The organism is Mycobacterium celatum, from assembly GCF_002101595.1.
GTDB lineage: Bacteria > Actinomycetota > Actinomycetes > Mycobacteriales > Mycobacteriaceae > Mycobacterium > Mycobacterium celatum.
In genome coordinates, this window is the sequence record NZ_LQOM01000048.1 from 55,911 (window position 1) to 111,269 (window position 55,359).

Genomic DNA, 55,359 nt, shown 5'->3' on the forward strand with positions numbered 1-55,359 from the left:
TACTCGGCCGCGGCAAGACCGGCAGCGGAAAAACCCTGGCATTTTCGATTCCACTGGTGACCCGGCTTGCGGACGGCAAGCGACGCCCGTCGCGCCCGTCAGGTCTGGTGCTCGCGCCGACGCGCGAACTGGCCACCCAGATCTGCGAGGCACTCGAACCGCTGGCTGGGCCCTACGGGCTGAAAGTCACCACGATCTTCGGTGGCGTTTCGCAAACCCGCCAGGAGGCCGCGCTCAGGGGCGGCGTGGACATCGTGGTGGCGTGCCCCGGCCGGCTCGAAGACCTGATGAAACAGCGCCTGATCAGCCTCGACGGCGTCGAGATCAGCGTGCTCGACGAGGCCGACCACATGGCCGACCTCGGCTTTCTGCCCGGCGTCACCCGCATCCTGGCGTCGACGCCGGCCGGCGGTCAGCGGCTGCTGTTCTCCGCGACCCTCGACAACGGCGTGGACAAGCTGGTCAAGCGTTTCCTGCGCAACCCCGTATCGCGCTCCGTCGATGAGGTCAGCGCGCCGCCGGCGGCGATGACCCACCACGTGTTCCACGTCGCCGGAGTCGAGGCCAAAAAGGAACTCGTGCATCGGCTGGCGTCCGGCGCCGGGCGGCGCATTCTTTTCATGCGGACCAAGCACCAGGCTCGCAAGCTCGCGAGGCAGCTCACCGCATCCGGCGTGCCGGCAGTCGACCTGCACGGCAACCTGTCTCAGCCCGCGCGTGAGCGTAACCTCGCGGCGTTCACCGCGGGCCAGACCCGCGTACTGGTAGCCACCGACATCGCCGCGCGTGGCGTACACGTCGACGACGTCGAGCTGGTGGTGCACGTGGATCCCCCCGCGGAGCACAAGGCATACCTGCACCGGTCCGGTCGCACGGCGCGGGCTGGCAGCGCCGGTGACGTGGTCACCGTGGTGCTGCCCGAGCAGCGCAGGGAGACCCAGCTGCTGTTACGCAAAGCCGGGATTGCCGTCACGCCGCAACAGGTCGTGGCCGACTCCGCGGCGGTGCACGCACTCACCGGCGAGGTTGCGCCGTTTCGGCAGCCCGCGGCCAAGGCCACCCAGCCGGCACGAGGTGCGCGACAACGGCGACGCGGCGGCGCCGGAGAACATAGTCATCCTCACAAGCACAGCCGGGCCGAGGCGAGCGCCACCCAGGGTCGGCGGCGGGCTCGTCGTCCCCAGCAGGGTACCCGGGTGACTCACTCGACATCGTAGACGTCTTCGGCAGGTGTTTCCATGACCCGTTGCGCCAGAACGGTTTTGAGAGCATCGAGTCGGCGTTCTTGCTCTGGTGTGCGGTCCTGCGTTCGGGCCAGGTCGATGAATTCCTCGGTGACGAACCCGTCGCGCAGAATCAGTGTCACCGAATTGCCGCCGATGCTCACCTCGAAGACAAAGTCTTCGAGCAACCGGCCACGGTCGGCTTGGACCAGACTGCGGTCCACGCTGTAGCGGCCATCCGCCACGGCACGCGTCACGGCCTCAAAACCGTCCCGGGCGCCCGGCCCGCGGAACGCGGTTCGCACGGCCACCGAACGCCGCTGTGGTGGTGCGTCCGGCGACAGCACTGCGAACGCCCGCTGCATGACCTTGAAGGCGTGCGCCACACCGGCCGGCGAGTACGGCCCGGCGTAGCGCAGCATGTCGGCGAACGAGAACTGCAGCGTCTGTCCGCGTTCTCGCACCTGGATGGTCTCGACCATGCGCAATTCCTGATTCAGCAACGAAGACGCACGAAGTAGTCGATCACTCTAGACGCGCTCCCCGGGCAAGGCTTTGCTGAAGACATGTCGACTGCGGTCACAGTGCCTCCGGCCGGACTGGCCCGAGCGATCGAGCGAATTCGCCACCACACCTGTCGACTCCACCAGCGGTTGGCGCCCGCGCCCGCCGTGATGATGGAGATGATGCATGCCGCCTGGATGTCGCAGGCGATCGCGGTAGCCGCCGAGCTCGGCGTCGCCGATGCCCTTGCCGAAGGACCGCTGCGGATTTACGAGTTGGCAGACCGGGTCGGCGCGGACCCGGACGCGCTGCGCCGGTTACTGCGGGCGTTGATCAGCCGCGGGGTATTCCGTCGGCGTCGCGACGGCCGCTACGAGCTGAATCCGCCTGCGGACACGCTGCGGCGGGATGCTTCGGTATCGATGGCCGGCGCGGCGCGGTTCTTCGGGTCGCGGCAACATCGCGAGCACTGGAGTCTCGGAGCTGGCGATGGCTCCGATCGTCGCGAGCTACGACTTCAGCGCCTATCCCACGATCGTCGACGTCGGCGGCGGGCACGGCCGGCTGTTGGCCGCCATTCTGGCGGCGACGCCGAACATCCGCGGTGTGTTGTACGACCTGCCGCACGTCGTCGCCGCAGCCCCGACGCCGCTACGGGAGCACGGCGTGTCGGACCGGGTGTGCATTGTCGAGGGCTCGTTCTTCGACAATGTGCCCGAAAGAGGGGACGCCTACATCCTCAAGAACGTCATCCACGACTGGCCCGACGAGAAGGCCGCACAGATCCTGCGCAACGTGCGCACATTAGCTCGAGCCGGCGCGACGGTGTTGCTGGTCGAGTTGGTGATCCCGGAGCACAATCGCGAATTCCTCGGCAAATGGGTGGACTTGGAGATGCTGTTGTGTTCGGCGGCCCGCGAGCGCACCGCGGCCGAGTACCGCGACCCGCTCGAGCGGGCCGGATTCCGGATGACGCGGGTGGTGCCGACCGCCTCGCCGGCCAGCATCGTGGAGGCGACGGCGGTTTAGGCGCTACCGGCGGTCCAACCAACCGCCCGGTTGGTATATGTTGGGCGGAAGAGTCCCCATTCGCCGGAGGTGATCCATGGGTAGCGCCATCAAATATGAGCGCACGCTGTTCGAGCCCGAGCATGAACTGTTCCGCGAGGCCTACCGCGCCTTCCTGGACCGCCACGTCGCGCCGTACCACGACGAGTGGGAGAAGGCCAAGATCGTCGATCGCGGGGTGTGGCTGGAGGCCGGCAAGCAGGGCTTTCTGGGCATGGCGGTGCCCGAAGAATACGGCGGCGGGGGCAACGCAGACTTCCGCTACAACACGATCGTCACCGAGGAGACCACCAAGGGCCGCTACAGCGGCATCGGCTTCGGCTTGCACAACGACGTCGTGGCCCCGTACCTGCTGCGGTTGTGCACCGAGGAGCAGAAGCAGCGCTGGCTGCCCAAGTTCTGCACCGGGGAACTGATCACCGCGATCGCGATGACCGAGCCGGGCACCGGCAGTGACCTGCAGGGCATCAAGACCCGCGCGGTCAAGCAGGGCGACCACTACGTGCTCAACGGGTCCAAGACGTTCATCACCAACGGCATCAACTCCGACCTGGTGATCGTGGTGGCCCAGACCGACCCCGACAAAGGCGCGCAAGGCTTTTCGCTGCTGGTCGTCGAACGCGGCATGGAGGGATTCGAGCGCGGCCGGCACCTGGACAAGATCGGTTTGGACGCCCAGGACACCGCAGAGTTGTCGTTCACCGACGTCAAGGTCCCCGCGGAAAACCTGCTCGGGCAGGAGGGCATGGGCTTCATCTACCTCATGCAGAACCTGCCGCAGGAGCGCATCTCGATCGCGATCATGGCGGCCACCGCGATGGAGACCGTGCTCGAGCAGACGGTGCAATACACCAAGGAGCGCAAGGCGTTTGGCCGGCCGATCGGCAGTTTCCAGAACAGCCGGTTCCTGCTGGCCGAGTTGGCCACCGAGGCCACCGTGGTGCGGATGATGGTCGACGAGTTCATCCGGCTGCACCTGGAGGAGAAGCTGACCGCCGAGCAGGCCGCGATGGCCAAGTGGTACTCCACCGAAAAACAGGTGCACCTGATCGATCGCTGCCTGCAATTGCACGGCGGCTACGGCTACATGCGCGAATACCCAATCGCCCGAGCCTATCTCGACGCGCGGGTGCAGACGATCTACGGCGGCACCACCGAGATCATGAAAGAGATCATCGGCCGCGGCCTCGGCGTATAGCACCATCGCGGCGACCCGCCGCGCGCGGCCTCGCCGTCTAGCTCTAGCTCCCGTTGTACCCGTCGTGCGCCCGGTGGGCCCGCTCGAGCAGATCCATCAGCTCGTCGGACTCTCTGATCCGCGCACGGTATTCCATTGGCAGCGCCCGGATTTGACCCTCTTCCCGCAGTAGCCGGGCGAAGATCTTCTCCCGCTCGACGGGGTCCACCTCGTAGTGGCGGTCCAGGTACTCCGTCGCATGCCGGCGGGCGTTGGCGACGGCGTTCTGCACCCGTCCACGCTCGGAGAGCAGCGACGCCGCCGTCGTGACGACCAGAACGACGACGATCACCGTCAGCGAGACGGTGGTGCTCACCTTGCCGACGGGAACCGGCTTGCCGCCGTTGATGAACGGCACGTTGTTCTCGTGCAGTGCCTGCAGCATTAGCTTGACGCCGATGAAGCCGAGAATGCCCGCTAACCCATAGGACAGGTAGATCAACCGGTCCAGCAGACCGTCGATCAGAAAGTACAACTGCCGAAGACCCAAGAGCGAGAACGCCGTAGCGCTGAAGATCAGGTAGACGTTCTGGGTCAGGCCGAACAACGCGGGTATCGAGTCGAACGCGAACAGCAGGTCGCTGCCGCCGACGGCGATCATCACCATCAGCATCGGCGTCATCACCCGTTTGCCGTTCTCGTCAATGAACAACCGGTCGCCGTCGTAGCGATCGGAGGTGCGCAGGAATCGCTTGGCAATACGGATGACAGCAAGGTTTGCGGTGCGGCCCTCCGATGCCGTCGGCCTGACCAGGTTGCCCGCGGTGACCAGCAGGACAACCCCGAAAAGGTAGAACGCCCAACCGAACAGGGTGATGAATGCGGCGCCCAGAAAAATGAATGCGGTGCGCGCCACCGTCGCCGCCACGATGCCGAACAACAGCACTTTCTGCTGGGCGACCCGCGGCACCGCGAAACTGCCGATGATCACCAGAAAGACGAACAGGTTGTCGACGGAAAGGGCTTCGTTACTCAAGTAACACGCGAAATATTCCACGCCCATCGTGGTGTCACCGAAGATCATCACGGCGACGCCGAATAGTATTGCGATTCCCAGATAGGACGCCGACCAGACGGCGGCTTCGGGCAGCGTCGGCGCGTGCGATTTGCGCACGTGGAAGAAATAGTCGAACAACGTCAGGGCGACGAGCACGACGATGGTCAGGGTCCAGACCAATGGGGAAACACCCATGTCCGATGCGTTTCCTCCCGTGGCGTTCCGCGCTGAGCCCCTTCCCGGCACGGTAACGCACCCCTGCTGCACGCGCAGCGCACTCATCCCGCGATACCAACGCAGTCGGGCATCATTTCGACATCGCCTGGATATCTGTTTCCGTAATGTCTGCGATATGACTTCGCGATTCGCATTGCGCTGGCGCAAAGTAGTACAGCCCGGCGACGACGCGGGCTTTGGAGGTGCGGTGAGACGGCAGCAACGACGATTCGGCACGGCGGTGCGGCGCGCGGCGCTCGGTGTGGTGGCCGTGGCGGCGGGCCTGGCCATGGTGCAGGCCCTGGTGCTGCCCACCGCAGCGGCGTCCCCGGAAAGCGACGCCGACGACGCGATCACCGCGGCGTGGGAGGCCGCCGGCGGCGAGAACTCGGATCTCGGCGCTAAGCAGGGCGACGTCTACGCCGTCGGCGCCGGGTTCGCCCAGGATTTCGACCACGGCAAGATCTTTTTCACGCCCCAGACCGGTGCGCGGTCGATGTACGGCGCAGTGCTGGACAAATACGAGTCATTGGGCGGACCCGCGGGCAGCGACCTCGGCTTCCCGACCATCGACGAGGTACCGGGCCTGGCCGGACCAGACAGCAGGGTCAGCACGTTCTCGGCCAGCGACAAGCCGGTGATCTTCTGGACGCCCGAGCACGGCGCCTTTGTCGTACGCGGCGCGATCAACGCGGCCTGGGACAAACTGGGCAGCTCCGGTGGCGTGCTCGGCGTGCCGGTCGGCGACGAAACCTACAACGGCGAGGTCGCCACGCAGCCGTTCAGCGGCGGCCAGGTCTCCTGGAACCGGCTGATCAAGACGTTCACCACGACCCCGCCGGAGTTGGCGCAGCAGCTGGCGGACCTGCAGGTTCCGATCGATCCGACCGCCGCCATCAACATGGCCTGGCGCGCGGCCGGCGGGGCGTCCGGTCCGCTGGGCGCCAAACAGGGCGGGCAGTACCCGATCGGCGACGACGGGCTGGCCCAGAACTTCGCCGGCGGCAAGGTCTTTTTCAGCCCGGCCACCGGCGCCAATGCCGTCGAGAGCGACATCCTGGCCAAATACGAGTCGCTGGGCGGGCCGGCCGGCAGCGATTTGGGTTTCCCCACCGCCAACGAGGCCGACGGCGGCATCAAACCGGCCAGCCGAGTCTGCACCTTTTCGGCCACCGACAAGCCGGTGATCTTCTGGACCCCCGACCACGGCGCGTTCGTGGTACGCGGGGCAATGAAGGCGGCGTGGGACAAACTCGGCGGCGCCACCGGCAAGCTGGGCGCCCCGGTGGGCGATCAGACGGTGGACCGCGACGTGGTCAGCCAGAAGTTCACCGGCGGCAAGATCGCCTGGGACCGCGCGAAGAACACCTTCAGCACCGAGCCGGCCAACCTGGCGTCGTCACTGTCCGGCCTGCAGATCCCCGGACAGAACGCGCCGGCCGCTCCCGCACGGCCAGCCGGCACAGGCGCCGGGCATGCATGGCACTGGTGGTGGCTGTTGAGCATCATCCCGATGCTGCTGCTGATCGGGCTGGTCGCGCTGGCTCCGCGGGCATGGCGGCGGCGCCGCAAAGCCGCCGCCCCGCGCGTCGCGGCTTTCGAACCCGAACCCGAAACGGAGGCCGGCTATGACACCGCTCCGGAGCCGGATCGGCGCTGGGCGTCCGGCGCCGAGGGTGAGCCCGCAACGTCACCGTTCGCCCGCGCCTATCCGCAACCCGCGGAGCCCTCGCCGATGGCCGAGCCCAGCCGCCCGGACGGCGGCTGGATCCCTCGATCCGGCACGGATCCGGACGAAGGCTTGTTGACGGGCGAAACGCGCAGCGCCGCAGTGTCTTCCGAAGTCGGACAGGACGTGGAAGGGGAAGAAGAAGACCCCGACGCCGTGGACACCGCGCCCACGCGGATTCCCACCGAGAGTGAGCTCCGCTCCGGGCGCCACGCGGCCGCCGACGCGGACACCGAGGAGCCCGGCGAGCCTGCCAACCCGGCGATCCACCTGCCGCTGGACGACCCGGACGAGGCGCCGGAGGGTTACCCGGTCAAGGGCAATGCCAGCTTCGGCCTGTACTACACACCCGACAGTGCGCTCTACGACGATGCATTCGCCGAAATCTGGTTCGCCAGTGAGGAAATCGCGCAGGTCAACGGCTTCACCCGGGCCGAGTAGCCGGATCAGATCTTGCGGATGACGGTGACGACCTTGCCGAGCACGGCGGCGTCGTTTCCGGGGATGGGATCGAACGCCGGGTTGTGCGGCATCAGCCAGACCTGGCCGCCGGTGCGTTTGAACGTCTTGACGGTGGCCTCGCCGTCGATCATCGCCGCGACGATGTCGCCGTTGTCGGCGACGTTCTGCTGACGTACGACCACCCAGTCGCCGTCGCAGATCGCGGCGTCGACCATCGAGTCGCCGACCACCCGCAGCAGAAACAGCGCGCCCTCACCGACCAGCTCGCGCGGCAGCGGAAAGACGTCCTCGACGGCCTCCTCGGCGAGGATCGGACCGCCGGCCGCGATGCGCCCCAGCACAGGCACAAAGGTGGGCTCCGGCAAGGCATCCGAGCCTGACACGTCGGTGACCACGGCGGGCCCGGCCGCTTCGTCGGCGCCGCGGACGTCGACCGCGCGCGGCCGGTTCGGGTCCCGCCGCAGATAGCCTTTGCGCTCCAGGGTGCGCAGCTGGTGCGCCACCGAGGACGTCGACGTCAGGCCCACCGCATCCCCGATCTCTCGGATGCTCGGCGGGTAGCCGCGGCTGGTGACCGACGCGCGGATGACATCCAGGATGGTGCGCTGCCGCTCGGTCAGCCCGGAATCCGTGGACCGCTCTCGACGACTGGTACCCGGGTTATCGCTGCGCTCGCTCATAGGAACGAATGTAGACCCAATCGCACCGAAGCTCAAACATGTGTTCGAGGCGTGTCGGCCGTGCGCCGGCGGCTTGTCGGTGTGTCGGGTTAGCGTCCGAATCGGATTGCAACGATTCGATCACACGTTCGTAATTCGAACGGACTATCGATTATGGTTCGAACAGGCGATCGATTCGGCGTCGACGGAAGGGGCACAGATGACAGTCATCGAGACGATCCGGCCGGACCTGCCGCGCCGGGCCCGCCCGGTCCGGGTGGGCCCGGCAGGCAGGCGTGACCTGCGGCCACATGGTCCGCGGCCGACGGCGCCGGCGGTCGCGCCGCCGCGCTACCGGGGCACCGGGGTGTTGCTGTCGAGCGCGCCGCACCGGCCGCGCCCGATCACGCCGGCGACAACGGTGGCGCTGGCCCTGCTCGCCGCGGTCATCACGGTGTGGCTGGGGCTCATCGCCCACCTCGGCGCGGCGGTGCAGAGTGACGCCGCGGGCCAGGTGCCCGACCGGCTTGCCGTGGTGCGCGTCGAGCCGGGGGAGACGCTGTCGCATCTGGCCGCCCGGGTGGCGCCGGACGCGCCGGCCGGTCAAGTCGCCGAGCGCATCCGCCAGCTCAACGGCCTCGGCACCGCGACGCTGGCCGCGGGGCAGACGCTGATCGCGCCGGTCGGCTGACGGCTTTGCCGTGTACTGCCAACCGCGGCAGCCGATCCCGGTGACGCTGGGCCTACCGGGTCGCGCGCGGGTACGCTCGGGATGTTCTGAGGTACCCGGCTATCAGCGCGGCGAAGGAGCGGCCATGCACTGTCCGTTCTGTCGTCACCCCGATTCCAGGGTGGTCGACTCCCGGGAAACCGACGAAGGCCAGGCCATCCGGCGCCGCAGGTCATGCCCCGAGTGCGGCCGACGGTTCACCACGGTCGAAACCGCGGTGCTGGCGGTGGTCAAGCGCAGCGGGGTCACCGAGCCGTTCAGCCGGGAGAAGGTGATCAGCGGCGTGCGCCGGGCGTGTCAGGGCCGCCAGGTCGACGACGACGCACTGAACCTGCTGGCCCAGCAGGTCGAAGACACCGTACGTGCCAAGGGGTCGCCGGAGGTGCCCAGCCACGAGGTGGGCCTGGCGATCCTGGGGCCGCTGCGCGAACTCGACGAGGTGGCATACCTGCGGTTCGCCTCGGTGTACCGGTCCTTTTCCTCCGCAGACGATTTCGAGCGCGAGATCGAGGCGCTGCGCGCGCACCGCAAGGTCTCAACTCCCGGCTAGGCTTCCTGCATGCCGCCCGAGTTGCATCCCGACCTGGAAGAGCTTGCGCCGCTGCTGGGCACCTGGACGGGCCGCGGGTCGGGGATATACCCGACCATCGAGCCGTTCGAGTATCTCGAGGAAGTCGTGTTCGGCCATGTCGGCAAGCCGTTTCTGGCGTACGGGCAAAAGACCAAGTCGGCCAGCGACGGCAAGCCGTTGCACGCCGAGACCGGATATCTACGGGTGCCGCAGCCCGGTCAACTCGAGTTGGTTCTGGCCCACCCCAGCGGGATCACCGAAATCGAAGTCGGCACCTACACGAGGAGCGGCGACGTCATCGAGATGGCGTTGACCGCGTCGACCATCGGCCTGACACCGACCGCCAAAGAGGTCAGCGCCCTGGGGCGCCGCTTCCGCATCGACGGCGACGAGCTGTCCTATTCGGTGCAGATGGGCGCAGTCGGCCAGCCGCTGCAGGACCACCTCAGCGCGGTGCTGCACCGCAGCGGCTAGACGAAGTGCGTCACGCCGTCGTCGACCACCCGGCCGGCAACGCGGACCCACCCCTCGGGATTCCAGGTCGTCTCGATCACCGACCCCTTGCCCTGGACGATCGTCAAGTCGCGGCTGAGGTAATCGGTGATGCGCACCGCCGCCGACCCGGTGGCTTCGTCCTCGGGGACGCCCAGGCCGGGCGCGAACATCCGGGCACGCAGCGATCCGGCCGCCTGGTCTGTCCAGGTCCACAGGTAGTGCTGGATGTCGTCGGGGAAGTCGGCGGGGTCGGCCGCGGCTAGTTCGTCGAGCGATTCGAGATCGTGGATCGCCAGTTCGGGCGCCCACTCCGAGCGGGCGTTGATGGCGGTGACATCGTCGTCGTAGCTGACCTGCACGATGCCGGCCGGCAGTTGCAGGGTGCGGATCGGTGTGCCCCGCTGGCGCAGCCACCACGCCAGCCCCACCGCCGGGTGCCCGGCGAACGCAAGCTCGGTCATCGGCGTGTAGATCCGGGCATGCGCCGTGGTCGAGCCCGGCGCCGGCAGATCGACGAATATCGTTTCGCTGTAGCCCAATTGGCGTGACAGCCGCTGTCGATCACGGACATCCACGGTGCTGGCATCGATGACACCGAGCGGATTTCCGAAGTTGCCGGCCGAGTCGGTGAAAACACGCAACACCGTCACGTCGATGCTCATGGAGTGACTGTACGACGGTGCGACATTCAGGTGGCGCTGCGTTCGTCGGAACCCATGGCGTTCAACACCGCAACCCGGGTGTCGCGCGGACCGGACACCGTCCGCGCGCCACCGCCGTTGCGAAGCAATTCCCGCATCGCCGCGTGGTCGGATTCGGCGGGCTCGGTGGTATCGATGAATTGCTCGACGACTTCGATGAAGCGGTCGGGGTTGTCGTGGAACGGGAAATGCCCGGAGCGCTCGAAGATCTCCAGCCGTGAATTGGGCATTGCGGCGTGCGCCATATAGGCGTGGCTGACCGGTACCACAACATCTTCGGTGCCCCAAATGATCTGCACCGGAATGGATTCCATCAAATAACATCGGTCCAGCACGGTGACCATTTGACCGCGCCAGTCCACCACCGCTCGCAGGGTTCGGGTGAACGCCGAGGAGGCCATCGGCTCGGGCAGGTCGGCCAGCACCCGCAGCACGTCCGGCAGGTCGCGTCCCAGCGCGGTCGAGCCCAACACCAGGCCCGCCGCGCGACCCGCGATCTGCACGGCCGGGAGCACCAACGGCAGGCGCAGCAGCGCCAGCGCTTCGCCGCCCAGCGGCAGCGAGGCCAGTCGCAGCACCAGGTTCACGTCCCCGGTGATGCCGCCGGCCCCGACCAGAACCAGCCGTTCGACCAAATGCGGGAATTGGTACGCGAATTGCATCGCCACCCCGCCGCCGAGCGAATGGCCGACCACGGTGACCCGCTCGATGTCGAGCACGGACAGCAAATCGCGCATCCCGTTGGCGTAGGCGGCGACCGAGTAGTCGGCGCGCGGCTTGTCCGACTGCCCGTGGCCCAGCAGGTCGACGGCGATCACGGTGAACCGCTGCGCCAGCCTGGCGTGCACGGCTTCCCAGGTGGTGGAGTTGTCGCCGATCCCGTGGATCAGCAGAATGACCGGCCCGGAACCGGCGATCCGGTAGGCCCGCCGGTACCCGTGGATGGTGCGGAACTGCAGTGACGGCGTCACCTCACGCACCGGCCGGAGTCTGGTCATGTCGCCAACTTCGTCGTCGGGCCCGTCAGGGCGGACCCGTCAGGCCGGATCGTCGTCGTCGAACTTTTTCTCCGCCTGCTGGGCCAAAAATCGCTCGAACTCGGCACCGAGTTCGTCGCCGCTGGGCAGATCCTCGTCGCGCGTCAGCAGCGACCTGTTCTCCTGAGCGGCGACAAACGCATCGTACTGGCGCTCCAGCGCCGCCACCACCTGGGCCACCTCGGGACTGGCCTCGACCTGCTCGTCGATCTTGGCCCGGATATCGGCGGCCGCTTCTTTGAGTGCCTGCAACGGCAGCTGCAGCGATCCGGTCTTGGCGACCTGCTCCAGCAGCGCCTGCGCGGCGGCCGGATAGTCGGTCTGGGCCAGGTAGTGGGGGACGTGCACGGTGAACCCGACCACCTCGTGGCCGTGCTGGGCCATCCGGTACTCGAGCAGATTCGACGCGCTGCCGGGCACCTGGACCTCGGCGATCCACGGGGTGAAGTCGGCGATCAGCTCGCGGTTGTTGGAGTGCGCCGTCATGGTCACCGGCCGGGTGTGGGGGACCGCCATCGGGATGGTGCCCAGCCCGATGGTCTGCCGGACCCCGAGACGTTCGGCCAGCAGCCGCACCGCGCTGATGAACCGCTCCCACTTCAGGTCCGGCTCCATGCCGGCGAGCAGCAGAAACGGCGTGCCGACGCTGTCGTGCAGGGCGTACAAGCTCAGCTCGGGGTCGTCGTAGTTGGTGAAGTGGTCGGTTTTGAACGTCATCAGCGGCCGGCGCGAGCGGTAGTCCAGCAGCTCGTCGATGGCGAACGACGCCACCAGCTCGGTCTTCAGCGCTTCCTTGAGGTGGGTGGCGGCCAGCCGAATCGCGTGACCTGCGTCGGAGAAGCCCTCCAGGGCGTGTACCAGTACCGGTCCGCGGCCATCCGACGACGACAACTGCGGCGCCGGGAACTCGAGCTCGTACATTCCGTTCTGTTCGGGCTGGTAGTGCTGTCCCTGGTCCGGGGGCTGGTGGTGGCCCATCGATTGCCTCCTCGTCGCGGCGCGGCGTATCGCGCCACCCTCACATAGTCTCTCTCAGATCGGCGGGCAGCACCCGCCTGTACGTCCAAACGCGATGCTGTCAGGCCGCATTCCGCATGATCGGGCATGATCGGCAGCGATGCGCGAAGTGGTGGCGGGCCTGTCGGTCCTGGCCGTGGTGCTGGCGGCGTGCGGGCAGCGGGCGGCGTCCGCACCGATCACCGCCACCTCCGAGCAAGCCGTCGCGCACGGCATTGCTGCAGGCCCGGTCCCGCCCGACCCGCGGGTGGGGGCGATCTTTCTCGGCGGCGGCGACTTGCACGCTTGCACCGGCTCGGTGCTGCATTCGGCCGGAGGCGACCTGGTGTTGACGGCGGCGCATTGCCTGGCGGCCGGGCTGCCGACCGCCTTCGTTCCCGGTTTCTCCGGATCCGCCGCGGCTGCCCAGGCCTGGACGGTCGACACCGTGTACCTCGATCCGCGCTGGTTGGCGGCTCAGGATCCGCGCGCCGACTATGCGATCGCGCGGGTCAGCCGCGCCGACGGCGCCGCGATCGAGGCGCGGGCCGGCTCAGGGCTGTCGCTGGGCAGCGCCCCCGGGCCGGGCACCCGGGTCAGCGTCGTCGGCTATCCGGTCGGTGTCGGCGGCACGCCGATCGGCTGCCAGGCCAGCACCGAGACCACCCGCGGGGGGTATCCCACGCTGCCGTGCGCGGGGCTGGTCGACGGCACCAGCGGCGCACCGTGGATCGCCGGGTCGACGGTGACCGGCGTGATCGGCGGGCTGGACGGCGGCGGATGCGAGGAGAGCGTGTCGTATTCGGCGCCGTTCGACGAGCACACGACCGCGTTGTTGGCGCGCGCCGAGGCCGGCGGCCCCGGTGACGTTGCCCCGCAAGCCCTTAACGACCCGTGCTAACTGCGGAACTGGTTGAGTGCCCGCATCTTGTTGGTGACGTCGAGCGCCGCCACCTTGTAGGCCTCCGAGAACGTCGGATAGTTGAACACCGCGTCGACGAGGTAGTCGACTGTGCCGCCGCAGCCCATCACGGCCTGCCCGATGTGCACCATCTCGGTGGCGCTGGTGCCGAAGATGTGCACCCCGAGCAGCGTGCGGTCCTCGGTGGACGCCAGCAGCTTGAGCATGCCGTAGGAGTCGCCGGCGATCTGGCCGCGGGCCAGTTCCCGGTAGCGGGCCACCCCCACCTCGTAGGGAATCGCGTCCTTGGTCAGCTCGACTTCGGTGGCGCCCACGTAAGAGACCTCCGGAATCGAATAGATGCCGATCGGCTGCAGTTCGGTCATGCCGTCGGTGGGCTCGCCGAACGCGTGGTAGGCGGCCAGCCGGCCCTGGTCCATCGAGGTGGCGGCCAGCGCGGGGAAGCCGATTACGTCGCCGACGGCGTAGATGTGGTCGATCTTGGTGCAGAACTGGTCGTCGACGAAGATCCGTCCGCGGTGGTCGGTTTCCAGGCCGGCGTTCTCCAGGTCGAGGTCCTCGGTCTGGCCCTGCCGCCCGGCGGAGTACATAACGGTCTCGGCAGGGATCTGCTTGCCGCTGGCCAGCGTGGTGACGGTGCCGACGGAGCCGACGTCCACGGCGGTGACCTCCTCGCCGAATCGGAACGTGACGGCCAGGTCGCGCAGATGGAATTTCAGCGCCTCGACGATCTCCGGGTCGCAGAAGTCCAGCATCGTCTCGCGTTTCTCGACGACGGTCACCTTGGTGCCGAGCGCGGCGAACATCGACGCGTATTCGATGCCGATCACGCCGGCGCCGACCACGACCATCGACGACGGCAGCGACTTGAGATCGAGGATGCCGTCGGAGTCCAGCACGCGCTCCTCGTCGAACTCGACCCCGCCGGGCCGCACGGGCTTGGTGCCGGTGGCGATCACGATGAAGTCGCCGGAGACGGTGACGCGTTCACCGCGCGACGCGTCCTCCACCAGGATGGTGTGCGGGTCGACGAAGCGGCCGTGTCCCACAATCAGGTCAATTCGGTTGCGCATCAACTGGTTTCGCACCACGTCGACCTGCTTGCCGATCACGTGCTGGGTGCGGGCCAGCAGGTCGGCCGGGGTGATCTTGTCTTTGACCCGGTAGCTCGCGCCGTACAGCTCGCGCTGGCTCACGCCGGTGAGGTAGACCACGGCTTCCCGCAACGTTTTCGACGGGATGGTTCCGGTGTTGACGCAGACCCCGCCCAGCATTCGGCCGCGCTCGATGACGGCGACCGATTTGCCCAATTTTGCCGCGGCGATCGCCGCTTTCTGCCCGCCCGGACCTGAACCGATGACGACCAGGTCGTACTCCCGCATCGAACCCATGAGTAGACATCTACGCTGATTCGTCAAATCTCGCACGCTGACGCGCGATACACAGTCGCGAGTTCATCCCCAGCCGGCCGATCGCGGGGCCTCGCCGTGCACACCGTGACGGTGCCGGTTGCCAGCGTTCGCCCCATGACAACGCATCGAGCAGACTTTGAACTGAACCGCCCCGGCGCATTGATCGCCGCGCTGCCGGCCGTCTTGGGTTTCGTGCCGGAGAAATCACTGGTGTTGGTGTCGATCGACGGCGGCGAGCTCGGCTCCGTCATGCGCGTCGACCTGTCCGACAAGCTGCCCGACCGGCTCGGTCACCTCGCTGACGTCGCCGCCGCAGCCGATCCCGAGGCCGCCATCGCGGTGCTGGTCGACGCCGACGGCGCCGGCTGCCCAGTCTGCAACGAGGAATACCGTGAGCTGTGCGCAACGCTCACCGACGAGTTGTCGCAGCGCGACATCGTGCTGTGGGCCGCGCATGTGGTGGACCGGGTGGCCCCCGGCGGGCGGTGGCACTGCGTCGACGGCTGCGGTTCGGGCGGGGCGGTCGACGACCCGTCGGCGTCGCCGCTGGCGCTGGCCGCCGTGCTGGACGGCCGGCGCCTCTACGCGCGGCGCGCCGACCTGCAGGCGGTCATCGCCGCCGACGAACAGGGCGGCAGCGCTGAACTGGCTGCGCTCATTGAGGAATGCGCCGCAGCCCGGGACCTCGCCTACCGCGCCGATCCGGTCGGCTGCGGCCGCCGCGACGTCGAAGCGGCGATGGCCGCCGCGGCGCGAGTCGCCGACGGGCACGGGCTCGACGATGAGCAGGTGGCGCGGTTGGGCTGCGCGCTGGCCGACGTGCAGGTTCGCGACACGCTCTACGCGCTGGCCGTCGGCGAGAACGCCGTTGCGGCCGAGTCGCTGTGGGCACTGCTGTCGCGCCGGCTGCCCGCGTCCTGGCGGGCCGAAGCATTGGTGTTACTCGCGTTCAGTGCCTACGCCCGCGGCGACGGGCCGCTCGCCGGGGTGTCGCTGGAGGCCGCGCTGCGCTGCGAGCCCGGCCACCGGATGGGGGGCATGCTCGACACCGCCCTGCAGTCGGGGTTGCGGCCGGAGAACATCCGGGAGCTCGCGCTCACCGGCTACCGGCTGGCCCGCCGGCTCGGGGTGCGGCTACCGCCGCGGCGAACGTTTGGACAGCGGGCGGTTTAAACCTTTTCGACCTTGACGGCGTGGGCCATCTCGTGCGGCAGGGTCACATTCTCGTGGCCCGGTATCACGATGGTCACTCCGCCGGCCGGGTTGGTCTCGACGGTCACTCGGGCGTTGGGCACGACACCGGCGTCCTTCAGGCGGGTGATCAGGTCGATGTCGCCCTGGACGTGCTCGGTGAGCTGGCGCACCACGACCGCGACCGGCGACCCGGCCGGCAACTCGGTCAACCGCACCAGGTTGGCGTCTTCGGCGCCCGACTCGACGCCGAGGTCCAGCAGTCCCGGAATCGGGTTGCCGAACGGCGAGGTGGTCGGGTTGTTGAGCACCTGCACCAGCCGGCGCTCGACGTCCTCGCTCATCACGTGTTCCCAGCGGCAGGCCTCGGCATGCACGTCTTCCCACGGCAGCCCGATCACATCGACCAGTAGCCGCTCGGCGAGCCGGTGCTTGCGCATCACGGCGATGGCCAGCGCCCGGCCCTTGTCGGTGAGTTCGAGGTGGCGGTCGCCGGCGACGTGCAGCAACCCGTCGCGCTCCATCCGGGACACGGTCTGGCTGACGGTGGGTCCGCTCTGGTCGAGCCGTTCGGCGATACGCGCACGCAGCGGCGTTACGCCCTCTTCCTCGAGGTCGTAGATCGTCCGCAGATACATCTCGGCGGTATCAACCAGGTCGTTCATTCCGCACCCTCCGTCGCAGCTCAAGTCTACTTGGCCAGCTGCGTGAATGGTCCGCTAACACACTCGCACGGCTGGCGGCGAGCCGCACGGCAGAAGTATGCCCGCCGCGTCGCGGCGGGCATACTCGTCTCGGTCTCAGCTGGCGTAGGAGCGCAGCCGGTCGGCCCGTTCGCCGTTGCGCAGCTTGGCCATCACCTCGCGCTCGATCTGGCGCACCCGTTCGCGCGACAGCCCGAACAGCTTGCCGATCTGGTCCAGCGTGCGCGGCTGCCCGTCGTCGAGGCCGAAGCGCAGCCGGATCACCTGATGCTCACGCTCGTCGAGGGTGGCCAGCACGCTGCGGATGTCGGTGTGCAGCAGCTCGGCGATCACTGCGTTCTCGGCGGACATCGCTTCGGCGTCTTCGATGAAGTCGCCCAGCGGTGCTTCCTCCTCGGAGCCTACGGGCATGTCGAGGCTGACCGGGTCGCGGCTGTGCTCGAGCAGGTCGTTGATCTTGTCGACCGGAATGCCCGACTCGGCGGCAAGCTCCTCGTCCGTGGCCTCGCGGCCGAGGTTCTGGTGCATCTCGCGTTTGATACGCGCCAACTTGTTCACTTGCTCGACGAGATGAACCGGCAACCGGATGGTGCGGCTCTGGTCGGCCATGCCGCGGGTGATCGCCTGCCGAATCCACCAGGTGGCATACGTCGAGAACTTGAATCCCTTTGTGTAGTCGAACTTCTCCATGGCGCGGATCAGTCCGAGATTGCCTTCCTGGATGAGATCCAGCAGCGGCATCCCGCGACCCGTGTAGCGCTTGGCCAGCGACACCACCAGCCGCAGATTGGCTTCCAGCAGGTGCCGGCGCGCGGCTTCGCCGTCGCGAACCACGGCCTGCAAGTCACGTTTGCGGTTCTCGCCGAGCCGCTTACGGGTGTCCAGCAGATGCTGGGCGTAAAGCCCGGCCTCGATGCGCTTGGCGAGTTCGACTTCGTCAGCGGCGTTGAGCAACGCCGTCTTGCCGATGCCGTTCAGATACACGCGCACCAAGTCCGCGGCTGGGCTTTGAGCGTCCAGATCGCTGTCAACCCGGCTTGTGGTGGCATTTGCCATAGCGGCCTCCCGATCGGCTTGAGCTGTCACGTGGTCCAACGACCAACCCGAGCCAAGAGTTCCCACCGCGCGCCGATCTCACACGCTTTGACGTGCACAAATGTGCTGGCGACCTGTGAAAGTGCTGAGAAACTCCGGCCGGTGGCCGATTACGCCGAACCCGGGGCGTCCGGCGACTCCGGTGGCGGCGCCGCCGCACGGCGCGGCTCGAGTGCGGGGCGCTCGGCGGTGGGGAAGATCGGGGTGCGCCGACGGGTGCTGTCGAACCGCCGGGGTTCATCGGCCCGGCGCGGCGGACGGTCGTTGGCGATCAGAACGGCCATCCACGGCAACGGAATCGACGCGACCAGAATCAGCAGCGAGATCAGGCCGTTGTGCCAGGCGCCGTAGGCCAGCGCGGCCAACACCAGCGCGGGAATCCGGAATGCCATCAACGTCAGGTATTTGCGCACCCGCTCGCGGTGCTGCACCTCAAATGAGGGTGCAGCCGCGGTGATCAGCACCGGCCGACCGTCGTCGTCGAAACCCAGCTCGGGGCCGTGCTTCATCTCTTTACTGTCCCACACTTCGTCGACTCTGTCGTAACGGGTTTCCGGCACAATATGAGGCATGCAGACCCAGACGATCGAGCGCACCGATACCGACGAACGCGTCGACGACGGGACGGGCACCGACACCCCGAAATACTTCCACTACGTCAAGAAGGACAAGATTGCCGAGAGCGCGGTGATGGGCACGCATGTCGTCGCGTTGTGCGGCGAAGTGTTCCCGGTGACCCGGTCGGCCAAGCCGGGGTCGCCGGTGTGCCCGGATTGCAAGCGGATCTACGAGCAGCTCAAGAAGAGCTGACCCTCGCGGCGCCCAGGTCGCGGACACACTCGACGTCCGCTCCGGCGTCGTCGCCGTTGCCGATCCCTGTGCGTGCTTTCAGCCAGCGCCGCAGCCGGTGGGCATGGGTGGCCGGCGCCGGCCACTCCTCCTGGATGGCGGCGTTGAGCTCGGCGCCCAGCATGATCGCGAACCCGCCGAAGAAGGCGAACAACAAGAATGCGATCGGGGTTGCCAGCGCCCCGTAGGTGTAGCCGGTGGCGGTGATCCACCTCAGGTAGACCCGCAGGCCGAGGGTGGCGATCAAAAAGACGACGGTGGCCAGTATCGCGCCGAAGACCAGGCGGTGCGTCGGCAGCGCTTCGGGCAGCGCCACTCGGTACAGGATTATCACGGCGACCATCAACCCGACGATCAATGCCGGGTAGTAGCCGATGTCGAGCCAGCTGTCCGGGATGAATTGTTCGGCCTTACGGGGGCCCTGCACCATCAGCGGCGCCGTGGCGATCAGGAACAGCAGCATCGCGACGTACAGGCCCAGCGCGTACAGCCGCTGCCGCACGGGATGGCGCAGCGGCGTCTGGTCGTGGGCTTCGACCACGGCATCGACGAACGCAGAGATGGCCGACGAGCCGGCCCACAGCGAGATCACGAAGCCCAGCGACACCACTTCGCCGCGTGCGCCCTTGTCGATGTCGCTGATCGTCGGCTTGATGATCTCGTTGACGACGTTGTCGGAAAAGAAGCTGTGCGCCATGGTCACCAGCCGGTGCTCGATGGCAGGCAGGGTGTCCGGACCGAACAGCGGCGCGACGTAGGCGAGGCTGCCGAGCATGCCCAGCAGCAGTGGTGGCAAGGACAGCGCTGACCAGAACGCCGCCTGCGCCGACTCGGAAAAGATGGAGTCATCCCAGCTTTTCGACAGCGTGCGGCGGGTGATGCGCCAGATGTGGTGGCGTGAGGGCTTCGGGATCTGGCTGCTCATGATCAGTCCAGGATTCCTGACGTGGCTTCCCGCCGTGCGGATTGCCGACGGGCGAGTTGTGGGCTACGGCTCCAGCGGGGGGCTGACTTCCAGCACGGCGGCCAACTCGACCAGCTTGGCCTCGTGTTCATTCGCGTGGTGCTGGCAGAAGAGAAGTTCGGCACCTGAGGGCAGCTTGGCACGCACCCGTGCGGCGGCACCGCACCGGTCGCATCGATCAGCCCTAGTCAGTTCCGGACTGGTCAAAGTTGCGTTCATGGCTACTCCGTTCTGGCCTAACCCCACTGTCTCAAATGTTGGGGCGTTTGGCCTTCTTCCCCGAGGGTTTACCCGGTGTGTCGTTTCTCACGCCTGCCCAGTTGGCGGTCGGGCAGGGTGGTTCGGGTGAACTCCGATCCCGCTGTGCTGATGCACCTGTGTTCAACAGACGAGTGGTCGCAGGCACAGGCCCGCGGCGAGCTTCGCCCCGAATCACTGACCGCCGCTGGCTTCGTGCACCTGTCGACGCCCGAACAAGTGCACCTGCCGGCCAACCGGCTCTACCGTGGCCGCACCGACTTGGTGCTGCTACACATCGACCCGGCCAGGTTGACGTCAACCGTGCGTTGGGAACCAGGTGTAGCAACGGATCCGAAGGCGATGCTGTTCCCGCATCTGTACGGCCCGCTGCCGATCGACGCTGTGATCGACGTCACCCGCTACCCGCCGGGGCCCGACGGCATGTTCTCGGCGATGTAGGCGTCGGCTTCGATCTCCACGAGCAGGTCCGGCGCAATGAGCGCCGAGACCTCGACCATGGTGGCCGCGGGGCGGATCTCACCGAAGACCTGTGCGTGTACTTCACCGATCTCGCGCCAGCGCGAAATATCGGTCACGTAGATGCGGGTGCGGACGACATCGGCGAGGGCCGCGCCGGCTTCGTCAAGCGCAATCTCTATGCGACGCAAGCAATCCCGGGTCTGCGTGGCGACGTCTTCTCCGGCGCCGGTTGTTCCCGACACCACCACATGCGGGCCGATTCGCACGGCGCGGGAATAGCCGACGGTGGACTCGAAATCCGAGCCGGACGAGACGAGGACGCGGCGCGTTGGCATGCCGTCAGGCTATTGCACTGCGCCGCAAGACGGCTCAGTCGAGGTAGTCGCGCAGGACTTGTGAACGGCTGGGGTGGCGCAGCTTCGACATTGTCTTGGACTCGATCTGGCGAATGCGCTCACGGGTGACGCCGTAGACCTGGCCGATCTCGTCGAGAGTGCGGGGCTGGCCGTCGGTAAGCCCGAAGCGCAGTCGCACCACGCCGGCCTCGCGTTCGGACAGCGTCTCCAGCACCGAATGCAGCTGGTCTTGCAGCAGGGTGAACGAGACCGCGTCGACGGCGACCACCGCTTCGGAATCCTCGATGAAGTCGCCGAGTTGGCTGTCGCCCTCGTCGCCGATGGTCTGGTCCAGCGAGATCGGCTCCCGGGCGTACTGCTGGATCTCCAGCACCTTCTCCGGGGTGATGTCCATTTCCTTGGCGAGCTCTTCCGGAGTGGGCTCGCGGCCCAGGTCCTGCAGCAGCTCGCGCTGGATGCGGCCGAGTTTGTTGATCACCTCGACCATGTGCACCGGGATGCGGATGGTGCGCGCCTGGTCTGCCATCGCGCGGGTGATCGCCTGGCGGATCCACCATGTCGCGTACGTGGAGAACTTGTAACCCTTGGTGTAGTCGAACTTTTCGACCGCGCGGATCAGACCAAGGTTGCCCTCCTGGATCAGGTCGAGAAACGCCATGCCGCGGCCGGTGTAACGCTTGGCCAGTGACACCACCAGCCGCAGATTCGCCTCCAGCAGATGGTTTTTCGCGCGGTCGCCGTCACGACAAATCCACATCATGTCGCGGCGCTGGGCGGCGGGCAGCTTCTCGCCGCGCTCGGCCATCTCGGCCATCAGCTGGGTGGCGTACAGGCCGGCCTCGATTCGCTTGGCCAGCTCGACCTCTTCTTCGGCGTTGAGCAGCGCCACCTTGCCGATCTGCTTGAGATAGGCGCGCACGGAGTCTGCCGACGCGGTGAGCTCGGCATCCTTGCGGGCCTGACGCAACGCCTCGGACTCGTCCTCGTCCCATACGAAATCGCCTGAGGCTTTGTCCTTTTCGCTTGGCTCGGCGATCTCCTCGTCATCGTCGGAGCCCTCCGCGGTCACCGCGGCCGGGTCAACCTCTGCCTCCGCCTCGTCGGCCGGCTCGACGTCGGTGTCGTCGTCGACAGCGGACACCACGTCTTCGAGATCCTCGAGGCTCAGGTCGGCGTCCAACTCGATGTCTTCGGCCGGCTCGCCGTCGAGTTCCGGCTCGGCGTCGAGCTGATCGACCTCGTCGTCGACCTCGAGGGCATCGGCTACGACCTCGGCGCCTTTGGCGGCGTCCTTGGCCGGTGCGGTCTTCTTGGCGCGGCCACGCGCGGGCGCCGCCTTGGTGGCGCTTTTCGCCGGGGCGCGGCCCTTTTTCGTGGTGTCGGGCACCGCCTTGGCGGTTTTGGCGGGTGTTTTGCTGGCTCGCGTTGCGGTCTTGGTAGCCCGTTTGGCGGGGGCGGAGCCGTTGGCCGACTTGGCCGCGGATCGCTTCGCCCCGGCTTTGGCGGGGGACTTGGTAGCGGTGCGCTTCACCGGCTCATCGGTTGCCGGGCTTGCTTTGGTCGCTGCCACGAAAACCCCTTCGGTCGCCTCAAGTTGTCACGCCGAGCCTTCGGCGCGGTTGGCGTGCGCTACCGAAAATGTCGGCTATGTCGGATGTCGGCCTTGATATCAGCTTGGATGCTCGCCGCTAGTGGTTGGGCGGCTGCCGGTGACCATTGTAACGACACGTAAGGGTGCTGCCGCCCGAGCGCGCAAATTCAGTGGGTGACGTCGCTGGTGGCGGCCATCGCCGCGCCGACGATCCCGGCGGTGTTTTGCAGGGCCGCCGCGACCACCGGCGTCCGGTTTTCCAGCAAGGGCACCCACTTGTCGGCCTTGCGGCTGATGCCGCCGCCGGCGATAAACAGGTCGGGCCACAATGCGTTCTCGAAGGCGACCAGCACCTTGGTCACCTGCTTGGCCCACTTCTTGTAGCTCCAGCCCTTGTTGTCCCGAACCGACGACGCCGCGCGGTGCTCGGCTTCTTTGCCGTCGACGTCGACGTGTCCCAACTCGGTGTTGGGCAGCAGTATCCCGTTGTGAATCAGCGCCGAGCCGATCCCGGTCCCGAACGTGAGCAGGATTACCAGCCCGGTCCGGTCTTTGCCCGCCCCGTAGCGTTCTTCCGCCAGCCCGGCGGCGTCGGCGTCGTTGAGGACGACGATCTCCTGACCGTTGAGTTCGGCGCTGATGATCTCGCGCGCGTTGGTGCCGATCCAGGCCTTGTCGACGTTGGCTGCGGTCTGCACGACGCCCTGGGTGACGACCCCGGGATAGGTCACCCCCAGCGGGCCCGACCACCCGAACTCGTTGACCACCGCTGCAATGGTCTTGGCCACGGCCGACGGCGTGGCCGGCTGCGGTGTGGGCAGCTTGACCCTGTCGCCGATCAACTGACCGGTATCCAGGTCGACGATCCCGCCCTTGATGCCGCTGCCGCCGACGTCGACACCGAAGCCGCGCCGCTGTTGCGAGTCGCTACTGGTCATCGGATCTCCTCGGGCGAGACGGGCCTGTCCGACCACACCCTAATGCGTCGATGCGCGGCCCACCGCCAGATCGCTGTGCGTCGGACACTGTGCTGCGATAGACCGGTGAGCACACCTGACAACCAGCCCGCCCGCCTGCGCGCGGTCGCCGAGGCGTTGGCCGGCGAAGCGGCCGCCTTCGTGCGCCGCCGGCGCGGCGAAGTGTTCGGCGCCGACGCCAACGGCGAGGCGAGCGGGGCGGTGCAGAGCAAGACCACCCCGACTGATCCGGTGACCGTCGTCGACACCGAAACCGAGCGCCTGTTGCGGGATCGGTTGGCGCAACTGCGATCCGGCGACCCGATTCTGGGCGAGGAGGGCGGCGGGCCCGCCGATTCGGCCCCGGCCGGCGCGGTCACCTGGGTGCTCGACCCCATCGACGGCACGGTGAACTTCGTCTACGGCATCCCGGCCTATGCGGTGTCGGTGGCGGCGCAGGTAGACGGCGTGTCGGTGGCGGGGGCCGTCGCCGACGTCGTGGCGGGGCGGGTCTATTCGGCGGCGACGGGACTCGGTGCGCATCTGACCGACGAGAGCGGAACGCGGCGGCTGCGGTGCAGCGCGGTCGGCGATTTGTCGATGGCGCTGCTGGGCACCGGATTCGCGTACTCGCGGCGGCGGCGCACCGCGCAGGCCGAGCTGGTGGCCAAGATGCTGCCGGTGGTCCGCGACGTGCGCCGCATCGGTTCTGCCGCACTGGATTTGTGCATGGTCGCCGCCGGGCGGCTCGACGCCTACTACGAGCACGGTCTGCATGTATGGGACTCCGCGGCCGGGGCGCTGATCGCCGCCGAGGCGGGGGCACGGGTGGTGTTGCCCCGGGGGTCGGAGGGCAGCGCCGGCCTGGTGGTCGCCGCGGCGCCCGGGATCGCCGACGAATTGGTCGCCGCCCTCGGAAGATTCGACGGGCTCGCCCCGATTCCCGACTGAACTCAGCAGCTGCTGGAGTGCACCTTGGTCAGCAGGGCCGGATCGGCCGGCTCGGCACCCGGGCGCAATCCGGCGAGGACGGCGTTGATGTCGTCGCTGTGCGCGAGCGCGGTGAAGTCGGTGCCCAGGGCGAGATCGACGGAGTCGTCGCCGCGGTCGTCGCGGAACAACTCGGTGCACGGCGCCACCAGCCACACCGCGGCGGCGGCGGCCTGACCGGCCTCGCCGAACCGGATCTGGCCCTGGCAGGTCAGCCGGGTGCCCTCATAAATCGGGTCGTTGGCGGCGGTCGGCTGGGCGAAGCCGAGGTCGTGCAGCGCATTGGCGACGTCGGCGGCCTGACCGCCGCGCCCGCTGGCGTTGAGGACACGGATCTTGGTGTCGGCCAGTCTGGCCGGGGCAACGTTGGTCATCGTGCTGCGCGATACCGGCTCACCCAACCGTGGCTTGGCCGGATCCGACTGGCCGGGCGGCGGATTGCACACCGCGGCCTCGTGAACCTCGGGCGGACGGGTCAGCGCGATCGTCCACACCACGGCGGTAGCCACCAGCAGGACGGTCAGCAGGCAGATGGCGGGCCGCGCGTTGCGGCGCCGAAAGGGGCGACCGTGTTTGTCGAAGGCGGTGCCCTCGGTGATTAACGCGACCACACGAGCACTCTAAACGCGATGTTTAGGGCGGGACACCGCGGTCAAATTGTCTGTGTGATGTAAATCACACTTGAAGACAGCGGGATACGGGCACGAATCGTTTGGTGGATGCGTTCGACGCTGGTACAAAGCGTTGCTTGCATAGTTCTCAGAGGGGGAGCGAGGGGAGAGGCCGATGGCTACCGACTATGACGCCCCACGGCGAACCGAGACCGATGACGTTTCGGAGGATTCGCTGGAGGAGCTCAAAGCGCGGCGTAACGAGGCGGCGTCGGCCGTCGTCGACGTCGATGAGTCCGAGACCGCCGAGTCGTTCGAACTGCCTGGCGCCGACTTGTCCGGCGAAGAGTTGTCCGTCCGCGTTGTTCCGAAGCAGGCTGATGAGTTCACTTGCTCGAGTTGCTTTCTGGTGCAACACCGCAGCCGGCTCGCCAGCGAGAAGAACGGCGTGATGATCTGTACCGACTGCGCGGCCTGAGCGGATCAACTGCGCAATGCCGATAGCACCCGCTCCGGGTGGCGGCAGCTCACCAGCCAGTACGGCGTCGGGTCGTCGGGGTCGTCGAGCACGACGAGCACCATGGGACCGACCCAGGCCCGGTGCAGTACGTAGGCCGCGGGATCGAGCTGACGCCCCAGCGCCGCCGACTTGGCCGAGCGGGGAATTTCCGCCGAGCGGGCGATCACGGTGACCGGCAGATGCGCGTCGGCGGCCCACAGTTCGACACCCTCATCACCGGTGGTGACCCGGATCTCCATTCGCCCCAACCACAGCAGCGCGCCGGTGGCCACCGCGAACAGCACCGCGAACGGCAGCCAGTTCGGCAGCGCGGGCACGCCCTGGTTGACCTCCAGGGCGACGATCGCCGCCAGCGCGAAACCCGGCGGCCACCACCACCATGGCACCCACAGACGCTCGCGATACCGCACGCTTTGCGGCGCGACACGCGTACCCGACACGCGGTCAAGGGTAATCTGTGCCCCCGTGTCGACCAGTCTGGCAGTTGTCCGTCTCGACCCCGGGCTGCCGCTGCCCAGCCGCGCCCACGACGGTGACGCCGGCGTCGACCTCTATAGCGCCGAAGACGTCGAAATCGCGCCCGGGCATCGCGTCCTGGTGCGGACCGGCGTCGCGGTGGCCATCCCGTACGGGATGGTCGGGTTAGTCCATCCGCGCTCCGGATTGGCTGCGCGAGTTGGACTTTCGATCGTCAACAGTCCTGGCACCATCGACGCAGGCTATCGCGGTGAGATCAAGGTGGCGCTGATCAACCTCGACCCGGCTACGCCGATCGCCGTGCATCGGGGTGACCGCATCGCGCAGCTGCTCGTGCAACGGGTCGAGCTGGTCGACCTGGTCGAAGTGGCGTCGTTCGACGAGGCCGGTCTGGCCGACACGTCCCGGGGCGACGGTGGCCACGGCTCCTCCGGCGGACATGCGAGTTTGTAATGGCATTCGGTAGGCGCAAAGCCAAAGACGACGAGTCGCGCGGCGCGGAAGTTGCGGCGGCACAGCCGGAACCGTCGGCTGAGCCCCAACCCGCGGTGGAACTCGACGGCCCATTCGACATCGAGGATTTCGACGATCCAGCGGCCGCGGAAGTGGCCCGGCTGGACCTAGGCTCGGTGCTGATCCCGATGCCGGCGGAGGGCCAGCTGCAGGTCGAGCTCACCGAGACCGGCATCCCCAGCGCGGTGTGGATCGTGACACCGAACGGTCGCTACACCATCGCCGCGTATGCGGCGCCGAAAACCGCCGGCCTGTGGCGCGAGGTGGCCGGCGAGCTGGCCGACTCGCTGCGCAAGGACGGGGCCAAGGTGAGCATCCAGGACGGTCCGTGGGGCCGCGAAGTGGTCGGCACCGGGGCCGGCGTGGTGCGGTTCATCGGGGTCGACGGCTACCGATGGATGATCCGCTGCGTGGTCAACGCCGCACCGGAGGCCATCGACGCGCTGACCGCCGAAGCACGAGAAGCGTTGGCGGACACTGTTGTTCGTCGCGGTGATACGCCGCTGCCGGTGCGGACACCGCTGACGGTGCAGCTGCCCGAGCCGATGGCGGCCCAGCTTCGGGAGGCCGCCGCGCAGCAGGCGGCCGCGCAACAGGATGCGTCCGCGCCCACTGAGCGCCGCAGCGCCGCAGGGTCGGCAATGCAGCAGTTGCGCAGCAGCACAACCGGAGGCTAAGCCGCGTCGCCCAGGGCGGCCAGACACGCGGTGCCCAGCGCGGCCGGGTCGGCGCCGATCTCTTCGAGCGTCACGGTTCGCAACGCTGCCCGCGGTGCGGCGGCCGCCCATTCGGCACCGACCTGCAGCGGGTGGATCGGATCGTCGACCGCGGCGGCGACGCCCAGCGGCGCGGCCAACCGCGCCAGCTCCGCACGGCTCGGTGCCACGTACGCCGCCGCGGCGTCCATCGCGTCGGGCAGGTGCGGCCACAGGCGCCGCCATGACCGTGCCAGCTCGTCGCTCAGCCATCGCGGGCTCGACGCCCGCATCTGCGCCGTCGTCGCGGCTAGCCCCTCGCGTCGCAGCTGCTGCGCCGAGTGCCGGGCCGCCAGCGCGGCCGGGGCGCCGTCGGGCGCGCCGGTCCAGGCGGGCAGCGCGGCCAGCACCGCCACCGCGCGAGCCGGATGCCGCAGCGCCCACCCGGTGGCCACCGCGGCCCCGATCGAGACCCCGCCGACGGCGATCGCGCCGCGCCGCGCGGCGTCGTCCAACGCCGCAAGGTAACCGTCGACCAAGCGGCCCGGCTGCGGCGGCGGTGCCACGACCAGCGCCCCGGCATCGCGCAACGGGCCCGCGAAGGCCCGCTCGACGTAGTCGTCGTCGGATCCAGTTCCGGGCAGCACGACGGTCGTCACACCGTGCAAGTCGACACCCACAGGCTCGATACTGCCCGGCGTTTACGGGTACTCCACCGGCACCCCGAGGGGGCCGCATGGCGCTCGGGAACTAACGGGTCTACGGTGTCCGTTGGCATAACGGGATTCGGCTCAGCCGAATTGTTGTGAAGAAGGTGATGGCGACGGCCGAAGGTTATCTGCGCCGGCTCACCCGTCGACTGACGGAGGACCCCGAGCAGCGCGACGTCGAGGAGCTGTCCGACGAGGCGGTCAACACCGGCGCGCAGCGGGCGATCGATTGCCAGCGCGGGCAAGAGGTCACGATGGTCGGCACGCTGCGCAGCGTGGAAGCCAACGCCAAGGGTTGCGCCGGCGGGGTTCGCGCCGAGTTGTTCGACGGCACCGACACCGTCGCGCTGGTGTGGTTGGGCCAACGCCGGATTCCCGGAATCGACTCCGGTCGCACGCTGCGGGTGCGAGGCCGGCTGGGCAAGCTGGACAACGGCACCAAGGCGATTTACAACCCGCACTACGAAATTCAGCGGTGACCTGCCGTCCTGACCGATCGGCGTTACTGACCCAGCTGGGCGGCGTCAGCGGGCTTGTCTACTCCTCGCTGCCGGTGGTCGTCTTTGTGGCCGTCTCCGCTGCCGCCGGCCTGATATCTGCCATCGGCGCAGCGGTTGGGGTGGCCGCAGTCGTGCTGCTGTGGCGGCTGATCCGGCGCGACTCCATCCAGCCGGCGGTGTCCGGGTTCGTCGGTGTCGCCATCTGCGCGGTGATCGCTTACGCGGTGGGGCAGTCGAAAGGCTATTTCCTGCTGGGCATCTGGATGTCGTTGCTGTGGGCGGTGGTCTTCGCGGTGTCGGTGCTGATCCGCCGGCCCATCGTCGGCTACCTGTGGAGCTGGTTCGGCGGACACGACCGCGGCTGGCGCGACGTGCGCGGCGCGGTCTACGCCTTCGATATCGCCACCCTGACCTGGGTGCTGGTTTTCGCGGCTCGTTTCGTGGTGCAGCGGTTGCTCTACGAGGCCGATCACACGGGCTGGCTGGCAGTGGCGCGGATCACGATGGGCTGGCCGTTGACGGCCGCGGCAGCCTTGGTGACCTACATGGCGATCAAAGTCGTGCAACGCGCGCTTGGCGCTAGTGCGCAGGCAGAAGCAGCTGGCGCAGCTCCGCCTCCACCGCAGTAACCGCGACGAACAGCAACTCGTCGCCGCCTTCCAGCGGTTCGTCGGCCTGCGGAACGATGACTCGCGGCCCGCGCAGGATCGTCACCAGCGCCGCGTCGCGGGGCAACTGCAGTTTGCGCACCGGCTTGCCGCCCCATGGCGTGTCGTCGGGCAGCGTGATCTCGACCAGGTTGGCCTGTCCCTTGCGAAACTCCATCAGCCGCACCAGATCTCCGACCGCGACGGCTTCTTCGACCAGCGACGCCAGCATCCGTGGTGTGGACACCGCCACGTCGACGCCCCAGGCGTCGGTGAAGAGCCATTCATTGCGCGGATCGTTGACCCGCGCCACCACCCGCGGCACCGCGAACTCGGTCTTGGCCAGCAGACTCAGCACCACGTTGGCCTTGTCGTCGCCGGTCGCGGCGATCACCACGTCGAACTCCTCGAGGTGTACCGACTCCAGCAAGCTGAGCTCGCAGGCGTCCCCGAGCCGCCAGTGGGCGGCCGGGATGGCGTCGACGTCGAGATGTTCGGGGTTGCGCTCGATCAGGCTGACCTCGTGGCCGCTTTCGAGGAGCTCCCGGGCGATCGAACGGCCGACCGCGCCCGCTCCGGAAATGGCGACTTTCATTTGCGCCGCTCCTCATCCCCGGCTACGCCGGCGTTTTCAACGCCAACTCCGCCGGCGTCTTCGTCGTCGGCGCGTTTCATGCTTCCAGGTCCTCGCTCGGTGGCAGGGCGGCAATGGCCATCGCCTCGGCGGCGCGGCCGGCGATCGCGGCGACATAAACCTGGTCGCCGGCCTGAATGACCGTCTTCGGTTCCGGCAGCAGCCCGCTGCCGAACCGGATCAAGAACGCGACGCGGGCGCCGGTTGCGGCCTCCAGGTCGGTGAGCCGATGCCCCACCCAATCCTCGTGCAGTACCACCTCGACGACGGCGACCGTGCCGGTCGGGTCACGCCATTTGGTGGTTTCGCTCTCTCTGAGCAGAGCGTTGAGCAGACGGTCGGTGGTCCACGGCACGGTCGCGATGGTGGGGATGCCGAGGCGCTCGTAGACCGCCGCGCGCTTGGCATCGTAGATCCGGGCCACCACGCGCTGAACGCCGAAGGTCTCGCGGGCCAGTCGTGCCGAAATGATGTTGGAGTTGTCGCCGGACGACACCGCGGCAAAAGCCTCGGCCTCCTCGATCCCGGCCCGCAGTAACACGTCGCGGTCGAAGCCCAGGCCCAGCACCCGCTCACCGGCGAAATCCGGGCTGAGCCGGTTGAAGGCAGTGCCGTCACGGTCGATCACCGCGACGTCGTGGCCGATCCGGGACAGGCCGTCGGCCACCGAAGACCCCACCCGGCCGCACCCCATCACTACTACCCGCACCCTGAGGTCCTTTCGGCTTCCCCTGCTCGTCGGGCCCCGGCGCCAACCGGGTTGGCCTGCCGATTTGCGCCCGGGACATTCTCGTCTAGGGAACGCTACCGCCAGCGCCCGGTGGGCTTACTCTTGGCTCTCGTGTCCAAACTTTCGACGGCGGCGCGCCGGTTGGTGTTGGGTCGGCCGTTTCGCAGCGATCGGCTGAGTCATACCCTGCTGCCCAAGCGGATCGCTTTGCCTGTATTCGCCTCGGATGCACTGTCGTCGGTGGCCTACGCGCCCGAGGAGATCTTCCTGATGCTCTCGGTGGCGGGCCTGGCCGCCTACTCGTTGACACCCTGGATCGGTCTGGCAGTGGCCGTGGTCATGTTGGTCGTGGTGGCCAGCTATCGCCAGAACGTGCACGCCTACCCGTCCGGCGGTGGTGACTTCGAAGTGGTCACCAGCAACTTGGGCTCCACCCCAGGGCTCGTGGTCGCGAGTGCGCTGATGGTGGATTACGTTCTTACCGTTGCTGTCTCGATATCCTCGGCGATCTCGAACATCGGCTCGGCGATCCCGTCCGTGGCCGACCACAAGGTGTTGTACGCGGTGAGCGCGATCCTGGTGATGACGGCCATGAACCTGCGGGGGGTCAGGGAGTCCGGGGTGGCGTTCGCCATCCCGACGTACGCCTTCATCGTTGGGATCTGCACCATGCTCGTTTGGGGACTGTTCCGGATTTACGTGCTGGGTGACACCTTGACTGCCGAATCCGCTGGATTCCAGATGCATTCCGAGCACGGCAAGGTCGTCGGAGTCGCGTTGGTTTTCCTGGTCGCTCGGTCGTTCTCTTCCGGATGTGCGGCGCTGACCGGTGTGGAGGCCATCAGCAACGGGGTGCCGGCATTTCGGAAACCCAAGTCCCGCAATGCCGCAACGACGTTGTTTATGCTAGGCACGATCGCGGTGACGCTGTTCATGGGGATCATCGTGCTGGCGAAGAAGACTGGGGTGCAGGTGGTCGACGACCCGGCCAAGCAGCTGAGCGGCGCACCGCCGGATTACAACCAGAAGACTCTGGTCGCGCAGGTGGCAGAAGTTGTGTTCGGCAGCTTCCATCTCGGGCTGCTGCTGATTGCCACTGTGACCGCCCTGATCCTGGTGCTGGCGGCCAACACTGCGTTCAACGGTTTTCCCGTTCTCGGCTCGGTGCTGGCGCAGCACAGCTACCTGCCCCGCCAATTGCACACCCGCGGGGACCGGTTGGCTTTCTCCAACGGGATCGTGTTCTTGGCGGTGGCGGCCCTGGCGGCGGTCATTGCCTTCCGCGCACAGGTCACTGCACTCATCCAGCTCTACATCGTCGGTGTGTTCATTTCGTTCACGCTGAGCCAGATCGGGATGGTCAAGCACTGGACCCGGTTGCTGCGCAGCGAAACCGACCCGGGTGCCCGCCGCAAGATGATGCGCTCCCGGGTGGTCAACACCATCGGCTTCGTGTCCACCGGCACGGTGCTGCTCGTCGTGCTGGTCACCAAATTCCTTGCCGGAGCATGGATTGCGGTGGTGGCCATGACGGCGCTGTTCATCATGATGAAAGCGATCCGCAAGCACTACGACGCAGTCAGCCGCGAACTCCAGCGGCAAGCCGCCGAAGACGAAGGCGTGGTGTTGCCCAGCCGTAACCACGCCCTGGTGCTGGTGTCGAAGTTGCACCTGCCGACATTGCGGGCACTGGCCTACGCCCGCGCAACCCGTCCCGACGTGCTGGAGGCGGTCACCGTCAGCGTCGACGACGCGGAAACCCGTGAGCTGGTGCACAACTGGGAAGACAGCGACATCTCCGTGCCCCTCAAGGTCATTGCATCGCCGTATCGCGAGGTGACCCGGCCGGTGCTCGACTACGTCAAACGGGTCAGCAAGGAGTCGCCGCGCACCGTGGTGACAGTGTTCATCCCGGAGTACGTGGTGGGCCACTGGTGGGAACAGTTGCTGCACAACCAAAGTGCGCTGCGGCTCAAGGGCAGGCTGCTGTTCATGCCCGGCGTGATGGTGACATCGGTTCCGTGGCAGCTGACGTCGTCGGAGCGGCTCAAGGCGTGGCAGCCGCACGTGGCTCCGGGCGATGCCCGGCGGGGAATCTTCGATTGACCGAACTGACCCTGACCGTCGGCGCGCCGGCGAACGGAGGCAGCTGCGTGGCCCGCCACGACGGCCGGGTGGTGTTCGTCCGCTATGCGCTGCCCGGCGAACGGGTGCGGGCGCGGGTCACGGCGGACCGGGGCTCGTACTGGCACGCCGAGACCATCGAAGTGATCGAACCATCGGACGATCGGGTGGAATCGTTGTGTCCAATCGCCGGTGTGGACGGTGCGGGCTGTTGCGACCTGGCGTTCGTCCAGCCGGCGGCGGCGCGCGCGATCAAGGCCGACGTGGTGGCCAATCAGCTTGCGCGCCTTGGCGATTACCACTGGTACGGTGTCGCCGAACCGTTGTCGCCGACCGGGCCGACCGGCTGGCGTACCCGGGTGCGGCTGGATGTGGGTGCCGACGGACGCGCCGGTTTTCACCGCTACCACAGCGACGAACTTGTCACCGAGCTGAACTGCGCTCAGCTGCACACCGGGATGACCGACGGTCTGGACGCGCTGGACTGGCCGCCCGGTGTACACGTGCACGTCGCCGTCGACGACGACTGTCAGCGTCATGTGGTGTGCACCGCGCGGCAGGGCAGGCGCACGTCGACCGACGTCATCGAGGGCAGCTACCAGGGTGTGCAGCGGGTGGGCCGCCGCAGCTGGCGGGTGCCGGTGACCGCCTTCTGGCAGGCCCACCGCGACGCGGCGCGGTGCTACAGCACGCTGGTCGCCGACTGGGCCCAACTCGGTCGGGGCATGACGGCCTGGGACCTCTACGGCGGCGCGGGGGTGTTCGCCGCGGTGCTGGGCGACGCGGTCGGTGAGAACGGGCGGGTGGTCAGCGTCGACACGTCGCGGGCGGCGGCGCGGGCGGCGCGCGCCGCACTGTCGGATCTCCCGCAGGTGCATGTGGTCAACGATTCGGTACGCCGGGCGCTGACCGCAGAACACACTCGCGCCGATGTGGCCGTCCTGGATCCGCCGCGCTCAGGCGCGGGCCGCGAGGTCATCGATCTGCTGGCCGCCGCCGAGGTGCCCCGGATTGTGCATATCGGTTGCGAGGCAGCGTCGTTCGCTCGGGACATCGGCTTGTACCGCAACCAGGGCTACGTCGTCGAGAACATCCGGGTGTTCGACTCGTTCCCGTTGACCCATCACGTCGAGGGCGTCGCGTTGTTGACCCGCTAACGCGACGACTGATCGCGCCAGCGTTCCAACAACGCCGGGATCTCACCCAGCAGGAAGGCATAGAAGTCATGCATCCGGGTAAGCCGTTGCCCGGCAATGCTGTCCGGTCCGGTCGCCGCGATTCCGGCTTCGGCCGCGGCTTGCATGGCTGAGATCACGACATTCTGGTTCGTGAACAGCACCGCCCAGGCGTCGTCGCGCAGTCGGTAATGATCCCGTCGGCTACCCGGTGCGGGCACCCGCTCGGCCAGACCGACCGAGGTGAGCATCTTGATGGCGCTCGAGATCGCGCCCGAGCTGGCCTGCAACCGCTCCGCCAACTCGCCCGACGTGATGGTGGTCTGCTCGGTGAACAGCAGAGCTGCCAGCACCCGGGCCGTCATCCGCTGTAATCCGTGGTTGGTGAGCACCAGCGCGAGCTGTTCGGCGGCGTGCTGCGGTCCAGGTCTGTCGGCCATGACGAACCTTCCGCTCATAGAAATTTCAGTAATTTCTGAAGCTTCAGTATAGTTGTCCGCAGCGCTTCGGGAAGTCTGGTCGGAACTAGGCGACACCATCAGCGCGTCCATGACCGAACGTCGGTCTTCGTCGGGCAGCCGATACACCGGCCACGACACTTTCGACACCATCCTGCCTGCCAGCTGGGCCACCGGGCTCGTCCCCACCGTCCCCCGTCGATTCCGTCAACGTTGGCATCGGCTGCCGTTGGTGTCATCCATCAAACCGCTTGCGGGCTGTGGGCTGCGCTCATCGACACACCTTCGGTGAGGCGCGGTTACTGACCGAGAAGGCGTCGCTTCTGTTCTGTGAATTCTTCCTCGGTCAGAATCCCGGAGTCCCGCAGTTCGGCGAGTTCGCGTAGTTCGGCGGCGATTCCCGTTACCGGGCCTCTCGGTGACCTATGCAATGGTTCAGTGCGGGCGCACGGTGTCGACGCCGAGCGTTCCCTGCGGCCCAGTCCGGCGGTGCCGCCGAGGGCGCGGCCGGCCATGCTCGCCAGGGCCATCTCGCTGAAAAGCTGCCCCGAGCCTGCTGCCGCAACCTCCGGGGCCGCGGCGGCCGTGGTCATCGGCAGCGCTGCGGCGACTTGACGGAACGCCGGAGCCGCTGCTGCCCATGACTGCGGAACCGACAACGCACCAACCGAAGCGGCCTGGCCCATGCTCGCGGACACCGGCGGTGGCCACCCCCAGCCTGGAAACGGGGTAAAACCTGGGAAGACGCCTCCGGTGTCGATCTGCGCGGCCTGAAGAGCAACAGCCACCCCGGCCGAATCCACACCGAAAGAGCCGGCCGAATCAATCCCGAATGAGCCGATAAGGTCGGCCCCAAGGCCGGCCGCCGCCATGGTCAACGCGGGGCTGGCGGTGAGGGCCGGTGCTGCCAGCGGTGCGAGCGCATCGACTGGACTCGATGCCGCTGGTGACGCCAGGCTCTGCAGTGTTTGGGGCACTGCAGAGATTGACGAGACAACCGGGGCCACGCGGGTGCCGGCGGCGGTGCCGGTGGCCTGCGCCACCGCTGCGGCCTGACCGGCCGGGCCGCCCGGGTTAGTGGCCTGATCCGGCGGGGTGAACGGCGTCAGCTGCGAGGCGGCGGCCGCGCTGCCGGCATAGCCATACATGGCCGCGGCATCTTGGGCCCACATTTCGGCGTAGTGCGCCTCAGTGGCCGCGATCGCCGGAGTGTTTTGACCCAAGAAGTTCGTTGCCACCAGCGCGGCCAACTGAGCGCGATTGGCGGCGACGACTGGTGGCGGCACCGTCATCGCGAACGCGGTTTCGTAAGCGGCCGCGGCGGCCTTGGCCTGGCTAGCGGTCTGCTCGGCTTGGATTGCGGTGGTGTGCATCCACGCTGCGTACGGTGCGGCCGCGCCCGCCATAGCCGTTGATGCGGGACCCAGCCACCCCCCGGCCAGCTGGGAGATTACCGCCTCATATGAGGCGGCTGCCGAGCCCAACTCCGCGGCCAGCCCGTCCCAGGCCGCCGCGGCGGCTAGCATCGGTCCCGACCCGGGGCCCGCATAAATCCTGGCGGAGTTGACCTCGGGGGGCAAGATCGCGAATTCCATTGCTGCCCAGTTCCTTAGCTGGCCGCGATTGCGTTGGCAGCTTCGGTGGCGGCGTACGATCCCGCGCTCGTGCTCATGGTGGCCACGAATTGTTCGTGGATCGCCACGGCCTGGGAGCTGATCGCCTGATACAGCTGAGCTTGAGCCACGAATCTCGCCGCGGTCAGCGCCGACACCTCATCAGCGGCAGCTGGGATCACTCCGGTTGTCGGGGCAGCCGCGGTCGCGTTTGCGGCGGCCACAGCGGAACCGATGCCCTGTAAGTCGCCGGCCGCCGCCGCCAACGTCTCCGGCTGCGTGGTCACGAACGACATCTCTTCCTCCTAACTTGATTAATTCCTTCCCCCAACCGTTGGCTTCAAATGAATTTGCACTGATGACACCTAATCGTGTGGTCGACCTCGCGGTGTCGAACACGATCTTGCGGTACCACTCGCGAACAGGGTGTTCGTACGTTCGCGGGCGCCGGTGCGACAAGCCAACGGACACGACGAGCGCCCTCCCCCGGGCGGCGCCCCGCGCAGAATGCCACTGCCGGGCGCTGTAATCCGATCGACACACATCGGCGCCCTTGACACTTAGTCTCGGTCGCAAACCGGGCTAATAGCTATCGGGTCTGACACCTATTCGTCGGGGGACGAAACCTGTATGGACAAACCTCTGCGGCCCGGATCAGGCTGGTGGCATGAAGCGTCAGGCAGCGGTCATCGACGCGTTTCGGCAACGAACGAGAATCCCGGCGGGCGGCCTGTTCCGTTGGGTGGTGTTAGTCAACGGTCTGATCTTTACCCTGGGCACACTCGTGTTCGTCGTTTCGCCGGCAACCCTGTCGGCGCCCATCAAGCTGACCGAGATTCCTGTCCTCGGCGTTGGGTTGGCTGTCATGCTGACAGCCAACGCGCTCTTGCTGCGGTCGAGGCTTGCCCCTCTGGATCGGCTCCCCGCGTCGATGTCGCGGGTGGATCCACCCCGGCGGAGCGCCCGCCTGCACGACCGGGGCGACCTACATGACCTCATCATGTCCTTCAACGCGATGCTGGACAGGTTGGAAACAGAGCGGACATCGGCAAGTGCGGCGGCGCTCACCGCGCAAGAGAACGAGCGCCAGCGGATCGCTCGGGAGTTGCACGACGAGATCGGCCAAACCCTCACTGTCGCACTGCTCACGCTCAGACGGACGGTTGATGGCGCACCTCCCGGGATACGCCGCGAACTCGAGGAGACCCAGGAAACGTTGCGCGCCAGCCTCGATGAGGTGCGTCGCATCGCTCGCCAGCTGCGCCCGGACGCGCTCGAAGACCTTGGCTTGCCGAGCGCCCTGCATGCGGTATGCAACGAGTTCGCCCAAGCGACCGGCGTCGAGGTCGTCAAACACATCGCGTCGCAAGCCGACAGGCTGAAGCCCGACATCGAGTTGGTCTGCTACCGCATCGCGCAGGAAAGCTTGACCAATATCGCCCGTCATTCCGGCGCCCACAAGGCCTGGTTGGACTTGCACACGACCTCGGAAGAACTCACGCTGCGAATCGCCGACAACGGCCACGGAGGGGTGGTCTCCGAAGGTGCAGGGATCCGCGGCATGCGCGAACGCGCCCTGCTGGTGAATGCCACCCTGACGATCACCTCACCGAGTAACGGGGGCACCGAAGTCAGGCTGGTGGTGCCGCTGTCGACCGGTTGGAGCAAGTAACGGTGTCCCAGTTGGTGCGCATCCTGCTCGCCGATGATCACGCGCTGGTCAGAAGCGGCTTGCAGAGGATCCTCGATGCCGAACCCGACCTGCGTGTGGTGGCGCAGGCCGCCGACGGATGTGAGGCGCTCGCGGCCATTGACGGTAACCCGGTCGACCTGGCGATCCTGGACATCGCGATGCCGCGGATGACGGGGCTGCAGGCCGCGCGGGAGATAAACCGCAGGCACCCGCAAGTGCGGATCCTCATCCTGTCGATGTACGACAACGAACAATACTTCTTCGAATCCCTCAAGGCCGGCGCGTCCGGCTACGTTCTCAAATCGGTCGCCGACCGTGACCTACTGGAGGCGTGCCGGGCGACGATGCGTGGAGAGCCGTTTCTGTATGCCGGTGCGGTGACCGCGCTGATCCGGGAGTACCTTCGCCTCGCGCAACACGGAGACGGATTGCCGAACACAATCCTTACGCCGCGCGAGGAGGAAGTGCTGAAACTGATCGCCGAAGGTTACTCAGCGCGTGAAATCGCGAACACCCTTGGCATTAGCGCGAAGACAGTGGACCAGCACCGAACAAACATCCTGCAGAAGCTCGGCCTGCACGACCGCTTGGCACTTACCCGTTACGCGATCCGGACCGGCTTGATCGAGCCCTGACGGCCGCCACGGAGTGGCGTTTATCTACCTGCAGACGACATGCTTCCCAAGGCTCCAAAGCGCGGCGCCTAGGCCGCCGATGTAGGCCTTGGCCACGTCACGACCGAAAAGACATCAGGCGACAGTTTGGTGGCACTCAGCCGGATCACGATGGCACACCACAGGTTTCGGTGGCGGAGTTCTCGATTGACATGCTGGCTCACCGCCGGTGCTCACCCGATTTCACCTTTGTCGCAGTGCTTTTGCCGTGTCTGCACGACTAGAGCGCCTGCGCTAACTGCTTGCATACCCGATCAACTCGGCATTGAACCATCCGCGGCCGGATTAGCGTCCATGTCGGCTGCACTTTGTCACGGCGAACTTCCCGGCGCCGGGGGTTTAGGCACGATCGATACGGCGCCTTTGGATTCAAACAAAGCCAGGCGGATATTCTCGGGCGTTTGATGCCCGTGCTCGCGCAGGATCGCGTCGAGGTCGACGCGGGTAATGCCGCATCGCTTCATGTTGGCCTCGTGCAACTGCCCGTCGCGGATCAGCACCCGCACGGGTTTGTCAACCGCGCGGCGCATCCACGGAATGAAGCGAAGGCGAGCGACGATATCGTGCGCGGCGATCAATGTCAGCAGCGCCGCAGCCCCGGTGAACCACGACGTATTCGCGGCGGTAGCGGTGCGGCCGATGACGGCGCCGATCGCGACGGCGGTTACCCAATCGAACGGTGTGAGCGCAGCGATTGTGCGGCGCAGAGTAAAGCGGAAAGCCCCTGCCGCGGTGACAAATAGTGCAAGCGCCTTGAGTGCTGCGTAGCCAGCGGGACGCCATCCATCGAATAACTGCAGCACCACCTCTCGCATCACAACCACCCACCCCGTTGGGCCGAGTCGCCATGAGCGTGTGTAGAGGTTTCCGGGAAACGCGCCTTGCCTTGCACCATTGTGATCTCCTGTCGTTGGGACCGGCACACCGCTAATGCGGTGGTGTAGCGGATCGCCCGGCTTCATGGTCGATAAACGCGGTATTGGCCGCACCGACAGTTGCCGTAGTCGGTTCGCTGGCCATTGGTCACGAACCCCCGTGCCTGCGCTGATAGCATCCGAACGGTGCCGGCGGCGAAAGAGACTGATCCCGACGACACCGGCGGGCGATTGAGCGCATTCATCCGCAGTTCTGACTACGTACGCAAGTGGCTCGTCCTCGGCATCGCGATCGGCGTCATCGCGGGCGCCGGGGCGGTGGTCTTCTTCCTGTTACTGAAATACGCCAGCGAGTTCCTCCTCGGTTATCTGGCGGGCTACCACATCCCCACCCCGGTCGGTGAGGACGGCAACCACGCCTCCTCCGGCTTCCACCGACCGTGGGCCATTCCGTTGGTCACGACAGCCGGTGCGTTGTTGTCAGCGAGCATTGTCGCCTGGCTTGCCCCGGAAGCCGAAGGCCACGGCACAGACGAGGCGATCGAGGCGGTCCACAGCTATCCTGCCAACATCCGCAGCCGAGTGGTGCTAGTGAAGATGGTGGCGAGTGCACTGACCATCGGCTCGGGCGGTTCGGGTGGCCGTGAAGGTCCTACGGCCCAGATATCGGCAGGTTTCGGATCGCTGCTGACCCGAAAGCTCAACTTGTCCGACGAGGACGGCAGGATCGCAGTTGCCATCGGCATCGGCTCAGGCATCGGCGCCATTTTCGGCGCGCCGTTGGGCGGAGCCGTGCTGGCTACGTCGATCATCTATCGAGAAGACCTCGAATACCGCGCGCTGGTACCCGGTTTCATCGCGTCGGCGACGGCATATGCAGTGCTGGGTTCGATCATGGGTTTCGAGCCTCTGTTCGGCTTTGTCGACGCCGAATACCGCTTCGAGTCAGCCTGGCCGCTGCTTTGGTTCGCAGTAATCGGTCTTGTCGCCGCCGCGATCGGCTATCTGTATGCCCGCGTCTTCTATTGGATGGTGGCGTTGACCGATCGACTCCCCGGCGGGGTGCTCAAGCCCGCCGTCGGCGGACTGCTGGTCGGGCTACTAGGGCTGTTGATCCCTCAAATCCTCAGCAGCGGCTACGGCTGGGTTCAAGAAGCGATCACGCGCCAAACGCTGATGACGATTCCGTTGTGGATCGTCGTAGTCCTGCCGATCGCCAAAATCGTTGCCACGTCGCTATCGATTGGTACTGGCGGATCGGGCGGGATCTTCGGCCCCGGCATCGTGATCGGCGCGTTTGTCGGGGCAGCGATCTGGCGGGTGGCCGACGTCTTCGACCTTCCCGGAGTGCCAGACGACCCCGGCATCTTCGTGGTGGTGGGGATGATGGCGTGCTTCGGCAGCGTGGCCCATGCACCACTGGCCATCATGATCATGGTGGCCGAAATGACCGGATCATTCGCGGCGATACCCGGAGCCATCATCGCGGTGGGTATCGCGTCACTGCTGATGTCCCACAGCGGCGTCAGCATTTACCGATCGCAGCGCCTCAATCGCGAAACGGCCGCCGCCGAACGCGCGGACACTTCCGCGCGTGAGTAGCTACCCCGATTTGCCGCCGTGCGCCGCACGCAGTTTAAAGCGGTGACATCGCTTTCTTGATGGCCGCTTGCTGCCGCTCAGAACGCGTCGAAGCCGGTCGGCGTACATACCTCGCCCAGGTTAGGACAGCAGCAAAAGCATAGAATGCCAAGAAGATCCAGAACGCGGGCGTGTCTGTGCCGGTGCTGAGGTACGACTGTCGCAACGCGAGGTTGATTCCGACGCCGCCGAGCGCGCCGAACGCCGCGACGAAGCCGATTACGGCGCCCGACGTCGCTTCCGACCAATGCCTGCGTTCGGCTTCACCGACGGCCAGCAGATGGCTGCGTGCGTCGAAAACAGAAGGGATCATCTTGTACACCGCGCCATTGCCAAACCCGGAAAGAATGAACAGGACCATGAAGCCGCCGACGTAGCCGATCATTGTCAGTGCTGTCGTGCGACCGGGATTGTGGTCGTCGATCGTGCTGACGCCGACCAGCAACGCGGTGGTTAGCCCCATGGCGGCGAAGACGGCGAATGCGACGCGGCTGCCTCCGATACGGTCGGCGAGTCTGCCGCCATAGATTCGTGCTAGCGAGCCCAAAGCTGGCCCGATGAAGGCAAATTCGGCGGAGTGCAGCGCGGCCTGCGCGTGCGTTTGGCCGGCCGCGGCGAAGTTGACTTGTAGTACCAGGCCGAACGCGAACGAGAACCCGACCCACGACCCGAATGTGCCCAGGTAGAGCAGCGCCAGGAGCCAAGTGTCGCGCTCGGAGAGAATCTCGCGCAGATGGCTGATCTCCGTCGGGTGCTCGAGATTGTCCATGAAACGCGCCGCCCCCAGCGCAACGACAGTCAGCAGCGCGAGGTAAAGCCCACAGACCCAGTACGGTTGGCGATGGCCCGCGAAAGCAATCACGAGCAGCCCTACCAACTGGATCACGGGCACGCCCAGATTACCTGCGCCAGCGTTGAATCCCAATGCCGAGCCTTTGAGCCGATGTGGGTAAAAAGAATTGGTATTAGTCATCGACGCAGCGTAGTTGGCGCCACCGCCTCCGGTCAGCGCTGCGCACACGAGGTACGGCCACAACGGCAGGCCGGGATTGGCCAACAGGACGATCGTGCCGGCGGTCGGAATCAGCAGTATCAGGATGGAGAACACCGTCCAGTTACGGCCGCCGAAGTGCGCGATGCCCAACGAATACGGGATGCGTAGGCACGCTGCAACCAGTGTGGCGGTAGCACCGAGCAGGAACTTGTCGGCCGGGGAAAACCCATACACGCTTTGCGGCATGAACAGCACCATCACCGGGAAGAGCGTCCAAATGCCGAAGGCGATGTGGTCGCAGGCGACGATCCAGAGCAGATTGCGACGGGCGACCGCCTTGTTACCGGCCTCCCAGGCTACCGCGTCCTCGGGATTCCATTCCAAAATCTGGTGCGAGCGAGCCATTTTCACCTTTCCGGTGGGTTTCGATGTCACCAGCGCCACGGAGCGCTACGAAGCGCTGCGTGCGCATCGCCAACCAGCAGCTTCGGCGGCCGGACCGAAGACTTTCTGCCCGCGGGATTTCTCGTGGCAATGTGGCATGTGCATGCTGGATCACTAGATAGATGTCGTGTCGCTGCCTGATTCATCGTTTTCGTGCAGTGACGAGCAGGTACTCCCACTCCATGGCGCCGTCCACTAGGTATTGCTGGCTGAGCTCGGTCAGTTGGGCATCGAGGGTGGAAGCCAACACCGGGTTGTCGCCAATATTGCGGTAGGCGTTGATCGTTGGACCGTAATGATTCTTGAAGTAGTGGTGTACAGCATCGGCACTGTCGAACCGGTCGACCCGCAAAGTACTGCGCTTGGTGGTGATATCGGTGACTTGCTCGCCCAGTAGTCCGCACACGTAGTCCTCGCGTCCCCACAGCGCTGCCGGGGGCACACCCGGCAACATGACCGGGCGATATGGCCTGATGGTCGCCAGCATCTGACCGAAGAAACCTTCATGAGTCCAACTGATCAGTCCGATCGTTCCTCCGCGCCGACAGACCCGAACCAGCTCGTCGGCTGCGCGCTGATGATGCGGCGCGAACATGACGCCGATTGCGGATATCACCACGTCGAACTCACCGTCGGCGAACGGCAGGGCTTCTGCGTTGGCTTCCCGCCACTCCAGTGCCACACCCTCTGCTGCAGCCCTTTTTTGGGATCGGTACAGCAACTCGGGTGTGAGGTCGCTGGACACGACGGTGGCACCCGCCTTGGCGGCCGGGATCGATATATTGCCTGATCCGGCGGCGACGTCGAGCACCCGAACGCCCGGGCCGATACCCGTCGCGTTGACTAAAACCGGGCCGAGTGGGGCCATCACCTCCTCGGCCATGCGTGCGTAATCGCCCAGCGACCACACTGCCCGATGGTCGCTGGCCAGGGTGTGATCTTCGCCCGTGTTGGTGTCGATACTCATCGGTCCTCCGGTGATAGGAAAAGGGTTCTCCACGGGCGACATCGTCGTCGCCGCATAAGCGCAACAATCGCCCACCGCGCAGGGTCATGTTCTTTGGCTACAGTAGTACTAGGAAATAGTTTACGTCCACCATAGTGCCCGCTGTTATCCTGTGAATCACCTGTAAAACCCGACAATCGACGTGCGCCGAGAAACGAGTCCCGGAAAAAGGAAGCCACGATGTCCACCGAAAACGCGACGGCTGCCGAGGAGTCAGTGGATGCGATCACCGACGCATTGCTGACTGCGTCACGATTGCTGGTGGCCATCTCGGCGCACTCGATCGCCCAGGTCGACGAGACCATCACCATCCCGCAGTTTCGAACCCTGGTGATCTTGTCCAATCGGGGCCCGATAAACCTCGCCACGCTGGCCGGTCTCCTCGGCGTGAAACCGTCGGCCGCCGGCCGGATGGTCGACCGGCTCGTCAGCGCCGGCCTCATCGACCGCAAACCGCATCCCACGTCACGCCGTGAACTGTTGGCCGCCTTGACTTCCCGCGGACGTAAAGTTGTCGGCCAGGTCACCTCTCACCGGCGCGCCGCAATCGCCGGAATCGTCGAAAGAATGCCACAGTCCGAGCGGCACGGGCTCGTGCGCGCCTTGACCGCGTTTACCACCGCCGGGGGAGAGCCCACCGCCTACCTCGATGACGAGGCATAAACCAATGCACTCAGGTAATGGTGCTTGTCCTGAACCAGGATGATGCAGCGGCCGAACTGGTGTCGGGGCGAGCAACGTTCGGAACCGGATGGTTATCGGCGAGGTGACGTGAGTAGGCGCACGTTCCCCGGGATGATCTGAAAGTCAAAGCAGTTCTGATCAAGAGCGCCAGCGCCGACGCGCTGGTTCGGAAAAGGTAACCCATGCTCAAGGTAGAGCACGACGCTGACGCGTCCAACTAGAACGGCATGGCGGCGGGTAGGTGCTCGACGAGGTCGTGCGTGATGTGCAAGGGCAATCCTCGTCGCTGCGCTGCAGGCCGAATTCGCCGCGCCCGAGGCGTTGACACCTGCTGATGAACGGCGAGATACGGACTTTTCGCCCCGAGCAACTCACCGAGGCATGGGGATGGCTGCGCGCATAACCTCTCGACTCCACGCGCGCTGTGCCGCTAAGCTCCATTTCAGAGACTGCAGGGGCATACAGGATGACATCGAAGCCGATCAAGATGATCAACGCGGCCGACATTTCAAACACGCTCAGTCGAGAACGAAGTACCGCAGCCATAGATAGCCAGCCGAGAGCGCGATGGATACTGCGGCGACCAATGCGCCCTTACGGGTGAATTCCCAAAAGGCGACGGGATAGCCTGCGCGCCGGGCGATTCCGAGCATGACGACGTTGGCGCTAGCCCCGACGGCAGTCAGGTTGCCGCCGAAGTCCGCACCCATCGCCAACGCCCACCACAGCGTGTTCGGGTCGACCGGGCCGGGCATGGCTGCAACCAACTCGGTGACGATCGGCGTCATCGTGGCGACGTAGGGAATGTTGTCGATGATGCCGGATACCGGTGCTGAAATGCCGAGGATGAGCATGACGGTTAATGACTCGTCGCCCCCAGTCAAATCGGTTGCTGCCCGCGCCAGCTCGTCGATGACCCCCGTCTTCACCAACGCGCCGACCATGACGAACAGGCCCGCGAAGAACAGCAGCGTGTCCCATTCAACGTTGGACAGATATTCCGATCGCTGCAGCCCGGAGATCACGATGAGGATGCCGGCGCCCAGCAGTGCCACGACCGAGGGTTCCATGTGAAGCACCGGATGTGCGATGAAGGCGGCGAACACCAGCGCCAAGACGACTCCGCACTTCACCAGCAATCCATGGTCGCGAATGGCCTCGCGTTCATCGAGCGACATGACGTCGGCTACCCGCTCAGGATCAACAGCGAAAGAGCCGCGGAACAACAGCGGCAACAGTGCGACGAAGACGATCAACACGATGACGACGATCGGCGCCATGTGGACAAGGAAGTCGTTGAACGTCAAACCCGCTCGGCTGGCGATGATGATGTTGGGCGGGTCACCGACTAGCGTTGCTGCACCACCGATATTGGATGAGAACACCTCGGCCATCAGAAATGGCGCCGCGTTGATTGCGAGCCTGTCGCACACCAACAGCGTGACCGGCGCGATCAACAACACTGTGGTCACGTTGTCCAGCAATGCTGATCCGACCGCCATGACCACGACGAGCAGGATCATGATCCGTAACGGAGAACCGTTGGCGCGTTTGGCCGCCCAGATCGCGACGTATTCGAAGACACCCGTGTGCCGCAGCACGCTGACGATGATCATCATGCCGAGCAGCAAAAAGATGACGTCCCAGTCGATTCCGGTCGCATGCGAGTAGAAGACGTCGGCGGAGCTGATCACGGGCAACATCGAAACGACCGCCGCGCCGCCCAGCGCTACCAGCGTCTTGTTGAGCCGATCGCTGGCGATCAATGCGTAGGCGACGACGAAAACTGCTACCGCGACAATGCTCATGGGCGGCAGCGCCGTTCGCCGCGGCGCCTTATCGGGACAGCGTCGGAGATGAGCGGCGATTGCTCCAGCATTGGGCCGAGCGCGGTTCTGTCAACGGTGTAGCCCATAGCCCTTCCCTGGTTGTACGACAACGTCGCCGACCAGGCTTCCCGGCACACCGAAGTGTCACGCTATCAGCCGCGGGTACCGGCATGATGCGCTCAAGGTTTGAGGGCCGCAGCAAGGAGGCGCGATGCGGTGATCACGCCGTGCAGCGCGCCGTCCTTGACAACCGCGATGAGCGGGCTTCTGGCCCGTGCCATCATCGCGGCCACTTCGATGATGGTGTCGTCTGCATCGGCGGAGGGCACGTTGAGCAGGTGGTCGGGAAGCACATCGCGCACCGCCTTGCCACCCAGCTTGTCGGCTGCGCGGTCGGCCATTGATTCGTCGATCACACCGGCCAGCGAAGGGTCGTCTTGGACGTAGCGGGGCACGATGAACCGGACGACCTGCGAAGCCGGCAGCACCGCGTATGGCTTACCCGACGAGTCGGTGACCACGATCCCGGGCAGCCGGTGCTCGGCAAGCATTCGGGCCGCATCCAGTGCATTGGAATCGATGGCTACGACCGGGAATTCCTCGGCGATGTCCTCTGCGCGCATACTGTGACGATACGTCGGTTCCGCCCGGAATAAGGGCGTGCGCTGGTTCTCAGCTCAACAGGAAGTAGCGCACCCAGAGGTAGAGCGCCGAGAGGGCCAAGGACATCGTCGTGACCACGACGCCTTTGCGGGTGAATTCCCAAAAAGAGATGGGATTGTCTGCACGCCGGGCGATTCCGAGGATCACGACGTTGGCGCTTGCGCCCACCGCGGTCAGATTGCCGCCGAAGTCGGTGCCGAGAGCAAGGGCCCACCACAGCACGTTCGGGTAGGCATGATCGTTTACGGACGGGAGCAACTCGGCGACGATCGGTGTCATCGTCGCGGCATACGGAACGTTGTTGACGATTCCACTGAAGACTAGCGACACGGCCAGGATCAGCATCGTCGTCAACAGGGCATTGCCGCCGGTCGCTGTGGTAGCCAACCGCGCCAACTGGTTGATGACACCGGTTTTGACCAGCGCACCAACCATGATGAACAAGCCGGCGAAGAACAGCAGAGTGTCCCATTCGACGCTGGACAAATAGTCGGACCGCTCCAGACCCGAGATCACGATCAGGATGCCGGCGCCGAGCAACGCGACCACGGACGGGTCCATATGAAGCAGCGAGTGTGCGACAAACGCAGCGAACACCGCCAGCAAGACAACACCACACTTGATCAGCAGCCCCGGGTCCCGGATGGCTTCGCGTTCCTCCAACGCCATCACATCCGCGACCCGCCCGGGGTCGACCGAGAAGGCGCCGGGAAACAGGCGCGGCAGCATCATGGCGAGGACTCCGATGATGATGATCACCACCGGTGCCAGGTGAACCAGGAAGTCGTTGAATGTCAGGCCGCCGCGGCTGGCGATGATGATGTTCGGCGGATCACCGACCAACGTCGCCGCGCCGCCGATGTTGGACGCAAATGCCTCGGCCATCAAGAACGGCGCGGCGTTGATCTCGAGGCGGTCGCACACCAGAAGCGTGACCGGCGCGATCAACAACACCGTCGTGACGTTGTCCAGTAGCGCCGAACCGAATGCAGTGACCAGAACCAGCAGGATCATGATGCGCAGCGGTGAGCCCTTGGCGCGTTTGGCGGCCCAGATGGCGACGTATTCGAAGACACCGGTCTGTCGCAGCACGCTGACGATGATCATCATGCCCAGCAGCAGAAAGATGACATCCCAGTCGATTCCGGTTTGGGGCGAGTAGAAGATGTCGTCGGAGCGAATAACCGGAAGGATGCACACAACCGCCGCACCCGCCAGCGCTACCAGCGTCTTGTCGATGCGGTCGTAGGTGATCAGCGCATAGGCGATCACGAACACGGCGATGGCGGCAGCGCTCATCGGCTGTCTCGTCGCTCGTCGCTCAAACGGCTCGCGATCAACGTTTCAGGCCGCGCTCACCGAGCGTTGCGGCGGCACTGGGTGTCAAGACCATGGTGTACTCCGGGGTCGCTGGGCAACGTTGCCGACCAGGCTTCCCGGCGCACCGCAGAACAACCTATATCAGCCGCGGAGTTGATGCTCAGCATGCCGGGCCATCCGTGCCGAGCCTGGCTACACTGGCGGGATGCTTGAACAGATCCGCGGGCCCGCCGATCTGCAACACCTTTCGCAGGCGGAACTGCGCGGTCTGGCTCGCGAAATCCGCGAGTTCCTGATCCACAAGGTCGCCGCCACCGGAGGGCATCTGGGGCCCAACTTGGGCGTCGTCGAGCTGACGCTGGCGCTGCACCGGGTGTTCGACTCCCCGCACGACCCGATCATCTTCGACACGGGCCATCAGGCCTATGTGCACAAGATGCTGACCGGTCGCTGCGCCGACTTCGAGACGCTGCGCAAGAAGGGCGGGCTGTCGGGGTATCCGTCGCGTGCCGAAAGCGAGCACGACTGGGTGGAGTCCAGCCATGCCAGCGCGGCGTTGTCGTACGCCGACGGGTTGGCCAAGGCGTTCGAGTTGACCGGGCATCGTAACCGGCATGTGGTTGCGGTGGTCGGCGACGGCGCGCTCACCGGCGGCATGTGCTGGGAGGCGCTGAACAACATCGCCGCGGCGCGTCGCCCGGTGATCATCGTCGTCAACGACAACGGTCGCAGCTACGCCCCCACATTCGGCGGCTTCGCGAACCACCTGGCCATGCTGCGGCTGCAGCCCAGCTACGAGCATCTGCTGGAGCGGGGCCGCACCGCGGTGCGCGGCATGCCGGTGATCGGCGAGCTGGTCTACCACTTCATGCACAGCGTCAAGGCCGGCGTGAAGGACGCGTTGAGCCCGCAGCTGCTGTTCGCCGATCTCGGGCTGAAGTATGTCGGGCCGGTCGACGGCCACGACGAGCACGCCGTGGAGACCGCGCTGCGCAGTGCCCGCGGGTTCGGCGGGCCGGTGCTCGTGCACGTCGCCACCCGCAAGGGCAATGGCTACGGCCCGGCCGAGAACGACGAAGCCGAACAGATGCACTCCTGCGGGGTGATCGACCCGGTGACCGGACTGGCGACGTCGGTGCCCGGCCCGGGCTGGACGGCGACGTTCACCGAGGCGCTGATCGAGTACGGCGCCAAGCGCCGCGACGTCGTCGCGATCACCGCGGCCATGCCCGGCCCCACTGGGCTGGCCGCGTTCGGGCAGCGGTTCCCGGACCGGTTGTTCGACGTCGGGATCGCCGAGCAGCACGCGCTGACGTCGGCGGCCGGTCTGGCGATGGGCGGGCTGCATCCGGTGGTGGCGATCTACTCGACGTTCCTCAACCGCGCTTTCGACCAGATCATGATGGATGTGGCGCTGCACAAGCTGCCGGTCACCATGGTGCTCGACCGGGCGGGGATCACCGGGCCCGACGGCGCCAGCCACAACGGCATGTGGGATCTGTCGATGCTGGGCATCGTGCCCGGTATTCGGGTGGCCGCGCCCCGTGACGCCACCCGGCTGCGCGAGGAGCTCGGCGAGGCGCTCGACGTCGACGACGGCCCGACCGCTATCCGGTTCCCGAAAGGTGATGTGGGCCAAGATATTCCGGCTGTCGAGCGGCGTGCCGGGGTGGACGTTCTGGCGCTGCCTGCCGAAGGGCTGGGCCACGACGTGCTGCTGGTGGCGGTCGGGGCGTTCGCGTCGATGGCGCTGGCCGTGGCCGAGAGGCTGCGCAACCAGGGCATCGGCGTGACGGTGATCGACCCGCGCTGGGTGCTGCCGGTCGCCGACGCGGTGCGTGACTTGGCGACGACGCACAAACTGGTCGCCACGCTGGAGGATAACGGCGTGGCCGGCGGTGTGGGCTCCGCGGTGTCGGCGGCGCTGCGGCGCGCGGAGATCGACGTGCCGTGCCGCGACGTTGGTCTGCCGCAACAGTTCTTCGACCACGCCTCGCGCGGCGAGGTGCTTACCGAGGTCGGCCTGACCGAGCAGAACGTGGCCCGCCAGATCACCGGATGGGTTGCGGCCCTGGGTAGTTCGGTGGCCGAAGCCGAGATTCGCGAGCACCTCGACTAAGGTTCGCCACTAAGCCAGCGCCGCGGCCAAGACCGGAACCACCAGCTCCCGCTGCCAGGCCCGGGCTTGGCCGGCGCGTAGAAACTCGTCGACTGCGGCCTCGCCACCGCCTTCCCAGTCCCAGCACAGCCGTCGCACCAGGTCGGGGGAGATCAAATTCTCCATCGGCACCGACACTCGTTGCGCCACCTCGGCGAGCGCCGTGCGAGCCGCCTCCAGCCGCGCCGCGGCTTCGGGTCTGCGTTTGGCCCAGCGCGCCGGCACCGGAGGGCCGTTGGGCTGGTCGTCGTCGAGGGAATTCGGGTTCTCCCGGGCGGCCTGCAAGGCGGCCAACCACGTCGCGGCGGCGCGGCGCTGCTTGCGCCCGCCGAAGATGGGCAGGGCCAGCAGTTCGTCGACGGTCTTGGGGTCGGCGATGGCGGCATCGATGATCGCCGAATCCGGCAGGATCCGGCCGGGCGCGATGTCGCGCTGCTGGGCGATGCGGTCACGCGCGGTCCACAATTCCCGGACCGCGGCCAGTCCCCGTTGGTCACGCACCTTGTGGATGCCCGACGTGCGCCGCCAGCGGTCGCGCCTCGTCGGCTGCGCAACGAAATTCCGCAGGTACTCGAATTCCTCTGCAGCCCAAGCGGTTTTGCCCTGCTTGGCCAACACGGCGGCGATCGCCTCGCGCAGGTCGAGTAGAACTTCCACGTCCAGCGCCGCGTAGTTCAGCCAGGCGGCCGGCAGCGGGCGTTTGGACCAGTCGGCCGCGCCGTGGCCCTTGACCAAGCCGAGGCCCAGCAGCCGCTGCACCTCGGCGGCCAGATTGACCCGGTCGAACCCGGCCAGCCGACCGGCCAGCTCGGTGTCGTACAGCGCCTGCGGTCGCATGCCGACCTCGGCCAGGCATGGCAGGTCCTGGTCGGCGGCATGCAGGACCCATTCGTCTTCCGCGAGCACCTCGGCGACGGGCCGCAGCACGGCCAGCGAGTCGCCGCCGTGGCTGACCGGATCGATGAGCACGGTGCCGGCACCGGCCCGCCGGATCTGGATCAGGTAGGCCCGGTTGGAGTAGCGGTACCCCGACGCGCGCTCGGCGTCCACCGCGAACGGTCCGCGGCCGCCGGCCAGCCGGTCTGCGGCCGCCTTGATCTCGGTGGCGGTCACCGACAGGTCGGGCACTCCGTCGGCGGGACGAAGCAGCGGTGTGGCTTCGGGTTCCGTGCTGTCGACTTGATCGGGCGCAGGATCGGTCATGTCAGGCGCGGGATCGGGAGCCGAGGTCGGTCACCCCGACCGGCGGCAACCCCGCGGCATGCTCGAGTACCTCGCAAAAAGCCTCGACGTGCGTGCCGATGTCGAGGGTGGTCGCCGTCCACGACGCCCGCAGTTCCAACTGGTGTGCGCGCGGCGGCCCGGAAATGTCGCCGTAGCGCACCGAGGTGGTGGCGGTGACGGTTCCACCGAGCGCGGTGACGTGTTCGGCGCGTGCATCCAGTGCGTCGACCAGCCAGCTCCACGCCACCTCCGGCAGCAGCGGGTCGACGGCTTCGCTGGAGTCCAGGTCGGCCTGGATGTAGGCGACCAGGCGCATGGTGCCGTCCCAGGCGTCGGCGCCGTCGGGGTCGTAGAGCAGGATCAACCGGCCGAACGCGTCACCCTCCGAGCGCTCCGGGACGATCGTGGCGTCGGGGTGTTTCACCTCCGCACCCAGCGCATAGCTGTATGGCGCGAGGCGCTGGGGGGGCCGGATGGGGCCCAGCTCGATTTCGGACCGCACGGTCGCAGCGTTCATTGCCGCCACCGCCTCGCGGAAGGGCACCGGTTCGGCTGAGGTCACGACATTTGACGGTAGACCCAACCGCCGACAGGGGGGAACAGGCGCGCCGTTTCAGTCGCGCAGCCGCCCGGCTACTGGCGGGTATCCGCCGAAAACCGTGCCGGTCGCTTCTCTCGGTGCGCCGCCAGCCCCTCGGCCACGTCGGGCCCGCTGAACGCAAGAAATTCCAGGCCAAGGGAGGTTTCGAAGGCCGGCGCGAACATCCGGTACCAGTGGTTGAGGGCGTGCTTGGTGAACCGGATAGCGGTTTGCGCGCCTTGGGCCAGATCGGCCGCGATGCGGGTCGCGGTGGCCAGCACCTCGTCGTCGTCGACACAGGTCGAGACCAGGCCGATCCGCTCGGCTTCCTCACCGGACAGCGGCTCGCAGGTGAGCAGGTAGTACTTCGCTTTGGCCATGCCGACCAGCAGCGGCCAGCAGATCGCCGCGTGATCGCCGGCGGCCACCCCCAGCTTGGTGTGCCCGTCGATGATCTTGGCGGTGCGGCCGGCCACCGACACGTCGGCGAGCAGCGCTACCACCAGCCCGGCGCCGACCGCGGCGCCGCGGATCGCCGAGACCACCGGCTTGTCGAAGTTGACCATGTTGAGCACCAGGTCGCGGGCCTCGCGCATGATGCGCATCCGATCGGGGAACTCGCCCATCGTTTCCTGGATCAGGTCGAAGCTGCCGCCGGAGGAGAACGCCCTGCCCTCACCACGGACCAGCACCGCTCGCACGTCGGGGTCGCGGTCGATGGCCGGCCAGATCTCGGCAAGGTCCCGGTGCATCTGAGGCCCGACGGAATTCAGCCCGGGCGCGTCGAGAACCACCTCGAGCACACCGTTGGGACCCGATTCGATTCGCAGACTTGGGAACTCGTCGTAATTGACCGGTGGTTGCTGTACTGGCATATCGACGAGGTTACGCAGGCGCCGCCAGGCGGCGGTCATCGGCCTTGATGTCGCCGCGCACGATCCGTTCGGCCAGCCGCGACGCCAGCGCCATGATCGTCAGCGCCGGGTTGGCGCTGCCCTGCGTGGGGCACACCGACCCGTCGGCCAAAAACAGGTTGGGCACCGCCCAGGTCCGCTGATCGGAGTTGACGACGCTGGTCTCGGGATCCGAGCCCATCCGCGCACCGCCGATCAGATGCGCGAACCGCTGGATCGTCAGCACGTCTTGGGCGTCGGCCGCGTGCAGGATGTTGGTGATCACCTTGGTCGAGTACTCCATGTTCGCCTTGTCGTTGTCCGACAGCGAGTAAGCGAAGTGGGCGACGGGAATGCCGTACGGGTCCGTCTCGTCGGCCAGCGTAACCCGGTTGTCCTGGTGCGGCAGCAGCTCGTTGAGCACGCCGATGGTGGCCCAGTGGTTGTAGTCGCGCATGTATTCGCGCAGCGCCGCGCCCCAATGCCCGTCGGCCAGCACGTGTTCGGCCCACCCGATCGGCAGCGGCGACACGGTCTGGATGGAAAACCCGCGGGCGAAGCCGCGATCCGGATCGGTCTCGTAGAACTGCTCCGATGACACCTCCGGCGGTGGTGCCTTGTACATCCGCAACTCCTCTGGCCAGCGGCCCGCGGTTTGCGAAGCGCCCTGCACCATCACGTAGCGGCCGACCTGGTCGCTGTTGTTGCACAACCCGTTCGGGAATCTGGAGCTGGTGGAGTTCAGCAGCAGCCGCGGCGTCTCGATCGAATAGCCCGCTACTACCACCACTTTGGCGCGCTGGAACCGCTCCTTTCCACCGACTTCATCGAAATACGTGACGCCGCTGGCGTTTCCGGCCTCGTCGAGCTCTACCCGTGCCGCCATGCAGTTGGCCCGGACCTCGACGCCGTGGGCCAGTGCGTCGGGCAGATGGGTGACGAACGGGCTGGCCTTGGCGTTGACCTTGCAGCCCTGAAGGCAGTAGCCGCGGTAGATGCAGTGCGGCCGGTTGCCGAACGTGCCGTTGACAATCCCGACCGGGCCCACCCGCATCTCGATGCCGAGTTTGAGCGCGCCTTCCCACAGCTTCAGCGCCGCGGCCGCGACCGGGTGCGGCGAGTGCGGGTAGCGGTGCGGGTCGCCCCATGGCCAGTCCTGCCCGGCGACCGGCAATTCCCGCTCCAGCCGCTCATAGTGCGGCTTAAGGTCGGCGTAGCTGATCGGCCAGTCGGCGCCGACGCGGTCGCGGGTGAACGTTTCGAAATCGCTGGGATGGAAGCGCGGCGTGTAGCCGGCGTAGTGCACCATCGAGCCGCCCACTCCGCGACCGGAGTTGTTCTTGCCCAACTCGATCGGGTCCGATCCGCCGATGATCCGCTTCTGCGTCCAGTACAGCTGGTGCGACCCGGCCTCGTCGGACACCCAGTCCTCGTCGGGGTGCCAGAACGGCCCGGCCTCCAGGATCACGATCCGCCACCCGGCGCGGGCCAGCCGCTGCGCCAGCACCGAACCGCCCGCGCCGGCACCCACGATCACCATGTCGACTTCCTCGTCGTCGGCATAGCGGCGCATGGTGCGCTCGCCGGGCAGGTCGCGGGAATGCACGTCGAGCAGGAAACGCGAATCGTTGTCGCGCGGACCGACGGCGCCCTTCAGGATTCCGCGCCAGAAGTCACCCATCGATGTCGTCCTTCTCGACGGTCTCGACCGGATCCTCGGACGTCGCACCCGGTGTCTCGTAGGGCTCGCGGATGCCGACCCCGCCGAGCCGCATGAAGCCGTGCGGATAGGCGGGCCCGCCGAACCCGATCTCGTTCCACGACCACGGGTGGCTGTAGAAGGCGGACAGCGCGCCGCGCATCACCACCGACCAGGCGCGCGAGACGTTGATCTTCTCCCAGCTGCCGCCGGACAGCTCGGCGTCGGCGAACCGCTGAACGATCGCTTCGCGCGTCTTGGCGTCGGCGGCCGCAAACGACTCCGCGCCGGCATCCCGGGCCGCCTCATCCAAACCGCTCAACACCAGCCGCCAGGTGTCGCGGTCGTCGGGCATGTCGTCGTACTGAAAGCCGTCCAGCCGGCCGTCGGCGAGCTTGGCGTCGACGAACTCGGCCACCGGTATCCGCGGCTCGCCGTCTTGAGCCAGCACGGTGTCGCAGAACGCCCGAAGCGTCGGCTCGGCCGTGGCGTCGAAGAACCGTAGCGGCCCGGGCTCCTCCAACCGGGCCAGCACCACTTTTCGGGTGGCCTCGTCCCAGCTCTCGATCGTGGACAGCACGTCGTAGTCGGGATAGCGGCCGATCATCTGCGGCGTTTTGCCGCGGCGCTGGCGCGGCAGCCACGACGGGTGCAGCGGCTTGCCGTCCGGCCGCAGATTGGGCAGGTGTTTGCCGCTGGCGATGTCGGGTCTGTTCGGCATGCTCACTTCTCGCGGCGCAGGATCGCGGCGAGCAGGCCCATGGCTCCGACGATGCTCATCAGCCCGGGCGCGGCGATCGGGGGACCCATCGGCACGTTGTAGTTGGCCAGCCGCCAGCCGCCGGGCCGCCGGGCCACCCCGCGGGCGTGGAAGTACTGGCCCATCAGGCCGTTCACCGCATAGACCCCCGCCGTGACCGGCAGCCACCGCTTGGCCCAGCGCTTCGAGAACACCCCGGCCACCCCGGCCACCACGACGGGCGGGGTCACCACGATCGGGCTCCACATCCACTTGTTGCCGAAGCTGGCCTTGTAGTGCTCGAGGTAGATCTCGGCGGTCGTCACCACGGCCGCGAAGGCGGTCAACCCCGACAGCGACCGCTCGAAACGGCCATGGGCGATATTGCGCAACGCCCGGTCGACGAAGTACTCGGCCTCCTCGACCACGCCTCCACCAGACTTGTCCATGAGCAACATCGA

Annotated in this window: 58 protein-coding genes and 1 pseudogene (1 of these 59 cut by a window edge); 24 read left to right on the forward strand and 35 right to left on the reverse strand. The window is 66.7% G+C overall.

What is annotated here, in order from left to right; genetic code table 11:
- Positions 1-1,217, forward strand: partial view of a DEAD/DEAH box helicase gene (locus AWB95_RS20715; RefSeq protein ID WP_062541657.1) — the 3' portion only. 127 nt of this gene lie to the left of the window's left edge; 1,217 of the gene's 1,344 nt are visible here — the last part of the coding sequence; the start codon falls outside the window, past its left edge; it ends in the stop codon at positions 1,215-1,217.
- Here AWB95_RS20715 and AWB95_RS20720 read toward each other — a convergent pair.
- Positions 1,202-1,705 (reverse strand): hypothetical protein, encoded by a 504-nt coding sequence (locus AWB95_RS20720; protein WP_062541662.1) that lies wholly within the window; start codon positions 1,703-1,705, stop codon positions 1,202-1,204. The two genes, AWB95_RS20715 and AWB95_RS20720, sit on opposite strands and share 16 nt — an antisense overlap.
- An 84-nt stretch (positions 1,706-1,789) precedes the next feature.
- Between AWB95_RS20720 and AWB95_RS20725 the strand changes: the two are divergent.
- Together AWB95_RS20725 and AWB95_RS20730 are read left to right on the forward strand one after the other, a co-directional pair.
- Positions 1,790-2,756, forward strand: a pseudogene (locus AWB95_RS20725) (methyltransferase).
- Between the two features lie 76 nt (positions 2,757-2,832).
- Positions 2,833-3,993 (forward strand): acyl-CoA dehydrogenase family protein, encoded by a 1,161-nt coding sequence (locus AWB95_RS20730; protein WP_062541658.1) that lies wholly within the window; start codon positions 2,833-2,835, stop codon positions 3,991-3,993.
- Positions 3,994-4,036: 43 nt separating this feature from the next.
- Here the strand turns inward: AWB95_RS20730 and AWB95_RS20735 are convergent, their stop codons facing one another.
- Positions 4,037-5,224 (reverse strand): TerC/Alx family metal homeostasis membrane protein, encoded by a 1,188-nt coding sequence (locus tag AWB95_RS20735; protein WP_062541659.1) that lies wholly within the window; start codon positions 5,222-5,224, stop codon positions 4,037-4,039.
- A gap of 229 nt (positions 5,225-5,453) precedes the next feature.
- Between AWB95_RS20735 and AWB95_RS20740 the strand changes: the two genes are divergently transcribed.
- Complete coding sequence (locus AWB95_RS20740) at positions 5,454-7,415, forward strand: LGFP repeat-containing protein (RefSeq protein ID WP_428838837.1); 1,962 nt, start codon at positions 5,454-5,456, stop codon at positions 7,413-7,415.
- A 5-nt stretch (positions 7,416-7,420) separates the two neighbouring features.
- On the opposite strand, the gene lexA is transcribed toward AWB95_RS20740, so the two are convergent.
- On the reverse strand, positions 7,421-8,116 hold the full coding sequence (gene lexA, locus AWB95_RS20745; RefSeq protein WP_062541660.1) for a transcriptional repressor LexA: 696 nt from the start codon (positions 8,114-8,116) through the stop codon (positions 7,421-7,423).
- A 199-nt stretch (positions 8,117-8,315) separates the two neighbouring features.
- On the opposite strand from lexA, the gene AWB95_RS20750 reads away from it, so the two are divergent.
- The 3 genes from AWB95_RS20750 (at position 8,316) to AWB95_RS20760 (ending at position 9,870) form a co-directional block, all read left to right on the forward strand.
- Complete coding sequence (locus tag AWB95_RS20750) at positions 8,316-8,786, forward strand: LysM peptidoglycan-binding domain-containing protein (RefSeq protein ID WP_085168614.1); 471 nt, start codon at positions 8,316-8,318, stop codon at positions 8,784-8,786.
- A gap of 124 nt (positions 8,787-8,910) precedes the next feature.
- The gene (gene nrdR, locus AWB95_RS20755) at positions 8,911-9,375 is read left to right on the forward strand and encodes a transcriptional regulator NrdR (protein ID WP_062541251.1); all 465 of its coding nucleotides are present in this window, start codon (positions 8,911-8,913) and stop codon (positions 9,373-9,375) included.
- 9 nt (positions 9,376-9,384) lie between these two features.
- Positions 9,385-9,870, forward strand: coding sequence for a peroxynitrite isomerase (locus tag AWB95_RS20760; RefSeq protein WP_062541250.1), 486 nt, complete (start codon positions 9,385-9,387; stop codon positions 9,868-9,870).
- Here AWB95_RS20760 and AWB95_RS20765 read toward each other — a convergent pair.
- From AWB95_RS20765 to AWB95_RS20775, 3 genes are read right to left on the reverse strand one after another with little or no spacing between them, the layout of a single operon-like run.
- Positions 9,867-10,553 (reverse strand): PhzF family phenazine biosynthesis protein, encoded by a 687-nt coding sequence (locus tag AWB95_RS20765; protein ID WP_062541249.1) that lies wholly within the window; start codon positions 10,551-10,553, stop codon positions 9,867-9,869. The two genes, AWB95_RS20760 and AWB95_RS20765, sit on opposite strands and share 4 nt — an antisense overlap.
- 26 nt (positions 10,554-10,579) lie before the next feature.
- Complete coding sequence (locus tag AWB95_RS20770; RefSeq protein ID WP_062541248.1) at positions 10,580-11,590, reverse strand: alpha/beta fold hydrolase; 1,011 nt, start codon at positions 11,588-11,590, stop codon at positions 10,580-10,582.
- A 39-nt stretch (positions 11,591-11,629) separates the two neighbouring features.
- Positions 11,630-12,607, reverse strand: a complete 978-nt coding sequence (locus AWB95_RS20775; protein ID WP_062541247.1) for a proteasome assembly chaperone family protein — start codon at positions 12,605-12,607, stop codon at positions 11,630-11,632.
- 139 nt (positions 12,608-12,746) lie between these two features.
- Here AWB95_RS20775 and AWB95_RS20780 point away from each other — a divergent pair, with 139 nt between their 5' ends.
- Positions 12,747-13,526, forward strand: a complete 780-nt coding sequence (locus AWB95_RS20780) for a trypsin-like serine peptidase (RefSeq protein ID WP_085168592.1) — start codon at positions 12,747-12,749, stop codon at positions 13,524-13,526.
- Here AWB95_RS20780 and sthA read toward each other — a convergent pair.
- Entirely contained in the window at positions 13,523-14,929 is a 1,407-nt protein-coding gene (gene sthA, locus AWB95_RS20785) for a Si-specific NAD(P)(+) transhydrogenase (protein WP_099539764.1), read from the reverse strand. The genes AWB95_RS20780 and sthA overlap by 4 nt on opposite strands.
- A gap of 144 nt (positions 14,930-15,073) precedes the next feature.
- Between sthA and AWB95_RS20790 the strand changes: the two genes are divergently transcribed.
- Complete coding sequence (locus AWB95_RS20790; protein ID WP_085168593.1) at positions 15,074-16,132, forward strand: DUF4192 domain-containing protein; 1,059 nt, start codon at positions 15,074-15,076, stop codon at positions 16,130-16,132.
- On the opposite strand, the gene AWB95_RS20795 is transcribed toward AWB95_RS20790, so the two are convergent.
- The 3 genes from AWB95_RS20795 to AWB95_RS20805 form a co-directional block, all read right to left on the reverse strand.
- Positions 16,129-16,815 (reverse strand): iron-dependent transcriptional repressor DtxR, encoded by a 687-nt coding sequence (locus AWB95_RS20795; RefSeq protein ID WP_062540389.1) that lies wholly within the window; start codon positions 16,813-16,815, stop codon positions 16,129-16,131. The two genes, AWB95_RS20790 and AWB95_RS20795, sit on opposite strands and share 4 nt — an antisense overlap.
- Positions 16,816-16,950: 135 nt before the next feature.
- Entirely contained in the window at positions 16,951-17,940 is a 990-nt protein-coding gene (gene sigB, locus AWB95_RS20800; RefSeq protein ID WP_084707162.1) for a sigma-70 family RNA polymerase sigma factor SigB, read from the reverse strand.
- A 119-nt stretch (positions 17,941-18,059) separates the two neighbouring features.
- Positions 18,060-18,476, reverse strand: a complete 417-nt coding sequence (locus tag AWB95_RS20805; protein WP_062540403.1) for a DUF3099 domain-containing protein — start codon at positions 18,474-18,476, stop codon at positions 18,060-18,062.
- Between the two features lie 43 nt (positions 18,477-18,519).
- Between AWB95_RS20805 and AWB95_RS20810 the strand changes: the two genes are divergently transcribed.
- On the forward strand, positions 18,520-18,759 hold the full coding sequence (locus AWB95_RS20810; protein ID WP_062540391.1) for a DUF3039 domain-containing protein: 240 nt from the start codon (positions 18,520-18,522) through the stop codon (positions 18,757-18,759).
- Here AWB95_RS20810 and AWB95_RS20815 read toward each other — a convergent pair.
- On the reverse strand, positions 18,746-19,723 hold the full coding sequence (locus AWB95_RS20815; RefSeq protein ID WP_084707161.1) for a YihY/virulence factor BrkB family protein: 978 nt from the start codon (positions 19,721-19,723) through the stop codon (positions 18,746-18,748). The two genes, AWB95_RS20810 and AWB95_RS20815, sit on opposite strands and share 14 nt — an antisense overlap.
- 63 nt (positions 19,724-19,786) lie before the next feature.
- Positions 19,787-19,981: a DUF7455 domain-containing protein gene (locus AWB95_RS20820; protein WP_062540392.1), complete on the reverse strand. Its 195-nt coding sequence runs from the start codon at positions 19,979-19,981 to the stop codon at positions 19,787-19,789.
- A 150-nt stretch (positions 19,982-20,131) separates the two neighbouring features.
- Here AWB95_RS20820 and AWB95_RS20825 point away from each other — a divergent pair, with 150 nt between their 5' ends.
- Positions 20,132-20,461 (forward strand): DUF952 domain-containing protein, encoded by a 330-nt coding sequence (locus AWB95_RS20825; RefSeq protein WP_084707163.1) that lies wholly within the window; start codon positions 20,132-20,134, stop codon positions 20,459-20,461.
- On the opposite strand, the gene AWB95_RS20830 is transcribed toward AWB95_RS20825, so the two are convergent.
- From AWB95_RS20830 to ppgK, 3 genes are all read right to left on the reverse strand, one after another.
- Positions 20,422-20,817 carry a RidA family protein gene (locus AWB95_RS20830; RefSeq protein WP_062540394.1) on the reverse strand — a complete coding sequence of 132 codons (396 nt, stop codon included), beginning with the start codon at positions 20,815-20,817 and terminating at the stop codon, positions 20,422-20,424. The two genes, AWB95_RS20825 and AWB95_RS20830, sit on opposite strands and share 40 nt — an antisense overlap.
- Positions 20,818-20,851: 34 nt before the next feature.
- Positions 20,852-22,408, reverse strand: coding sequence for an RNA polymerase sigma factor (locus tag AWB95_RS20835; RefSeq protein ID WP_062540395.1), 1,557 nt, complete (start codon positions 22,406-22,408; stop codon positions 20,852-20,854).
- 188 nt (positions 22,409-22,596) lie between these two features.
- Entirely contained in the window at positions 22,597-23,367 is a 771-nt protein-coding gene (gene ppgK / locus AWB95_RS20840; RefSeq protein ID WP_062540396.1) for a polyphosphate--glucose phosphotransferase, read from the reverse strand.
- A gap of 105 nt (positions 23,368-23,472) precedes the next feature.
- On the opposite strand from ppgK, the gene AWB95_RS20845 reads away from it, so the two are divergent.
- Entirely contained in the window at positions 23,473-24,336 is an 864-nt protein-coding gene (locus tag AWB95_RS20845; protein WP_062540397.1) for an inositol monophosphatase family protein, read from the forward strand.
- 2 nt (positions 24,337-24,338) lie between these two features.
- Here AWB95_RS20845 and cei read toward each other — a convergent pair whose 3' ends face one another.
- Positions 24,339-24,986, reverse strand: a complete 648-nt coding sequence (gene cei, locus AWB95_RS20850; protein WP_062540398.1) for an envelope integrity protein Cei — start codon at positions 24,984-24,986, stop codon at positions 24,339-24,341.
- Between the two features lie 175 nt (positions 24,987-25,161).
- On the opposite strand from cei, the gene AWB95_RS20855 reads away from it, so the two are divergent.
- Entirely contained in the window at positions 25,162-25,464 is a 303-nt protein-coding gene (locus tag AWB95_RS20855) for a DUF4193 domain-containing protein (protein ID WP_062540399.1), read from the forward strand.
- Between the two features lie 5 nt (positions 25,465-25,469).
- Here the strand turns inward: AWB95_RS20855 and AWB95_RS20860 are convergent, their stop codons facing one another.
- Complete coding sequence (locus tag AWB95_RS20860) at positions 25,470-25,946, reverse strand: DUF3093 domain-containing protein (protein WP_062540400.1); 477 nt, start codon at positions 25,944-25,946, stop codon at positions 25,470-25,472.
- 25 nt (positions 25,947-25,971) lie between these two features.
- On the opposite strand from AWB95_RS20860, the gene dut reads away from it, so the two are divergent.
- Together dut and AWB95_RS20870 are read left to right on the forward strand one after the other, a co-directional pair.
- A complete protein-coding gene (gene dut, locus AWB95_RS20865) occupies positions 25,972-26,436 on the forward strand; it encodes a dUTP diphosphatase (RefSeq protein WP_062540401.1) in 465 nt (154 codons plus the stop codon).
- Positions 26,436-27,173 (forward strand): DUF3710 domain-containing protein, encoded by a 738-nt coding sequence (locus tag AWB95_RS20870; RefSeq protein ID WP_085168594.1) that lies wholly within the window; start codon positions 26,436-26,438, stop codon positions 27,171-27,173. Before dut ends, AWB95_RS20870 begins: the two co-directional genes overlap by 1 nt.
- Here the strand turns inward: AWB95_RS20870 and AWB95_RS20875 are convergent.
- Positions 27,170-27,871, reverse strand: a complete 702-nt coding sequence (locus tag AWB95_RS20875) for a hypothetical protein (RefSeq protein WP_085168595.1) — start codon at positions 27,869-27,871, stop codon at positions 27,170-27,172. The two genes, AWB95_RS20870 and AWB95_RS20875, sit on opposite strands and share 4 nt — an antisense overlap.
- Before the next feature lie 137 nt (positions 27,872-28,008).
- On the opposite strand from AWB95_RS20875, the gene AWB95_RS20880 reads away from it, so the two are divergent.
- Both AWB95_RS20880 and AWB95_RS20885 read left to right on the forward strand, forming a co-directional pair.
- Positions 28,009-28,380 carry an OB-fold nucleic acid binding domain-containing protein gene (locus AWB95_RS20880; RefSeq protein WP_045382367.1) on the forward strand — a complete coding sequence of 124 codons (372 nt, stop codon included), beginning with the start codon at positions 28,009-28,011 and terminating at the stop codon, positions 28,378-28,380.
- Positions 28,377-29,030 (forward strand): DUF3159 domain-containing protein, encoded by a 654-nt coding sequence (locus AWB95_RS20885; protein ID WP_062538172.1) that lies wholly within the window; start codon positions 28,377-28,379, stop codon positions 29,028-29,030. Before AWB95_RS20880 ends, AWB95_RS20885 begins: the two co-directional genes overlap by 4 nt.
- Here AWB95_RS20885 and AWB95_RS20890 read toward each other — a convergent pair.
- Positions 28,981-29,643 carry a potassium channel family protein gene (locus AWB95_RS20890; protein WP_062538173.1) on the reverse strand — a complete coding sequence of 221 codons (663 nt, stop codon included), beginning with the start codon at positions 29,641-29,643 and terminating at the stop codon, positions 28,981-28,983. The genes AWB95_RS20885 and AWB95_RS20890 overlap by 50 nt on opposite strands.
- Before the next feature lie 76 nt (positions 29,644-29,719).
- Complete coding sequence (locus AWB95_RS20895) at positions 29,720-30,391, reverse strand: potassium channel family protein (protein WP_169714719.1); 672 nt, start codon at positions 30,389-30,391, stop codon at positions 29,720-29,722.
- Positions 30,392-30,523: 132 nt separating this feature from the next.
- Here AWB95_RS20895 and AWB95_RS20900 point away from each other — a divergent pair, with 132 nt between their 5' ends.
- Entirely contained in the window at positions 30,524-32,518 is a 1,995-nt protein-coding gene (locus tag AWB95_RS20900; protein WP_085168596.1) for an APC family permease, read from the forward strand.
- Positions 32,515-33,693 carry a class I SAM-dependent RNA methyltransferase gene (locus AWB95_RS20905; protein WP_062538176.1) on the forward strand — a complete coding sequence of 393 codons (1,179 nt, stop codon included), beginning with the start codon at positions 32,515-32,517 and terminating at the stop codon, positions 33,691-33,693. The genes AWB95_RS20900 and AWB95_RS20905 overlap by 4 nt, the downstream gene beginning before the upstream one ends.
- Here AWB95_RS20905 and AWB95_RS20910 read toward each other — a convergent pair.
- The 3 genes from AWB95_RS20910 to AWB95_RS20920 all read right to left on the reverse strand — a co-directional run bounded on the left by AWB95_RS20910 (position 33,690) and on the right by AWB95_RS20920 (position 36,078).
- Positions 33,690-34,151, reverse strand: a complete 462-nt coding sequence (locus tag AWB95_RS20910) for a GbsR/MarR family transcriptional regulator (protein ID WP_062538192.1) — start codon at positions 34,149-34,151, stop codon at positions 33,690-33,692. The genes AWB95_RS20905 and AWB95_RS20910 overlap by 4 nt on opposite strands.
- 317 nt (positions 34,152-34,468) lie before the next feature.
- On the reverse strand, positions 34,469-35,764 hold the full coding sequence (locus tag AWB95_RS20915) for a PPE family protein, SVP subgroup (RefSeq protein ID WP_062538177.1): 1,296 nt from the start codon (positions 35,762-35,764) through the stop codon (positions 34,469-34,471).
- 14 nt (positions 35,765-35,778) lie between these two features.
- Positions 35,779-36,078 (reverse strand): PE family protein, encoded by a 300-nt coding sequence (locus tag AWB95_RS20920; protein WP_062538178.1) that lies wholly within the window; start codon positions 36,076-36,078, stop codon positions 35,779-35,781.
- Between the two features lie 371 nt (positions 36,079-36,449).
- On the opposite strand from AWB95_RS20920, the gene AWB95_RS20925 reads away from it, so the two are divergent.
- Complete coding sequence (locus AWB95_RS20925; protein ID WP_085168597.1) at positions 36,450-37,454, forward strand: sensor histidine kinase; 1,005 nt, start codon at positions 36,450-36,452, stop codon at positions 37,452-37,454.
- Between the two features lie 2 nt (positions 37,455-37,456).
- A complete protein-coding gene (locus tag AWB95_RS20930; protein WP_198157734.1) occupies positions 37,457-38,110 on the forward strand; it encodes a response regulator in 654 nt (217 codons plus the stop codon).
- A gap of 350 nt (positions 38,111-38,460) precedes the next feature.
- On the opposite strand, the gene AWB95_RS20935 is transcribed toward AWB95_RS20930, so the two are convergent.
- On the reverse strand, positions 38,461-38,964 hold the full coding sequence (locus tag AWB95_RS20935; RefSeq protein ID WP_062538179.1) for a DUF421 domain-containing protein: 504 nt from the start codon (positions 38,962-38,964) through the stop codon (positions 38,461-38,463).
- A 246-nt stretch (positions 38,965-39,210) separates the two neighbouring features.
- Between AWB95_RS20935 and AWB95_RS20940 the strand changes: the two genes are divergently transcribed.
- Positions 39,211-40,626, forward strand: a complete 1,416-nt coding sequence (locus AWB95_RS20940; protein ID WP_062538180.1) for a chloride channel protein — start codon at positions 39,211-39,213, stop codon at positions 40,624-40,626.
- Between the two features lie 34 nt (positions 40,627-40,660).
- Here AWB95_RS20940 and AWB95_RS20945 read toward each other — a convergent pair whose 3' ends face one another.
- Together AWB95_RS20945 and AWB95_RS20950 are read right to left on the reverse strand one after the other, a co-directional pair.
- The gene (locus AWB95_RS20945; protein WP_062538194.1) at positions 40,661-42,064 is read right to left on the reverse strand and encodes a nitrate/nitrite transporter; all 1,404 of its coding nucleotides are present in this window, start codon (positions 42,062-42,064) and stop codon (positions 40,661-40,663) included.
- 181 nt (positions 42,065-42,245) lie between these two features.
- Positions 42,246-43,070, reverse strand: a complete 825-nt coding sequence (locus AWB95_RS20950; RefSeq protein WP_062538181.1) for a class I SAM-dependent methyltransferase — start codon at positions 43,068-43,070, stop codon at positions 42,246-42,248.
- Positions 43,071-43,289: 219 nt separating this feature from the next.
- On the opposite strand from AWB95_RS20950, the gene AWB95_RS20955 reads away from it, so the two are divergent.
- Positions 43,290-43,772 carry a MarR family winged helix-turn-helix transcriptional regulator gene (locus AWB95_RS20955; RefSeq protein ID WP_062538182.1) on the forward strand — a complete coding sequence of 161 codons (483 nt, stop codon included), beginning with the start codon at positions 43,290-43,292 and terminating at the stop codon, positions 43,770-43,772.
- Between the two features lie 539 nt (positions 43,773-44,311).
- Here AWB95_RS20955 and AWB95_RS20960 read toward each other — a convergent pair.
- The 3 genes from AWB95_RS20960 to AWB95_RS20970 all read right to left on the reverse strand — a co-directional run bounded on the left by AWB95_RS20960 (position 44,312) and on the right by AWB95_RS20970 (position 47,584).
- The gene (locus AWB95_RS20960) at positions 44,312-45,601 is read right to left on the reverse strand and encodes an ArsB/NhaD family transporter (RefSeq protein WP_062538183.1); all 1,290 of its coding nucleotides are present in this window, start codon (positions 45,599-45,601) and stop codon (positions 44,312-44,314) included.
- Between the two features lie 200 nt (positions 45,602-45,801).
- Positions 45,802-46,245: a CBS domain-containing protein gene (locus tag AWB95_RS20965; protein WP_062538184.1), complete on the reverse strand. Its 444-nt coding sequence runs from the start codon at positions 46,243-46,245 to the stop codon at positions 45,802-45,804.
- Positions 46,246-46,294: 49 nt separating this feature from the next.
- Positions 46,295-47,584 carry an ArsB/NhaD family transporter gene (locus AWB95_RS20970; protein ID WP_062538185.1) on the reverse strand — a complete coding sequence of 430 codons (1,290 nt, stop codon included), beginning with the start codon at positions 47,582-47,584 and terminating at the stop codon, positions 46,295-46,297.
- 226 nt (positions 47,585-47,810) lie between these two features.
- On the opposite strand from AWB95_RS20970, the gene dxs reads away from it, so the two are divergent.
- A complete protein-coding gene (gene dxs / locus AWB95_RS20975; protein ID WP_062538186.1) occupies positions 47,811-49,724 on the forward strand; it encodes a 1-deoxy-D-xylulose-5-phosphate synthase in 1,914 nt (637 codons plus the stop codon).
- Between the two features lie 9 nt (positions 49,725-49,733).
- On the opposite strand, the gene AWB95_RS20980 is transcribed toward dxs, so the two are convergent.
- The 6 genes from AWB95_RS20980 to AWB95_RS21005 form a co-directional block, all read right to left on the reverse strand.
- The gene (locus tag AWB95_RS20980; protein ID WP_085168598.1) at positions 49,734-50,966 is read right to left on the reverse strand and encodes an HRDC domain-containing protein; all 1,233 of its coding nucleotides are present in this window, start codon (positions 50,964-50,966) and stop codon (positions 49,734-49,736) included.
- A 1-nt stretch (position 50,967) separates the two neighbouring features.
- On the reverse strand, positions 50,968-51,549 hold the full coding sequence (locus tag AWB95_RS20985) for a DUF3000 domain-containing protein (protein WP_062538187.1): 582 nt from the start codon (positions 51,547-51,549) through the stop codon (positions 50,968-50,970).
- 71 nt (positions 51,550-51,620) lie between these two features.
- On the reverse strand, positions 51,621-52,442 hold the full coding sequence (locus tag AWB95_RS20990; protein ID WP_062538195.1) for an enoyl-CoA hydratase/isomerase family protein: 822 nt from the start codon (positions 52,440-52,442) through the stop codon (positions 51,621-51,623).
- Between the two features lie 10 nt (positions 52,443-52,452).
- Positions 52,453-54,141, reverse strand: a complete 1,689-nt coding sequence (locus AWB95_RS20995; RefSeq protein WP_062538188.1) for a GMC family oxidoreductase — start codon at positions 54,139-54,141, stop codon at positions 52,453-52,455.
- Complete coding sequence (locus AWB95_RS21000; RefSeq protein WP_099539750.1) at positions 54,134-54,880, reverse strand: gluconate 2-dehydrogenase subunit 3 family protein; 747 nt, start codon at positions 54,878-54,880, stop codon at positions 54,134-54,136. Before AWB95_RS21000 ends, AWB95_RS20995 begins: the two co-directional genes overlap by 8 nt.
- Positions 54,881-54,882: 2 nt before the next feature.
- Positions 54,883-55,356: a hypothetical protein gene (locus AWB95_RS21005; RefSeq protein ID WP_062538190.1), complete on the reverse strand. Its 474-nt coding sequence runs from the start codon at positions 55,354-55,356 to the stop codon at positions 54,883-54,885.
- Between the last annotated feature and the right edge of the window lie 3 nt (positions 55,357-55,359).

Bases quoted from the DNA above. Each gene is read 5' to 3' on its own strand.
- AWB95_RS20790 (WP_085168593.1), top strand. From the start codon at position 15,074: ATGACAACGCATCGAGCAGACTTTGAACTGAACCGCCCCGGCGCATTG.
- dxs (WP_062538186.1), top strand. From the start codon at position 47,811: ATGCTTGAACAGATCCGCGGGCCCGCCGATCTGCAACACCTTTCGCAG.
- AWB95_RS21005 (WP_062538190.1), bottom strand. From the start codon at position 55,356: ATGTTGCTCATGGACAAGTCTGGTGGAGGCGTGGTCGAGGAGGCCGAG.
- AWB95_RS20820 (WP_062540392.1), bottom strand. From the start codon at position 19,981: ATGAACGCAACTTTGACCAGTCCGGAACTGACTAGGGCTGATCGATGC.
- AWB95_RS20730 (WP_062541658.1), top strand. From the start codon at position 2,833: ATGGGTAGCGCCATCAAATATGAGCGCACGCTGTTCGAGCCCGAGCAT.
- AWB95_RS20830 (WP_062540394.1), bottom strand. From the start codon at position 20,817: ATGCCAACGCGCCGCGTCCTCGTCTCGTCCGGCTCGGATTTCGAGTCC.
- AWB95_RS20925 (WP_085168597.1), top strand. From the start codon at position 36,450: ATGAAGCGTCAGGCAGCGGTCATCGACGCGTTTCGGCAACGAACGAGA.
- AWB95_RS20950 (WP_062538181.1), bottom strand. From the start codon at position 43,070: ATGAGTATCGACACCAACACGGGCGAAGATCACACCCTGGCCAGCGAC.
- AWB95_RS20720 (WP_062541662.1), bottom strand. From the start codon at position 1,705: ATGGTCGAGACCATCCAGGTGCGAGAACGCGGACAGACGCTGCAGTTC.
- ppgK (WP_062540396.1), bottom strand. From the start codon at position 23,367: ATGACCAGTAGCGACTCGCAACAGCGGCGCGGCTTCGGTGTCGACGTC.
- AWB95_RS20795 (WP_062540389.1), bottom strand. From the start codon at position 16,815: ATGAACGACCTGGTTGATACCGCCGAGATGTATCTGCGGACGATCTAC.
- AWB95_RS20770 (WP_062541248.1), bottom strand. From the start codon at position 11,590: ATGACCAGACTCCGGCCGGTGCGTGAGGTGACGCCGTCACTGCAGTTC.
- AWB95_RS20775 (WP_062541247.1), bottom strand. From the start codon at position 12,607: ATGGGCCACCACCAGCCCCCGGACCAGGGACAGCACTACCAGCCCGAA.
- AWB95_RS20880 (WP_045382367.1), top strand. From the start codon at position 28,009: ATGGCGACGGCCGAAGGTTATCTGCGCCGGCTCACCCGTCGACTGACG.
- AWB95_RS20910 (WP_062538192.1), bottom strand. From the start codon at position 34,151: ATGGCCGACAGACCTGGACCGCAGCACGCCGCCGAACAGCTCGCGCTG.
- AWB95_RS20980 (WP_085168598.1), bottom strand. From the start codon at position 50,966: ATGACCGATCCTGCGCCCGATCAAGTCGACAGCACGGAACCCGAAGCC.
- AWB95_RS20765 (WP_062541249.1), bottom strand. From the start codon at position 10,553: ATGAGCATCGACGTGACGGTGTTGCGTGTTTTCACCGACTCGGCCGGC.
- AWB95_RS21000 (WP_099539750.1), bottom strand. From the start codon at position 54,880: ATGCCGAACAGACCCGACATCGCCAGCGGCAAACACCTGCCCAATCTG.
- AWB95_RS20920 (WP_062538178.1), bottom strand. From the start codon at position 36,078: ATGTCGTTCGTGACCACGCAGCCGGAGACGTTGGCGGCGGCGGCCGGC.
- AWB95_RS20960 (WP_062538183.1), bottom strand. From the start codon at position 45,601: ATGAGCATTGTCGCGGTAGCAGTTTTCGTCGTCGCCTACGCATTGATC.
- AWB95_RS20955 (WP_062538182.1), top strand. From the start codon at position 43,290: ATGTCCACCGAAAACGCGACGGCTGCCGAGGAGTCAGTGGATGCGATC.
- AWB95_RS20780 (WP_085168592.1), top strand. From the start codon at position 12,747: ATGCGCGAAGTGGTGGCGGGCCTGTCGGTCCTGGCCGTGGTGCTGGCG.
- lexA (WP_062541660.1), bottom strand. From the start codon at position 8,116: ATGAGCGAGCGCAGCGATAACCCGGGTACCAGTCGTCGAGAGCGGTCC.
- nrdR (WP_062541251.1), top strand. From the start codon at position 8,911: ATGCACTGTCCGTTCTGTCGTCACCCCGATTCCAGGGTGGTCGACTCC.
- AWB95_RS20825 (WP_084707163.1), top strand. From the start codon at position 20,132: ATGCACCTGTGTTCAACAGACGAGTGGTCGCAGGCACAGGCCCGCGGC.
- AWB95_RS20735 (WP_062541659.1), bottom strand. From the start codon at position 5,224: ATGGGTGTTTCCCCATTGGTCTGGACCCTGACCATCGTCGTGCTCGTC.
- AWB95_RS20945 (WP_062538194.1), bottom strand. From the start codon at position 42,064: ATGGCTCGCTCGCACCAGATTTTGGAATGGAATCCCGAGGACGCGGTA.
- AWB95_RS20890 (WP_062538173.1), bottom strand. From the start codon at position 29,643: ATGAAAGTCGCCATTTCCGGAGCGGGCGCGGTCGGCCGTTCGATCGCC.
- AWB95_RS20995 (WP_062538188.1), bottom strand. From the start codon at position 54,141: ATGGGTGACTTCTGGCGCGGAATCCTGAAGGGCGCCGTCGGTCCGCGC.
- AWB95_RS20810 (WP_062540391.1), top strand. From the start codon at position 18,520: ATGCAGACCCAGACGATCGAGCGCACCGATACCGACGAACGCGTCGAC.
- AWB95_RS20870 (WP_085168594.1), top strand. From the start codon at position 26,436: ATGGCATTCGGTAGGCGCAAAGCCAAAGACGACGAGTCGCGCGGCGCG.
- sthA (WP_099539764.1), bottom strand. From the start codon at position 14,929: ATGCGGGAGTACGACCTGGTCGTCATCGGTTCAGGTCCGGGCGGGCAG.
- AWB95_RS20750 (WP_085168614.1), top strand. From the start codon at position 8,316: ATGACAGTCATCGAGACGATCCGGCCGGACCTGCCGCGCCGGGCCCGC.
- AWB95_RS20815 (WP_084707161.1), bottom strand. From the start codon at position 19,723: ATGAGCAGCCAGATCCCGAAGCCCTCACGCCACCACATCTGGCGCATC.
- AWB95_RS20915 (WP_062538177.1), bottom strand. From the start codon at position 35,764: ATGGAATTCGCGATCTTGCCCCCCGAGGTCAACTCCGCCAGGATTTAT.
- AWB95_RS20970 (WP_062538185.1), bottom strand. From the start codon at position 47,584: ATGAGCGCTGCCGCCATCGCCGTGTTCGTGATCGCCTATGCGCTGATC.
- AWB95_RS20855 (WP_062540399.1), top strand. From the start codon at position 25,162: ATGGCTACCGACTATGACGCCCCACGGCGAACCGAGACCGATGACGTT.
- AWB95_RS20965 (WP_062538184.1), bottom strand. From the start codon at position 46,245: ATGCGCGCAGAGGACATCGCCGAGGAATTCCCGGTCGTAGCCATCGAT.
- AWB95_RS20760 (WP_062541250.1), top strand. From the start codon at position 9,385: ATGCCGCCCGAGTTGCATCCCGACCTGGAAGAGCTTGCGCCGCTGCTG.
- AWB95_RS20990 (WP_062538195.1), bottom strand. From the start codon at position 52,442: ATGCCAGTACAGCAACCACCGGTCAATTACGACGAGTTCCCAAGTCTG.
- AWB95_RS20935 (WP_062538179.1), bottom strand. From the start codon at position 38,964: ATGCGAGAGGTGGTGCTGCAGTTATTCGATGGATGGCGTCCCGCTGGC.